The 57,671-nt window shown below is 52.2% G+C and carries 52 protein-coding genes; 24 read left to right on the top strand and 28 right to left on the bottom strand.

Translation table 11 applies throughout. From position 1 onward, the window contains the following. Positions 1-155 precede the first annotated feature (155 nt). From ACYVRB_RS07865 to ACYVRB_RS07840, 6 genes are all read left to right on the top strand, one after another. On the top strand, positions 156-869 hold the full coding sequence (locus ACYVRB_RS07865) for an amino acid ABC transporter permease (protein ID WP_461214605.1): 714 nt from the start codon (positions 156-158) through the stop codon (positions 867-869). Next, entirely contained in the window at positions 866-1,606 is a 741-nt protein-coding gene (locus tag ACYVRB_RS07860; protein ID WP_461214604.1) for an amino acid ABC transporter ATP-binding protein, read from the top strand. The genes ACYVRB_RS07865 and ACYVRB_RS07860 overlap by 4 nt, the downstream gene beginning before the upstream one ends. Positions 1,607-2,125: 519 nt before the next feature. Continuing rightward, positions 2,126-2,956 (top strand): transporter substrate-binding domain-containing protein, encoded by an 831-nt coding sequence (locus ACYVRB_RS07855; RefSeq protein WP_461214603.1) that lies wholly within the window; start codon positions 2,126-2,128, stop codon positions 2,954-2,956. Between the two features lie 181 nt (positions 2,957-3,137). Next, positions 3,138-3,656, top strand: coding sequence for a GNAT family N-acetyltransferase (locus tag ACYVRB_RS07850; RefSeq protein WP_461214602.1), 519 nt, complete (start codon positions 3,138-3,140; stop codon positions 3,654-3,656). A 62-nt stretch (positions 3,657-3,718) separates the two neighbouring features. Beyond that, the gene (locus tag ACYVRB_RS07845) at positions 3,719-4,003 is read left to right on the top strand and encodes a DUF2200 family protein (RefSeq protein ID WP_461214601.1); all 285 of its coding nucleotides are present in this window, start codon (positions 3,719-3,721) and stop codon (positions 4,001-4,003) included. 14 nt (positions 4,004-4,017) lie between these two features. Continuing rightward, the gene (locus tag ACYVRB_RS07840) at positions 4,018-4,542 is read left to right on the top strand and encodes a GNAT family N-acetyltransferase (protein ID WP_461214600.1); all 525 of its coding nucleotides are present in this window, start codon (positions 4,018-4,020) and stop codon (positions 4,540-4,542) included. A 66-nt stretch (positions 4,543-4,608) separates the two neighbouring features. Here ACYVRB_RS07840 and ACYVRB_RS07835 read toward each other — a convergent pair whose 3' ends face one another. Beyond that, positions 4,609-6,096: a hypothetical protein gene (locus tag ACYVRB_RS07835; protein ID WP_461214599.1), complete on the bottom strand. Its 1,488-nt coding sequence runs from the start codon at positions 6,094-6,096 to the stop codon at positions 4,609-4,611. A gap of 300 nt (positions 6,097-6,396) precedes the next feature. Further along, positions 6,397-7,650 carry an MFS transporter gene (locus tag ACYVRB_RS07830; RefSeq protein WP_461214598.1) on the bottom strand — a complete coding sequence of 418 codons (1,254 nt, stop codon included), beginning with the start codon at positions 7,648-7,650 and terminating at the stop codon, positions 6,397-6,399. Positions 7,651-7,855: 205 nt separating this feature from the next. On the opposite strand from ACYVRB_RS07830, the gene ACYVRB_RS07825 reads away from it, so the two are divergent. Then, complete coding sequence (locus ACYVRB_RS07825) at positions 7,856-8,725, top strand: helix-turn-helix transcriptional regulator (protein ID WP_461214597.1); 870 nt, start codon at positions 7,856-7,858, stop codon at positions 8,723-8,725. 61 nt (positions 8,726-8,786) lie between these two features. On the opposite strand, the gene ACYVRB_RS07820 is transcribed toward ACYVRB_RS07825, so the two are convergent. The 4 genes from ACYVRB_RS07820 to ACYVRB_RS07805 are packed head-to-tail and all read right to left on the bottom strand — an operon-like array spanning position 8,787 to position 11,418. After that, positions 8,787-9,491 (bottom strand): hypothetical protein, encoded by a 705-nt coding sequence (locus ACYVRB_RS07820; protein ID WP_461214596.1) that lies wholly within the window; start codon positions 9,489-9,491, stop codon positions 8,787-8,789. Then, positions 9,488-10,195: a hypothetical protein gene (locus tag ACYVRB_RS07815; RefSeq protein WP_461214595.1), complete on the bottom strand. Its 708-nt coding sequence runs from the start codon at positions 10,193-10,195 to the stop codon at positions 9,488-9,490. Before ACYVRB_RS07815 ends, ACYVRB_RS07820 begins: the two co-directional genes overlap by 4 nt. Beyond that, entirely contained in the window at positions 10,185-11,054 is an 870-nt protein-coding gene (locus tag ACYVRB_RS07810; RefSeq protein WP_461214594.1) for an ATP-binding cassette domain-containing protein, read from the bottom strand. The genes ACYVRB_RS07815 and ACYVRB_RS07810 overlap by 11 nt, the downstream gene beginning before the upstream one ends. Then, positions 11,047-11,418: a GntR family transcriptional regulator gene (locus tag ACYVRB_RS07805; protein ID WP_461214593.1), complete on the bottom strand. Its 372-nt coding sequence runs from the start codon at positions 11,416-11,418 to the stop codon at positions 11,047-11,049. Before ACYVRB_RS07805 ends, ACYVRB_RS07810 begins: the two co-directional genes overlap by 8 nt. Positions 11,419-12,243: 825 nt before the next feature. Between ACYVRB_RS07805 and deoC the strand changes: the two genes are divergently transcribed. After that, positions 12,244-12,972: a deoxyribose-phosphate aldolase gene (gene deoC / locus ACYVRB_RS07800; protein ID WP_461214592.1), complete on the top strand. Its 729-nt coding sequence runs from the start codon at positions 12,244-12,246 to the stop codon at positions 12,970-12,972. Positions 12,973-12,986: 14 nt separating this feature from the next. Further along, positions 12,987-13,742, top strand: a complete 756-nt coding sequence (locus tag ACYVRB_RS07795) for a GntR family transcriptional regulator (RefSeq protein ID WP_461214591.1) — start codon at positions 12,987-12,989, stop codon at positions 13,740-13,742. On the opposite strand, the gene ACYVRB_RS07790 is transcribed toward ACYVRB_RS07795, so the two are convergent. Next, a complete protein-coding gene (locus ACYVRB_RS07790; protein WP_461214590.1) occupies positions 13,729-14,235 on the bottom strand; it encodes a methylated-DNA--[protein]-cysteine S-methyltransferase in 507 nt (168 codons plus the stop codon). The genes ACYVRB_RS07795 and ACYVRB_RS07790 overlap by 14 nt on opposite strands. 72 nt (positions 14,236-14,307) lie before the next feature. On the opposite strand from ACYVRB_RS07790, the gene ACYVRB_RS07785 reads away from it, so the two are divergent. Next, positions 14,308-15,159 carry a fructosamine kinase family protein gene (locus tag ACYVRB_RS07785; RefSeq protein ID WP_461214589.1) on the top strand — a complete coding sequence of 284 codons (852 nt, stop codon included), beginning with the start codon at positions 14,308-14,310 and terminating at the stop codon, positions 15,157-15,159. Positions 15,160-15,231: 72 nt separating this feature from the next. Here the strand turns inward: ACYVRB_RS07785 and ACYVRB_RS07780 are convergent, their stop codons facing one another. Next, positions 15,232-16,272: an alpha-L-fucosidase gene (locus tag ACYVRB_RS07780; protein ID WP_461214588.1), complete on the bottom strand. Its 1,041-nt coding sequence runs from the start codon at positions 16,270-16,272 to the stop codon at positions 15,232-15,234. Positions 16,273-16,288: 16 nt separating this feature from the next. Then, positions 16,289-17,497, bottom strand: coding sequence for an MFS transporter (locus ACYVRB_RS07775; RefSeq protein WP_461214587.1), 1,209 nt, complete (start codon positions 17,495-17,497; stop codon positions 16,289-16,291). Between the two features lie 318 nt (positions 17,498-17,815). Here ACYVRB_RS07775 and aspD point away from each other — a divergent pair, with 318 nt between their 5' ends. The 5 genes from aspD (at position 17,816) to ACYVRB_RS07750 (ending at position 23,377) form a co-directional block, all read left to right on the top strand. Beyond that, positions 17,816-19,399 carry an aspartate 4-decarboxylase gene (aspD, locus tag ACYVRB_RS07770; RefSeq protein WP_461214586.1) on the top strand — a complete coding sequence of 528 codons (1,584 nt, stop codon included), beginning with the start codon at positions 17,816-17,818 and terminating at the stop codon, positions 19,397-19,399. A 3-nt stretch (positions 19,400-19,402) separates the two neighbouring features. Further along, positions 19,403-20,122 (top strand): GntR family transcriptional regulator, LSA1692 subfamily, encoded by a 720-nt coding sequence (locus tag ACYVRB_RS07765; protein ID WP_461214585.1) that lies wholly within the window; start codon positions 19,403-19,405, stop codon positions 20,120-20,122. 64 nt (positions 20,123-20,186) lie between these two features. Then, positions 20,187-21,515 (top strand): Sapep family Mn(2+)-dependent dipeptidase, encoded by a 1,329-nt coding sequence (locus tag ACYVRB_RS07760; RefSeq protein WP_461214584.1) that lies wholly within the window; start codon positions 20,187-20,189, stop codon positions 21,513-21,515. Beyond that, positions 21,515-22,477, top strand: a complete 963-nt coding sequence (locus tag ACYVRB_RS07755; protein ID WP_461214583.1) for a N(4)-(beta-N-acetylglucosaminyl)-L-asparaginase — start codon at positions 21,515-21,517, stop codon at positions 22,475-22,477. Before ACYVRB_RS07760 ends, ACYVRB_RS07755 begins: the two co-directional genes overlap by 1 nt. Before the next feature lie 12 nt (positions 22,478-22,489). Further along, positions 22,490-23,377: an ROK family protein gene (locus tag ACYVRB_RS07750; protein WP_461214582.1), complete on the top strand. Its 888-nt coding sequence runs from the start codon at positions 22,490-22,492 to the stop codon at positions 23,375-23,377. Between the two features lie 160 nt (positions 23,378-23,537). Here the strand turns inward: ACYVRB_RS07750 and ACYVRB_RS07745 are convergent, their stop codons facing one another. Beyond that, positions 23,538-24,899 (bottom strand): DHA2 family efflux MFS transporter permease subunit, encoded by a 1,362-nt coding sequence (locus ACYVRB_RS07745; RefSeq protein ID WP_461214581.1) that lies wholly within the window; start codon positions 24,897-24,899, stop codon positions 23,538-23,540. 785 nt (positions 24,900-25,684) lie between these two features. Between ACYVRB_RS07745 and ACYVRB_RS07740 the strand changes: the two genes are divergently transcribed. Both ACYVRB_RS07740 and ACYVRB_RS07735 read left to right on the top strand, forming a co-directional pair. Next, positions 25,685-26,332, top strand: coding sequence for a DNA alkylation repair protein (locus tag ACYVRB_RS07740; RefSeq protein WP_461214615.1), 648 nt, complete (start codon positions 25,685-25,687; stop codon positions 26,330-26,332). A 69-nt stretch (positions 26,333-26,401) separates the two neighbouring features. Next, positions 26,402-27,724 (top strand): metallophosphoesterase, encoded by a 1,323-nt coding sequence (locus tag ACYVRB_RS07735; protein ID WP_461214580.1) that lies wholly within the window; start codon positions 26,402-26,404, stop codon positions 27,722-27,724. A gap of 175 nt (positions 27,725-27,899) precedes the next feature. Here ACYVRB_RS07735 and ACYVRB_RS07730 read toward each other — a convergent pair whose 3' ends face one another. The 8 genes from ACYVRB_RS07730 to ACYVRB_RS07695 form a co-directional block, all read right to left on the bottom strand. Beyond that, positions 27,900-29,228: an allophanate hydrolase gene (locus tag ACYVRB_RS07730; RefSeq protein WP_461214579.1), complete on the bottom strand. Its 1,329-nt coding sequence runs from the start codon at positions 29,226-29,228 to the stop codon at positions 27,900-27,902. Further along, positions 29,229-32,810, bottom strand: coding sequence for an urea carboxylase (uca, locus tag ACYVRB_RS07725; RefSeq protein ID WP_461214578.1), 3,582 nt, complete (start codon positions 32,808-32,810; stop codon positions 29,229-29,231). A 30-nt stretch (positions 32,811-32,840) separates the two neighbouring features. After that, entirely contained in the window at positions 32,841-33,557 is a 717-nt protein-coding gene (locus ACYVRB_RS07720) for an urea amidolyase associated protein UAAP1 (RefSeq protein WP_461214577.1), read from the bottom strand. A gap of 32 nt (positions 33,558-33,589) precedes the next feature. After that, on the bottom strand, positions 33,590-34,240 hold the full coding sequence (locus ACYVRB_RS07715) for a DUF1989 domain-containing protein (protein ID WP_461214576.1): 651 nt from the start codon (positions 34,238-34,240) through the stop codon (positions 33,590-33,592). Positions 34,241-34,269: 29 nt separating this feature from the next. Further along, positions 34,270-35,070, bottom strand: a complete 801-nt coding sequence (locus tag ACYVRB_RS07710) for an ABC transporter ATP-binding protein (RefSeq protein ID WP_461214575.1) — start codon at positions 35,068-35,070, stop codon at positions 34,270-34,272. A gap of 14 nt (positions 35,071-35,084) precedes the next feature. Further along, complete coding sequence (locus ACYVRB_RS07705) at positions 35,085-35,855, bottom strand: ABC transporter permease (protein ID WP_461214574.1); 771 nt, start codon at positions 35,853-35,855, stop codon at positions 35,085-35,087. Positions 35,856-35,891: 36 nt separating this feature from the next. Further along, the gene (locus tag ACYVRB_RS07700) at positions 35,892-36,935 is read right to left on the bottom strand and encodes an ABC transporter substrate-binding protein (protein ID WP_461214573.1); all 1,044 of its coding nucleotides are present in this window, start codon (positions 36,933-36,935) and stop codon (positions 35,892-35,894) included. Between the two features lie 261 nt (positions 36,936-37,196). Then, on the bottom strand, positions 37,197-38,543 hold the full coding sequence (locus ACYVRB_RS07695) for an amino acid permease (protein WP_461214614.1): 1,347 nt from the start codon (positions 38,541-38,543) through the stop codon (positions 37,197-37,199). Between the two features lie 128 nt (positions 38,544-38,671). Here ACYVRB_RS07695 and mmuM point away from each other — a divergent pair, with 128 nt between their 5' ends. After that, positions 38,672-39,604 carry a homocysteine S-methyltransferase gene (gene mmuM / locus ACYVRB_RS07690; protein WP_461214572.1) on the top strand — a complete coding sequence of 311 codons (933 nt, stop codon included), beginning with the start codon at positions 38,672-38,674 and terminating at the stop codon, positions 39,602-39,604. 64 nt (positions 39,605-39,668) lie between these two features. On the opposite strand, the gene ACYVRB_RS07685 is transcribed toward mmuM, so the two are convergent. From ACYVRB_RS07685 to ACYVRB_RS07670, 4 genes are all read right to left on the bottom strand, one after another. Next, on the bottom strand, positions 39,669-40,058 hold the full coding sequence (locus ACYVRB_RS07685; protein WP_461214571.1) for a DUF1093 domain-containing protein: 390 nt from the start codon (positions 40,056-40,058) through the stop codon (positions 39,669-39,671). A gap of 87 nt (positions 40,059-40,145) precedes the next feature. Then, complete coding sequence (locus ACYVRB_RS07680) at positions 40,146-40,607, bottom strand: phage tail protein (protein WP_461214570.1); 462 nt, start codon at positions 40,605-40,607, stop codon at positions 40,146-40,148. Positions 40,608-40,640: 33 nt separating this feature from the next. Continuing rightward, positions 40,641-42,071, bottom strand: a complete 1,431-nt coding sequence (locus tag ACYVRB_RS07675) for an aminotransferase-like domain-containing protein (protein WP_461214569.1) — start codon at positions 42,069-42,071, stop codon at positions 40,641-40,643. A 34-nt stretch (positions 42,072-42,105) separates the two neighbouring features. Beyond that, on the bottom strand, positions 42,106-43,032 hold the full coding sequence (locus tag ACYVRB_RS07670; protein ID WP_461214568.1) for a 1,4-dihydroxy-2-naphthoate polyprenyltransferase: 927 nt from the start codon (positions 43,030-43,032) through the stop codon (positions 42,106-42,108). Positions 43,033-43,277: 245 nt separating this feature from the next. Here ACYVRB_RS07670 and ACYVRB_RS07665 point away from each other — a divergent pair, with 245 nt between their 5' ends. From ACYVRB_RS07665 to pdxT, 3 genes are all read left to right on the top strand, one after another. Then, entirely contained in the window at positions 43,278-45,614 is a 2,337-nt protein-coding gene (locus ACYVRB_RS07665; RefSeq protein ID WP_461214567.1) for a nitric-oxide reductase large subunit, read from the top strand. A 163-nt stretch (positions 45,615-45,777) separates the two neighbouring features. Further along, positions 45,778-46,662 (top strand): pyridoxal 5'-phosphate synthase lyase subunit PdxS, encoded by an 885-nt coding sequence (gene pdxS, locus ACYVRB_RS07660; RefSeq protein WP_461214566.1) that lies wholly within the window; start codon positions 45,778-45,780, stop codon positions 46,660-46,662. A gap of 32 nt (positions 46,663-46,694) precedes the next feature. Beyond that, positions 46,695-47,246: a pyridoxal 5'-phosphate synthase glutaminase subunit PdxT gene (gene pdxT / locus ACYVRB_RS07655; RefSeq protein ID WP_461214565.1), complete on the top strand. Its 552-nt coding sequence runs from the start codon at positions 46,695-46,697 to the stop codon at positions 47,244-47,246. Positions 47,247-47,311: 65 nt separating this feature from the next. On the opposite strand, the gene ACYVRB_RS07650 is transcribed toward pdxT, so the two are convergent. From ACYVRB_RS07650 to nrdF, 4 genes are all read right to left on the bottom strand, one after another. Beyond that, positions 47,312-48,481: a bifunctional diguanylate cyclase/phosphodiesterase gene (locus ACYVRB_RS07650; RefSeq protein WP_461214613.1), complete on the bottom strand. Its 1,170-nt coding sequence runs from the start codon at positions 48,479-48,481 to the stop codon at positions 47,312-47,314. Positions 48,482-48,490: 9 nt separating this feature from the next. Then, complete coding sequence (locus ACYVRB_RS07645) at positions 48,491-49,177, bottom strand: hypothetical protein (RefSeq protein ID WP_461214564.1); 687 nt, start codon at positions 49,175-49,177, stop codon at positions 48,491-48,493. A 307-nt stretch (positions 49,178-49,484) separates the two neighbouring features. Beyond that, the gene (locus tag ACYVRB_RS07640) at positions 49,485-49,970 is read right to left on the bottom strand and encodes a class Ib ribonucleoside-diphosphate reductase assembly flavoprotein NrdI (protein ID WP_461214563.1); all 486 of its coding nucleotides are present in this window, start codon (positions 49,968-49,970) and stop codon (positions 49,485-49,487) included. Further along, positions 49,967-50,956, bottom strand: coding sequence for a class 1b ribonucleoside-diphosphate reductase subunit beta (gene nrdF, locus ACYVRB_RS07635; protein ID WP_461214562.1), 990 nt, complete (start codon positions 50,954-50,956; stop codon positions 49,967-49,969). The genes ACYVRB_RS07640 and nrdF overlap by 4 nt, the downstream gene beginning before the upstream one ends. A gap of 172 nt (positions 50,957-51,128) precedes the next feature. Here nrdF and nrdE point away from each other — a divergent pair, with 172 nt between their 5' ends. After that, on the top strand, positions 51,129-53,300 hold the full coding sequence (nrdE, locus tag ACYVRB_RS07630) for a class 1b ribonucleoside-diphosphate reductase subunit alpha (RefSeq protein WP_461214561.1): 2,172 nt from the start codon (positions 51,129-51,131) through the stop codon (positions 53,298-53,300). Positions 53,301-53,887: 587 nt separating this feature from the next. Beyond that, the gene (locus ACYVRB_RS07625; RefSeq protein ID WP_461214560.1) at positions 53,888-54,151 is read left to right on the top strand and encodes a hypothetical protein; all 264 of its coding nucleotides are present in this window, start codon (positions 53,888-53,890) and stop codon (positions 54,149-54,151) included. An 88-nt stretch (positions 54,152-54,239) separates the two neighbouring features. Here the strand turns inward: ACYVRB_RS07625 and ACYVRB_RS07620 are convergent, their stop codons facing one another. Continuing rightward, positions 54,240-54,605 carry a pyridoxamine 5'-phosphate oxidase family protein gene (locus ACYVRB_RS07620; RefSeq protein ID WP_461214559.1) on the bottom strand — a complete coding sequence of 122 codons (366 nt, stop codon included), beginning with the start codon at positions 54,603-54,605 and terminating at the stop codon, positions 54,240-54,242. Positions 54,606-54,789: 184 nt separating this feature from the next. On the opposite strand from ACYVRB_RS07620, the gene ACYVRB_RS07615 reads away from it, so the two are divergent. Further along, positions 54,790-55,671 (top strand): helix-turn-helix transcriptional regulator, encoded by an 882-nt coding sequence (locus ACYVRB_RS07615; protein ID WP_461214558.1) that lies wholly within the window; start codon positions 54,790-54,792, stop codon positions 55,669-55,671. Positions 55,672-55,745: 74 nt separating this feature from the next. Here ACYVRB_RS07615 and ACYVRB_RS07610 read toward each other — a convergent pair whose 3' ends face one another. Continuing rightward, complete coding sequence (locus ACYVRB_RS07610) at positions 55,746-57,500, bottom strand: GGDEF domain-containing protein (protein ID WP_461214557.1); 1,755 nt, start codon at positions 57,498-57,500, stop codon at positions 55,746-55,748. Positions 57,501-57,671: the final 171 nt, after the last annotated feature.

Raw genomic sequence — 57,671 nt, 5'->3', positions numbered from 1 at the left:
CAAGGTGGTAACGCGGAGATTACGCCGTCCTTGGCTAGTGATGTCACTAGTCGAGGGCGGCGTTTTCTTTGTCTCTCATAACGGGTACAATTAACCATTGTAAGCCTCAAACCTATTTCAACGAGGACAAACATTGATGGAGGAACCTAATTACCATGTGGAAAATCATCACCCAATCGACCCCGCAGCTGCTCGTTGCCGGGCTTAAATATACGATCCCGATCGCGATCATCTCATTCGTCATCGGTCTGATCATCGCTTTGCTGGTCGCATTGACGCGCATCAGCGCCAAGCGCGGCGCCTTCAGCATCTTGCGCGGGATCGCCAGCTTTTACGTCTGGCTGTTCCGGAGCACACCGCTGTTAGTCCAACTGTTTATCGTCTACTTCGGCCTGCCGTATCTGATCATCCCCGGTCTTTTTCCAAACGGTATCAAGCTTGATCCATACACCGCCGGCATCATCACCTTCTCTTTGAACACTGGGGCCTACTGTGCGGAAACCGTGCGGGCGGCGCTGTTGTCCGTGCCGGAAGGCCAATGGGAAGCGGCGTATGCGATCGGGATGCCGCGGACGATGGTGCTTCGTCGGATCATCATTCCGCAGGCCTTGCGGATCGCACTGCCGCCGTTATCCAACTCCTTTATCGGATTGGTCAAAGACACCAGTCTGGCGGCATCGATCACCATCGTCGAAATGTTCGAAGTCAGCCAGCAGATCGCCGCGGCGAACTACCAGCCGCTCTTGATGTACACGCTGGTCGCCTTGATCTACGCCGTGTTCTGCACCGTGCTATCCTGGCTACAAAAATGGCTGGAGAAGAAGTCTTCCGCATATCTGTTGCCAACCCAAGGAGGTGCTAACGCATGATCTCTGTTGAAAATCTATCCAAAAGCTTCGGCGACAACGTCGTGTTGAACAACATCTCGACCAGCTTCCCCGAACGCGAAACATCCGTCATCTTGGGGCCTTCTGGTTCTGGGAAATCGACCTTCCTTCGCAGCCTTAACTTACTCGAACATCCCGAAAGTGGGCTCTTGCATCTCGACGACTTAACGATCGATTACGCCGAGCAGATTTCTAGCAAAACAACGCTTGCTGCGAGACAATATACAGAGATGGTATTTCAAAGCTTCAACCTTTTCCCACATTTGACGGTGCTCAAAAACATCATCGAAGGTCCCGTCCACGTGCTTAAGACGCCTAAAGATAAGGCTACCAAAGAAGCTCACGAATTGCTCGAAAGCGTCGGGCTGGCAGACAAGGCCGACGCCTTCCCATCTCAACTCTCCGGCGGCCAAGCCCAGCGTGTCGCGATCGCCCGCTCCTTGGCCATGCATCCCCGTTACATTCTGTTGGATGAACCGACCAGCGCCTTGGATCCAGAACTCGAACTTGATGTTTTGAAAGTGCTCTTGAAAATCCACAACGAAGAACAATCGATGATCATCGTCACCCACAACATGGCCTTCGCCAAGCAAGTCGCCAACAAAATCCTCTTCCTGGAGCACGGCGTCATGCGCTACGACGGCCCCACTGAAGGCTTCTTCAAATCCGACGACGAACGCATCAAGAACTTCATCGCATCAATGACCTTTACACTCTAACCAGAGCGGAACAGGACGGTCTTAGGCATGTGTATAAGACAGCTTGGGTGCGTGCTGGCAACGCCAGTGCGTGACCAAGATGACTTATACGCAATGCCGTTGTCCTGTGGAGCTCGAGGATACGAGACCAGAGCGTAGCAAAGCGGACTTAGCGATGTATAGAAGGCGGTCTGGGTGCGTACGGCAAAGCCGTGCGTGACCGGAACGACTTATATGCAATCGCATTGCTTTGCGGAGCTCGACGATAACCAGAGCGCAGCAGGACGGGTTTAGGCATGTGCATAAGGCAGCTTGGGTGCGTGCCGGCTTTGCCGGTGCGTGACCGAGATGACTTATGCGCAATGCCGTTGTCCTGCGGAGCTCGACGATACCAGAACGCAGTGACGCGCACTTAGCGGATCAGGTAGCCTAGTCATCGTGCTCGTGGTGGTACGCTGATGAGCACTCGAAAACAACTGGTTTAAAGCCATATAACTCAGTCACTTAAGTCTAATCATCGACTTTAAAAAAGGGGTAATCATGATGTCAAAGAAAACCATTTTTCGTAGCATTGTTGCCGCCACAGCTCTGATTGCGACAACGGTCGTCCTCGCCGCTTGCTCCAGTTCCAACTCTAGCAAATCCAGTAGCAACACCAAGACCACTTATAAATCAGAGCTGGTGAAAAAAGATACGCTCACCGTCGGGACCGAAGGCGAATACAAGCCTTATGCTTACCGAGACAACGGCAAGATGACCGGTTTTGAAGTCGAACTGGCGAAGGCCATCGGCAAGAAGATGGGTATCAAGGTCACCATCGTGCCAACTAAGTGGGATTCGTTAATTGCCGGGGTCGGCTCTGGTCGCTTCGATCTGGCGATGGACAACATCACTGCCACCGCAGCGCGCAAGAAGCAATACAACTTCTCTTCCACTTATGTTTATTCACACTATATTCTGATCACCAAGGCCGGATCTCCCATCAAATCTGTTGCTGATCTAAAGGGTAAAAAACTGGCTGAAGGCACCGGGACCGACAACGAAGCCGTCGCCAAAAAGCTTGGCGCCACCACGGTACCCAACTCCAACTTTACGGCTGTTATTGGCACGATCAAAGACGGTCGTGTCGACGGCGCCATCAACTCCGTCTCAGCCTGGAACGACTACAAAAAGTCTAATTCGACTGCCGGTTTAAAAGCCACCGTCCTTGACGCCAAAGATGCTGCCCCTGCAGAATCTGCCGCCGTGCTCAACAAAAAGAGTCCAAAACTGCGTACAGCCGTCAATAAAGCTATCACGCAGCTCCGCGCTGACGGCACGCTGAAGAAGCTTTCCGTGAAGTATCTTGGTTCTGACGTCACGGAAAAATAGTCTTCTCGCTCAGTCTAACTAAACGATAATCATCACTATCAACGACGTGAGGGAACCTACTTCACGCCGTTTTTGATTGCAATCGATCGCGGATAATCGCACAGTGCTGAGCACCCCTTAATCGCGATTGGCAACATGCTATAATATAGGCATCTAAATTCAAGTCAAAAGGAAGCCAATCATGCGTATCGAACCCATTACTGACCAATATCTTGATGCCAGCCTGACCGTAATCACCACCGCCTTCGCTAAAGCCGAATACACCGACGGCCACGAGGCCCAACTCGTGCAACGCCTGCGTGCCAGCGACGCCTACCATCCGGAATACGACGCCGTCGCGCTGAACGATGACGGCATCGTCATCGGCCACGCCATGCTCAGCCAAGCCACTATCGCCAGCAAATGGCCGGTATTCGTGCTGGCGCCGCTGGCCGTGCATCCCGACTGGCAGAATCAAGGCGTCGGTGGCGCCCTCATTACCTATCTGGAAGTCCAGGCCGGCGAAGACGCCCGCCGCGGCATCTCGATCCTCGGTGATCCCGCCTACTACGGCCGCTTCGGTTACCGGCCCGCTTCAGACTGGCAGATCACTCCGCCGGACGGCATTCCCGCACAATTTTTCTTGTTCAAGGAGTTGCTCCCTGGCAGCATGAAAAATATCTCCGGTCCGCTCGCTTACGACCCGGCATTTGCCATCTAGGAGGAAACCCCATGTCCGAGCGCCTATTCAACATGCCTTTTGCGAAGCTGTAGCCGCTTTATTTGCAAAAGGTTACCCGCAAGCAACGTACCCAAGCTGAGCTCGACGCTGTTTTGAGCTGGTTGACGGGCTATGACGAGCAGACACTACACATGTCTACGGCGCCTTTGCGCGATTTTTTCACGACGGCAACACTGCCGGCAGGCGCCGATAAAATTACCGGTGTCGTCTGCGGCGTGCGGGTAGAAACCATCGCCGATCCCTTGATGGCCAAGATCCGCCAGATGGATAAGGTCGTCGACGAGCTCGCCAAAGGCAAAGCCGTTGACAAGATTATCCGTGGCTGAGGAGGCGTGCCAACATGATCTACCAGACTGCCCGCTTGTACACGCGACCGCTGACGCCCGCCGATATCCCGTCGCTGCGCCTCACGCTTCAAGACGAACAAGCCATGTACGCTTACGCCCACGCCTTCAGTGCCGCGGAAGTTCAAGCGTGGCTTGATAACAATCTGCGCCGCTATCAGGAGGACGGCTTCGGGCTGTGGGGCTTGATTCGACGCGAAGATGAGCAATTCATCGGCCAGTGCGGCCTCACCTGGCAAAATTTTGGTGAGCGTGCCGTGCTCGAGATCGGGTACCTTTTGCAACGCCGGTTCTGGCATCAAGGCTATGCCACTGAAGCCGCAATCGGGGCCAAGCGATACGCTTTTGATCATTTAAACCAGCCAGAAGTCTGGTCGATCATTCGCGACACCAACTTCGCCTCAATGAACGTCGCGATCCGCAACGGCATGCTGGTTCGCGGCAGGATCGTTAAGCACTACTATGGCATCGACATACCCCACCTGGGTTTTGCTGTACGGGTTGAAGCTGAGAGAAAATAAGTCTGCCATCCAAAAAGAAGATCGGCCGTGTAGGTCAATCTTCTTTTTGGATTTTCGTCGAGTTACCTAGATTTCTACCGTTTCAATGTCGAGCATATAGCCCACTTTCTTGAAAGCACTGACGTTGTTGCCAACCGACATGGCACAGTGGTGAGTCGGGGCTTCAGCAAACCACCGCTCAAAATAAGTGTCTGGATCGGTGTCAAAACGCACAGGGGTCTGCGTGTTGCCAATCTTCATGATCGGGCCGTTGGTCGAATCGCCGTGGCTGATCACAAACTTCAACTTGCCATCAGCGGTTTGCGACAGCCCCAACGTAGTGATCGGGCCGGTTTTGACCTTGGCTTCCACCGACACGCCGCTACCTTTTTTACCGTGATATAAGCCTAAGCCCCGCAGGATTGGTTTTCCATCAGCGATTGCCAGATGGAACGGGCCGTCGTGGCCGAGCAAGATCGTGCCGTCTTTGTAATCAGTCACCACGATTTCACAGAAGCTGCCGCCAACACCGAGGATATCGCAGACTTTCATCGCAATGTCAGTCTTGAGATCGCCTTCCCCAGAACACGGCACATGCTTAGCCGTCAGCAGTGAGTTGCCAACGATGAAGCCGCTTTGGACCTGTTCAAAATGACTGTTGTTATTCCCATGATAGTAGTACGTCAACCCATTCAGCTTATGGCTTTGCACCAAGCCGTCTTGGGCCGCCGCCACCTGGGCCGACCATTCCAACTGCTCTTCTGTTGGCTTGCGAGCCAGTTTCTCACTTGGCGAATCTTCACTGATTTCAAACATCGACAACATTTCATCAAGCGTCTGCTGCTTTTTCGCTTGGTCGACTTTTTGTAACTCGACTTCCAAGTCGTCCATCTCCAGCACATCAACGTGTACACCGGTTTGGGCTTGGACCATCGTGAAGTCGCTATACAGGTCAAGCATACCGCCATAAGTGTTCCCCAAGAACCCGATCCGCGCTTCGGCAAGCGTTCGCTTAACTGCGGCAGCTTGAACCCACTCGTGGATTTCACGCCAAGCACGCTTGGCTTCCGGCCGGTCTGCTGTCACTTCGTTGCTGACGGACACTTCCGGCGTTTTACTCAAGCCTAGCAGACCGCTGATCACCTTGTAAGGGATGTGCGCCCGCATCAACGCGTTGCAGTATTCAGGGACCGGACAAGCGCCGCAATGTGCCAACCATTCCCCGATCGTCGCTTCGTCATAATTGACGTTCAATGCCGGTTGCAGGTTCAAAATAATCACCTTGGCATGGCAACGCTGGTGAATGGGCAAGATGGCAGAACTGGTGCAGTAAGTCGCCGCATGGCAGAAAATAATATCGACATGATGCTCCTCAAAGTACTCTCCTGCCGCCTTGCCGCTTTCTTCATCATCAACGATCCCGAAATTATAGACCTCACCCCAAGCACTCAGCTTGTCAGCGATAAACTTCCCATAGCCTGCCAAGCGGTCATGCATCGTCGGGAACTGTGCCCAATATGCCTTCAATCCGGTTGAATAGATCCCAACTCTTGGCTTTACTTGTTGTTCAAACATGTGCGTCTCCCTTTCATAAATTACTTTTATTTTCTTCGACCCGCTCTGGTTTATTCGTCGAGCTATGTAGGACAACGGCATTGCGTCTATGTCATCTCGGTCACGCACTGGCTTTGGCAGCACGCGCCCAAGCTGCCTTAGACACATGCCTAAACCCGGCCTGCTCCGCTCTGGTTTATTCGTCGAGCTATGCGGGACAACGGCATTGCGTCTATGTCATCTCGGTCACGCACTGCCTTTGCCAGCACGCGCCCAAGCTGTCTTAGGCACATGCCTAAACCCGGCCTGCTTCGCTCTGGTTTACTTGCCGTACCGTTCTTTTTCGATCTGTTCAATCGTCTTGCCACGCGTTTCTGGGGCGTAGACAAAGCCGATGACAAGTTGGATGACCAAGAACGCGATCAAGATCAACCCAGTAGACCGGAATCCCAGCGACGCCAGCATTGCTGGAAAAACGATGGAAATCAGGCCGACAGAACCACGAACTAAGAAATAGATGATTCCCTGAACGGCGCCACGATATTGTGTCTTGAATAATTCGACACTCCATAATGCGAAGAAACATTGGGCAGAAAAGCCGGCGGAAATGCCCCATAAGACGTCGAAACTCAACAGCGAAGCCCAGCCCATCGGTGCGTAGATCAGGATCAGCCAAGCGACGATTTCCATAATACAGCCGATGCTAAACACCAGCTTACGATTCCATTTGTCGCCTTTTCGGATCGAGACTAAGAAGGTGAACACAATCGTTAACAGCCAGATAAGTGCATTAAGTAAATTGGAACTCAGGTTGGACATGTGACCAATTTTTTCAAACAGGAATGGCAAGAAATACCCTTGCAACCCAGCCACCAGTGCCCAAGAAATATAGATACCAGCGTTTAAAATAAATGCTTGGCGATTAGCTTTGATCGTGAAGAGCTCACTCAGTGGTGCCTTCTTCACATTACCCTTGGTTTCTTCAGATTTTTGCTGCGTCCAGACTTCTGATTCTTCGATCTGTTGCTGCAAGATCCAGGTCACAAACGCCACCACGAACAGCAACCCGAACAAGATCCGACTACCTAATAATCCGAGTTGGTTCAGCCCAGCGCCCAAAACAAAGATCATCAGCGGTGCAAAGCCCCACGAGAACTGTCCCCAGCCGACGCTGGCAAACCGCTTACCTTCTGGTGCCTGCTCCCCAAGATAGCTCCATGACGCAGGAACAACTACGCCAACAGAGATCCCAGTCAACACGTAACCGACCAACAACATCGGAAAGTTGATCGAAAAGGCAACTAAGGCGACCCCTAACATATAGATGAGTAGATCGTATTTATAAATGAACTTCCGGCCATACTTATCTGCCAGTCGACCGCCGAACAGTGCCCCGATTGCAGCGCCAAACCCGTTGGCACTGACCGCGCCGAGCAACCCCAGCGCCGTATTATCCAAATGCAGATAAGTTTCCCACAACGTCAATCCGCTAGCCCCGGCGACGATCGCACCAGCATCCAAGAAATTGGACAAGGATACCGTCAGCGTCTCTCGGGCTTTGCTTACTTTTGCCATCTGAATTCCTCCTTTGCGCTATGTGATTTCAACAACAGCTAGATTGTAAGCGCATCCACCGTGCGACACATTAGAGGAAAACCGTTAAAAATTGGACAATCGTCTTCATTTCACGGAAGCGCTTTACCGATGCCGTCACAGCGCTTATGCTAAAGTTATAAGAATTGACCGCACTTTTTGTATAATCGTCCACGGAGGCTTAGTAATGGATTATTATCAGACTTACGAACTCAATATCGCCAAGAATTCGATCTGGTCATTCGAAACGCCGACTTACGACACGATTCAAAATCTCAACTATATTCAAGAATTTGGTTTCTTCGAAGCACACACCGGCTATTACACCAAACGCAACCACCTGCGCTCTTTTTTGCTTCTGATCACTACCGGTGGGCATGGCACGTTGTACTACGACAACCAACAGTATCCACTGGCCGCTGGCAGCATCTTTTTCATCGACTGCACGCATTTTCACCACTACTGGGCTGAAGGCAACTGGACGCTGTTTTTCCTGCATGCCAATGGCCACGCGCTTCCTTACTTCTTCCAGCGTTTCTATGAAGACCACAACGCCGTCGTTGACGACCAAGCCTTGAGCATGAAGTTACGTGATAGCATGAACACCCTGATTCGTGCCCATCACGACGGCAATACCAATGAATTCGTGATTTCAACCACAATTTCCGAGATGATGACAAACCTCTTGCTTACCAAAATGCGCGTCAAAAGCAAGAAGACACCAGACATCTTACTTCAGATCCGCGACTACCTCGACGAACACTACACGGAAAAGCTGACGCTGGCGATCATCACGCAACATTTCAACATCAGCAAATCCTATCTCTCCAAGTCCTTCAAGTATTACTTTGATACCACACCGATCGAATACGTCAACGATGTCCGTATCGCCCGCGCCAAATTTTTGTTGCGCAACACTGATCTTTCCAACGAAGAAATCGCCGCTCAAATTGGCCTGCATGACAGTGCCTACTTCGTCAACCTCTTCCGCAAACGCATTGGCACCACGCCTGGCCGCTTCCGTACGCAATGGTACGGGATGTCGCCAACGACATAAGGTTTCACGTGAAACCAAAAAAGCCGGCTACCTCCTCGCGAGATAACCGGCTTCTTAATGCTTATTTTGCCCTCGGTTCCAGCCGGCGCACGACTAGCCAATCACCAACCAACATGGCCCCATCGACGATCGCGAGCAATACCGGCCAGAGATACGGCGTTGCCGCCGCACCAGTGCGATGCACGGTAAAGCTCCCGTTGGCAATATTTTGGGTCAAATGGGCACTGCCGCTAGCAAAACTCGCCCACCACAACAGCCAAAACAACCCGATCCCCAGCAACGACAACCAAGCCGGGCTCAACGTGGCATTGGCAACGGCAAACGTCAGTCCCGCACAAGCGGCGGCGACTAACATCAACACCACCAGCGTCGCCGATGCCACCCGAGCTGTCTGATCCCACACCCCGACATAGCCAAGATCTTGTAACAACGGCGTTCCTGGCGCCACCAGTGCGACGATCCCTAGCCCCACCACGATCACAGCCAGTGCCAATCCCCACACCCCGAGTGTGATCGTAAAAATATGACGGCGACTCACACCGGTTTGCATCCCAAGATTGAACTCCTCGCGAAAATGCGTCGCCGCAATGACCGCACACACGATCAGCCAACCCGCCAGCAATGGCACCTGAAAGTCATCCGTCCAACCCAAAGTTGCAAACAACCACCGGAACAGCAACAAGGCCGCGATCATGCCCGGCCACCAACAGACGACCGGTAAGAAGAGATAGCGCATCTGGCGGCGAAACATCACCCGTGCTTTCATGATGGCACCCCCGCTTGCTGTGGCGCGTCTAGGTGCCGGTACAGCCGATCGAAAATGATCGCCAACACCACCGCCAACAACGCCATCGCACCAACTTGCGCCCAAGGATGACCAGCGATGTAATAACTGGCACTTTTCATCCCTGGTATCAACCAAATCGCAATGAACCAGGTCAGTAAGGCAACTGTGATCGCAACCATCGGCAGGATCGTAAACCACAGCCACGCTATTTTTACCCGGATATAAGCCATCGCCAGGCCAAAGAACAACCCCACAATTCCGGCTGCAAAGCCCAAGACGGCCAGGTACATCCAGGAGACTGGCAAGTGCCCAGCCTGCAAGAAACCTGCAAAACCGTGTACCTGTGCGGGAAGCTGATAAGGAAGCAATCGCATCAGCTGTGTGTAGCCCAACACCAGCGTACTCATCACCACAGCACTTAGGCCAAGTGCCAACAGATAAACCTGCACCATCACCTTGCGTGGCACCCCGAGCTGATAGCCGTCGCCGATAAAACCCCCGACGAGCAACACCCCGGTCACAGCGCCTAGCATCCCACATACCCAAGGCCAGTCATTGCCGAACAAATCATCGATCGTCAACAACGGTAATAGCACAGATAAGCCGATAAAAGCGATAACGCCACCGCCAACAGAACCCAGCGCTGTTTTGGCTACCGCCCAAGTCATCGCTTTAAGCTTCATCGTCAACGCCCCTTTCGCGGGTCACCTCAATGAACAGCTGTTGCAAATTCATCCCGGCCAGACTGACGCCTTCTGGGAGCGGTCGCTCAAGCGGCGCGTCCAGCGTGTAAGCCGTCAACATCCCACCCAGACGCGCCTTGCGCAACACCGGCACACCTTGGAGATAATCTTCGACTAACGCCGCCGGTCCAGAAACCACCCGGCCGCGCTGTTGCAAGACTTCGGTGTCTTCATCTAGCGACACAACGCCATTTTCGATCACAAAAATATGGTTAAGTAAACCCGCGACCTCCTCGATCAGGTGCGTCGCGATCACAAACGTCCGCGGTCGCTGCGCGTAGGTCGCCATCAGCTCTTGGTAAAAAAGTTCGCGGTTATTCGCGTCTAATCCCAGCACCGGCTCGTCAAGCAATACAAAATCACAAGGCACGCAAAGCGCGATGATCAAGTTAGCAATGGTCTGGTACCCGGTCGATAATAACCGCAGCTTCGTCGACGAATCAAGCCTGAACGCCTGGCACAGATGCGTCGCCAACTCCAGATCAAACGCGCCATACAGTTGCCCGACTAATTTGAACAAAGCGGTGAGCTTCATATCAGGCGAAAACAACTTCACGTCACTCATCAGGTAGATGTCATTTTGGGCGCGCTCATTTTCAGACACCGACTCCCCAGCTAGCGTCACCGTCCCGCGCTTGATGCGGGTGCGGTTATTGATGATGCGCAACAGCGTGCTTTTCCCCACCCCGTTGCGTCCCAATAACCCATAGATCTTGCCGGCTTCCAACGTCAGCGAGACATCTTTGAGCACCGAGTGCTTGTATGCCTTGGCAACGTTGCGAATCACGATTTCACTCATGGTCCCACTCCTTTTCGATAGCGGCGATCAGCTCCCGCTTTCCCAACCCCAATGCCTTGGCATCCTTGACCAGCTGACGCACATGGCCGCTGGCAAAAGTCGCCTGTTCCCGCGCGGCCAGCTGGGCCTGCGCCCCTGCGCAGACAAACATCCCGATCCCGCGACGTTTCTCGATCAATCCAGCATCGACCAGCAAGTTGAATCCCCGCAACACCGTCGCCGGATTCAGCTGATATTCACGCGCCATCACCGTTGTCGACGGAAGCTGCGATCCTTCCGGGAAAGCCCCACTAAGAATACCTGCTTCGAATTGATCCGCAATCTGTTGATACAACGGCACAACGCTGTCGGCTTCAAAGCGCATTGCTTCACCTCCGTTATTTGGTTAGTTGCATGACCAACTAACCTATGGCATAAAGGTACCGTGTTTTGTATACGCTGTCAACAATTATTTTCGATATAGGTCAGGGTCATAATCTAATCAGATTAACCTTGTCCGGTAGCGTAAGCGTGATTAGATTGATGTTGGGGATAGTGGTATAGGTCGGGTTTGGTGTGTTCCGGCCCTTGAGATGGCTGGAACGGTGCGAGGCGCTCGGAAGCTAACTCAGGCAAAGCCTGAGTGGATCTTCCTCGACGCCTTTGTTGTAAGCGGAAAGCCGCTAACAACAATGCCGCGCCTGAGCCATCTCGGGCCTCCACACACCAAACCCTGACGTTAGCGTCCTGCGTCACCGAAAGTGGCAATTTCCAAGACAGTAGAAATGGACTAGCGGCTGACAGTACATCTAACTAAGAACGGATTAGTTGTAGTCGACGAGTCGACCCGTTTGTCCACGACATCAAATTATCCTGATACGCAGAATCTAGGGTGTGGGTGAAAGCGACGGAAGCAGGTCAATCTGACGTGGTGAGATGGCTGTTGGCGACTCGTCGCCAACAGCCAAGCGCAGGTGGAGATCCACTTCGTCGCAGACGAAGTTGGCGAAGCCGAACCCTCTCCACGACAGATTGAAGCCTGCTGGAGTCGCTTTCGCCCACACCCGACAGCTTACTGGTTTACCCAACACCAAAGACTTACGTTGCCAGACAGCGATAAACATTAACTCTTGTGATACGATTGACATTGTATGGATGGCAAGATATGGTTTATTAGGTAATGACCTATTTAAATTTTGGAGGCGTTCCGATGACAGCATATTCACTTGATGATTTTGCACGTATGATCGATCACACGAACTTGCACGCTGATGCCACAGAAGCAGACATGCACAAATTGTGTGATGAAGCCAAGCAGTACCATTTTAAAATGGTCGCCATCAACCAAGTGCAATCCCGCTACTGCGCTGACCAGCTGGCTGGTACCGACATCGACACAGGCGCCGCGATTGCCTTTCCGCTCGGGCAAACGACAATCGCAGCTAAGCTTTTTGAAACTAAAGACGCCATCGCAAACGGCGCCAACGAAATCGATTATGTCATCAACATCGCGGCCCTCAAGAATGGCGACGGCGCCTACATTGAATCTGAAATGATGCAAATGGTCGCCCTTTGCCACGCCCATCACGTGCCCTGCAAGGTGATTTTTGAAAACTGCTACCTCACCCAAGCCGAGATCCGTCGTGTCGCTATGATTGCCAAGCGGGTTCGGCCAGACTTCATCAAGACTTCGACCGGATTCGGTACCGGCGGCGCCACCGCTGAAGACGTGCGGTTGATGAAACAGATCGTTGGCGACGACGTCCGTGTCAAAGCCGCCGGGGGTATCCGCAACAGCGATGCCTTTTTGGGCATGATTACCGCCGGTGCCGACCGCATTGGCACCAGTTCCGGCATCAAGATCATCGAAGCACTCAAGCAGCGGATGGCGAGCGATCACGTCGACCACATTGAAGTCACTCGCACCAACAAAGCATAAAAGGAGTCGCATGATTGGCCACCGCAAAATATCAACTCATCAAACAAACATTGCTCGACAGGATTCAAGACGGAACCTACCCAGAAGGTAGCCTCATCCCCAAAGAAAAGGCGCTGATCGCCGAGTTTGGTGTCAGCCGTCCGACCGTGCGTCAAGCGATCCAGCAGCTGGTCGATCAAGGCTATCTGGAAAAAAGGCGCAGGCGCGGCACCATCGTCCGCCAAACCAAGATCGCCCAAGAATTCACCCATGTTTTGCAAAGCTATGACCAAGAAATGGCCACCAAAGGCTTAACGACAAAAACGCAGGTGTTGCTGCATCGCCCTGAAGTCGCTTCTGCGGAAGTTCAGGCCGCCCTTCGCCTGCAACCCGGCGAGCGCGTCTTTGCACTGATGCGCCTGCGTTTTGCCAACGACGTCCCGATCGTGTTGGTGAGGTCGTATTTGCCGCTGGCATTGCTTCCCGATATCGATACCGTCGATTTCACCACCCAGTCACTTTACGCTGAACTTGAGGCTCGAGGTTTGCAGATCGTCCATGTTCGCCGTAAACTCGAGGTGCAAGCGGCAGACGAAACGACCAGCTCGTTACTGAATATCGCCACAGACGACCCGCTTTTTTATTTTCACACGTACGGGCGCACCACCGATGGCACCCTAATGGAATATTCCGTCGCCCAGTATCGCGGCGACACCAACTATTTCGTCTTCGACTTAGATCAAAACACTCGGCACATGACCCAAGATGGACGACAGGTCAGCTTCCCTTAAGCGCGACTTTTTCCAGGCGCAGTAACGCCACCTTGCGTGCCAAACCGCCGGCATAGCCGGTCAGGCTACCATCTGTCCCCACCACGCGGTGACACGGCACCACGATACTCAAGGGATTGTGGCCGACCGCCCCACCGATCGCCCGCGGCGAAGTGTTATGACCCAGACGCTTGGCAACGATCTCTGCCAGTTGCGCATAAGTCACCGTCGTTCCTTTGGGCACCGCACACAGCGCCTGTTGCACGGCCTGGCGATATGGTGTCCCGGAAAAATGTAACGGCGGTCTGGTCGTCGTCACGCCAGCAAAATAAGCATCCAACCACTGCTTGGTCGCCTGCAGGCTGGCGTTATCGCCAGTCGGAATCGTTGTCAGATCGAATTCTCCGCCATAGTAGGCCTGATTTTCAAACCACACGCCCCAAAGCGCCTGGTCTGAACCCATAAGCGTCAGCGTGCCCAGCGGGGAATTATATGTCGTCTGTTGTCGCATCATAACCACCTCCATGGTTTGATTATACGCGAACAGACGTTCCAATACCGGATTTTTTCAAGAGGAGGCGTCATTGTGGACGCACACTGGTTAGCCAAGCTACCACTACCGCCGATCACCACCATCGAACCTGTCGGTGGCGGCGACGTGAACGCCGCGTATCATCTTATTGCAGGCGAAAAGGATTATTTCTTGCTCGTTCAGCCACAACAGCCGGCGAGTTTTTACGCCGGTGAAGTCGCCGGTTTGCAGGCCTTCGCCCAAGCGGCGGTGACGGCACCGCGTGTGATCGCTCATGGTCAGATCTACGGCGATGCTTATTTGCTATTGGATTATCTGCGTGCCGGTCGCGGCGCGCAACTTGATCTCGGCTACCTCGTCGCCAAGTTGCATCGCTTTGCAAGTCCCACCGGTCAGTTTGGCTTCAGCCAGCCTTATGCTGGCACCAGCGTGAGCTTCGCCAACCCCTGGTCAGACTCTTGGGCAGAATTATTCATCCACCAGCGCCTAGACGTCCTCGACGCCGCCTTGGCCGCCAAGCATCTGTGGCGACCACGCCAACGCGCGGCCTTTTTGGAAGCTCGTGAGCATATTGCGACCAGCCTTGACGCTCACGCCAGCCAGCCGGTGCTGTTGCACGGCGATTTGTGGTCAGGCAACTATCTGTTTCTGGCGGATGGCCGCCCGGCGTTGATCGATCCGGCAGCGTGGTATGGGGATCGTGAATTTGATATTGGCATCACTACCGTTTTTGGTGGCTTCGACGAGGATTTTTACCGCGGCTATCAAAGCCAGCTGCCGCTTGACGAGGGCTACGCTTACCGTCTGCACTTCTACCGCCTGTATTACCTGATGGTTCACCTCGATAAGTTCGGGCCAACGTATGCCGCAAGCGTTCAACAAGAGTTGATAGCGATAAATAAATAAGGCTAGGGGCAACGATATCCGAAATCGAATATCACTGCTCCCAGCCTTATTGATGATTGCCCAATCTACTGATCAGGCGTTATTGGTCGCTTGGTCTTCCAAAGCCTTAGCGGCAAGTAGATTTTCTTGGGCCATCATCGGAACGCGCCCAAGACCATCAAGCCCGACATTCAACAAGTAATTGATCCCAAAATCATTGAGATGTTGTTTATACCGGTAAATTGTTCTTGGCGTCTTCCAATTCTGATCATGATAAGAAAATCCCCATGAATCGTTGATTGTCCCCGCCGTTTCGTACAAACCAAGTGGCGACGGTTTGAACCCCATGATGTCGTTATAGTCGACATCAGTTTTTTGCATGTCCTCTTTGTGCTTGGGAATCTCGTTGTCGCCGAGAGAAACAAAATCATACTTCCCATTACCCAACCGCGAATTGATCAAACAATTGGGTTGCAACTCCCGCACGGTATCGTAAATCTTCTGACTTTGCGCTTCTGACAACGTCATCGGAACATCGAACCAAGCCGTCGCGATTTCCCCATAATTTGACATGATTTCGCGGATCTGGGGCAAAATCTTGTTTTCAAAGCATAGATCATAATTCTTGGCCGCTTCGTCCGGAAAATCCCAACTATTGTCCCAAGTCGTGCCGGCGGTTTCAATGTCGTTAGACTTGTAGCCGCCACCGTTAACATCGTGCCAATCAAGATCTTGCGAATAGTAAACGCCAAACTTCAAGCCTTCTTGGTGGCAGGCCGCCGCCAACTCGCCAATCACATCGCGATGAAACGGCGTGGCATCATAAACGTTATATGAATCGACCTGGGAGTGATACATCGCAAAGCCTTCATGGTGCTTGGTGGTTACGACTAAATACGTCATGCCACACTTTTTGGCTAGGGCAACGATCGCGTTAGCGTCAAAGTATATTGGGTTGAACGCCTTGGCCAGTTCACCATACTCCGCATTGGGAATCTGAAACTTGGACTGAATCCATTCAGCGTACGCACTGGAAGACTCACCACGATATTCCCCTGCAAGCAATGAGTATAAGCCCCAATGAATCATCATGCCATATTTAGCCTGCTTAAACCATTCTACATTAGTCGTCATTGTTCTCCTCCTTAAGCTAAATCGTTAATTTATCTTTTTTCACTGCGAAGACGTCGTACAGCGCTAAGGCAACATAGAAAACCCCTGACCATAAGATCATGTTCCCAGGCTTGGCATTCCCGACGAGCTGCCCGAAGTACTGGAAGAAATAGGGTGCGATCAAAAAGCCGATGTTGATCCCAATGATGATGATCGACGTCGTTAAATTCATGGAGCCTTCCGGTGAATAATGGACCATCCGCGCAGTTAAGCCAGGATTGATGATGCCGTTGCAAAAACCTGCAATCAAGACCAAGACCAGCAAACCCGGAATCGAGTGCATGAAAGCCATGGCAACCATCGCGCCAGCGGTGATAATATCAAAAATTGCAACGGTATACTTACCACACCATTTTGCAATTTTCTCGAAGGCGATCCCAGAGATGATCGAGCATAAAACCAAGAAGCCAAAGATCTGCGTTGCCGCTGCGGCGCTGCCAATATGTTCATTGACCATATAACTCGCAAGCTTCAAAGAGATCGCAGAGTAAAACAGGCAGACGAATAAGAAGACAATCGCGAGTTGAATCACCCCACCGTTAGTCGTTGGCCGAACCTTTGCGTCTGCAGTTTCTTCGACCTCCTTACCATCTTTGGCAATCACGTTATCGTAACGTTTTGGCACTAAGAAGATAACCAAAATGATTGGAACAATTAGAAACAGAAAAACCAAGTAGGTCGTGTGCCAGCTGATATTGATCAAAAAACCGGCAATAAACAGCATGATCGAATCCCCGATCGCACCGACCGAATTACGCCAACCTAATAGGCGATTGCGCGCCTCTTCCGGGAAAAGATCAGTGATATAAGACACGCTGAGAGGCGTGAAAATCCCCATCCCGACCCCAAACATCGCCCGCGAAATCAAGATGGCAGGATAGCTGAAGAAGAAGGCAGGGATGACCCCGAATACCATCGACATCGCTAATCCGGTGATAACTGTATATTTTTTCCCTAACGCATTAGAAACTAACCCACTGATCACAGTACCGAGAAGCACGCCGCCAGTCGGAATAACAACCAACAGTTCGACATTGGCCTGAGAGACATTGGAGAAGTATTTCTCCATTAACGGGATCGTTCCCGACACCGCGTTGCTGACAGACATTAGAAACGAAATCGACAAGATCCCTAACGCTAACAATGGCGACCGCTTATCTTCGGTAACCTCTGAAGATGAGTTCATGTTGACACTTCCTTTACGAATTTGAATGTAATGACAACAGCCCAGACGGTATTGCCGTCAAGCGATGGTATATACTATAAAGTCAATACCGCCTGGCACAATCCCATCATAAACACTCAGAATTCAAAACACAACCGAAAGTTGTAAGGGCATTCATCTAAATAATTATATTTAATCGGTTAACCACGCATTACTTCAGCATTTGATGTTAACCAAAAAAATTTTTAAAAATAAAGCGCTTGCCAAAGTCATAGATACCGAATAGTATATACCACGTAAGCTACTGTACGGCTTTAATTAGGGATAAGGAGTTAGCCGATGACGAACAAGCAGATTGAAGCCCTCAGCCCATTTGAACTGAGTCTATACCTAGAACAACAAACCACCCCTGATTCAACTAAACCACTGTTGAACGCTGGACGAGGAAATCCGAACTGGACCGCACCCGTGCCACGTGCCGCATTTTTTTTGCTCGGTGAGTTTGCCGTCCAAGAAACCCAACAGCGTGAATCAGCACTAGTTGGGACGCAGATCCACGAAACTTCTGATCGTCTCGAACGCTTCTTACAATTTTTGGCCGCCCATCGTGGTGCCGGTGCCGACTTCATGCAGTGGGTCGTCTCTGCCGGTCCCGCGATGCTGGGGATGCCAGCTGCACAATGGCTTGATCATGCTTGCGACGCCATCATTGGTGACAACTACCCTGCGCCTGTGCGTTGCTTAGATGTTTGTGAGCAACCACTGTATACCTACTTCACACGAGAACTGTTCGATGATCGTCAGGTGCCGCTAGATTTGTTCCCCGTAGAAGGCGGTACCGCGGGTATCTGTTACCTGTTCGACACGCTCATGCATACCGATTTGCTCCCTCGCGGTGCTAAAATCGCGTTGTTTCTGCCAACGTTTGCCCCTTATGTCGAGATTCCCAAACTTCCGCATTACCAGTTTGACGTTGTCACGATCAAAGCCCGGCGCGTCACCGCAGGAAACCGTACCAGCTACGTTTATCCACCGCAAGAAATCGAGCAACTACGTGACCCTGCGATTCGTGCCGCGTTCATTGTTAACCCCAGCAATCCAACCGCCAACGCCATGGGCCAAGAAAATATCTCTCAAATAGAAAACATCGTGGCAACTGATCGTCCCGATTTGATGATCTTGACAGACGACGTTTACGGCACCTTCGTTCCTCATTTCGTTTCCTTATTTGCCGCCCTTCCCAAAAACACGGCATGTCTGTATTCTTTTTCAAAATATTTTGGGGCCACCGGCTGGCGCGTTGGGACGATCGCCATCGCCAAGGACAATATCTTCGATGAGCTGATCAGCAAGCTCCCCCCAGCTGCTAAGCAACGTGTGGACGCCCGTTACAGTTCATTGTCCACGGATCCTGAAACCATCAGCTTTATCGATCGCCTTGTCGCCGACTCTCGTGACATCGCCCTCAACCATGCTGCTGGGCTTTCTACCGTCCAACAAGTTATGATCGCCTTGTTCAGTCTCTATGGCCTCATGGATGAAGGTCAAGCCTATAAAGAAGAGATCGTCGCCACCTGCCGCCACCGCGAAAAAGCGCTTTTTGCAGTAATGGGCTTAACGCGCCCTGCACCGGCACGCGACACTGCCTATTATTGTGATATCGACCTATACCAGTGGGCGCAGTCACATTACGATCTTGACTTTGCACAATACCTGAGCCGTCACTGGACGATCACGCGCCTTTTGGTAGCATTGTTTAAGCAAGAACACTTGATGGTGTTAAAAACCAGCCCGTTTGGTAGTGATACTTGGTCAATTCGTATTTCTCTCGCCAACTTACCAACGCCAGCGTATGCTGAAGTCGGTCAACGTATTATCGACTTTTTTGATCGTCTCTATGCTAAACGGAAGAAGGACAATTGATTTATGGCAAAATTTGAAGACGTTGCCGCAACACTTTTTAAACGCGTACAAGATGGTACCTATATTCCAAGTCAGCGGCTCCCGTCGGAGTATGACTTGGCAAAAGAATTCGATGTCAGCCGCTTAACCGTTCGTAAGGCAATTGAGCGCCTTATTCGCGAACAAGTCCTGGTGAAGTCACCAGGCAAAGGGACCTATGTGATCGCCCAATCATCAAAAATCGAAAGTGGCCGCTTAGGGTTGCAAGGCTTTACAGAAGCTGCCAAAGCGTACGGCCAGGTCAGTCATACCGAAGTACTGAGCTTTCGACCACTGCACACAGTATCAGACGACATTGCGCAAGCACTCGCACTATCAAGTCGGGTCAATCAAGAAGTTGATGAGTTGGTCCGCCGCCGGTTCTGGGATGACGAGCCAATGACCGTCGAACATGTCATGATCTGTCACGAGTACGTTGACGGCTTAACCAAAGATGACTTTGCCGGATCGCTGTTTGAAGAGATCGAAAAACGCATCCCGATCGCATACTCTCATCAGGAGATCGAAGCCGTCTTGATGGACAATGAGTTGGCGCAATTACTGGAAGGCCATGCCGGCGATCCGCTATTGCGTGTGCACGCAACCACCTATACCGCTGACGCTAAGCCAATTTTTTACGATACCTCGTACTACCGCGCAGATAAATATTCGTTCAAATCCACACTCACCCGTTATAAGCCCTAACATTGCCGGTGTGACACCACAAAATGTAATAACAGGGATCGCTAATTAAGCAAAGGAGTATGCCATGTTTTCAACGGCTAGCCTATCAACCATGTACGACCAACATCGCGATGAATTCTTGCAGGCGCTGCGCCAGATGATTCAAATCCCCAGTGTCCGCGGGTTGCCGGCGCCTCATGCCCCGTTTGGACAGGCGCCTAAAGATGCCCTAACGCTTGCCGCTAAGCTAGGCGACGCATACGGCTTCCAGACTAAGATCGTCAACGACGCGATGACCGTCGTGCAGTGGGGAAACGATGATCAGGATTTCATCGGCATCGTCGGCCACCTCGACGTCGTCGCAGCCGGTGACAGCCACTGGAACGATCCCCCTTTTGACTTGAGCGAACACGACGGGCGTCTGTTCGGACGCGGCATCCTCGATAATAAAGGGCCAAGTATGGCGTGTTTGTTCGGTATGAAACTCCTCAAAGATGCTGGCTTCAAACCACAAAAAACTATCCGCTTGATTTTCGGTTCCGATGAGGAAAGCGGCTCTGCAGATGTGCTTGCGTATCTGCGATCCGAACCTGCACCGCAGTTTGGCTTTACACCGGATTGCAAATTCCCGGTAGTTTACGGCGAACGCGGCATCGTTAATTATACGGTGCACACCCCGATCGCCCCGGCTGCCATGGCAACGATCGGTGAGATCCACGGCGATCAAGCTCGCGACCACGTGCCAGATCACCTCACGACCACCATTAACGGGCGACCGATTGAAGCTACCGGCGTCAGAGTCCCCACCAATGCCCCGGAAAAAGGGGTTAATGCCTTGACCGAACTGGCAAAACAGCTGGTTGTTTTGCCAGAACTCGCCTCCCCTTTACGCGATTATTTTGCCTGGCTCGTCCAAGCGTTGGCTGACAAACACTACGGTGATGGTCTTGGTATGGCCTTTGCTGACGAAGACAGTGGCAAACTGATCGTCACCCCTTATCGCCTCGCAACAGCAAACGATGGCACCACCCTTGAACTGGCAATGCGGTATCCCGTCAGTATCAGTGAAAAGGCGATCACACAAGCATTGACGCTTGCCGTCCCAATTGATAGCACGATCACAATCACCCGCAGGATTCCTAGTGTTATTCACGACAAAAACGACCCCGCCATCACGCAACTCTCGACGATCTATGCACAACTTACGGGCTTAGACGGCACCCCTGTCACGACCACCGGTGCCACCTATTCGCGCGTGATGCCCAACATCGTCGCTTTTGGGCCATCTTTTCCGGGGCAAAAGGGCATCGCACACAAGGAAAATGAATGGATGGCGGCGCGTGACTTGAAGTTGAACATGCTGATCGACATGAGCGCTATGATGGCACTTAGCACACAAAGGAGAGACGACTGATGACAGAATCAATTTGGGGAACGATTGCGACTTGGCGGATGGCTCATGATGGCGTCAAAAAAGCGAGCGCCCAACTCGCAGCTGGCGGTACAGCCGGTGATGCTGTCGAGGCTTTGATCAACACCGTAGAAGCTTATCCTTACTACAAATCTGTTGGTTTTGGGGGATTACCCAATGAAGAAGGTATCGTCGAAATGGACGCCGCTTACATGGATGGTGATACCTTCGCGCAAGGTGCGGTCGCTGGCATCCATAATACCTATCATGCCGTATCAGTGGCACGCGCCCTCAGCCATAATCACTACAATAGTTTCTTGGTTGGCGAAGGCGCAACCAAATTTGCCCAAAAAAACGGTTTTGAAATGCGCAACATGCTGACGGATCGCGCTAAAAAGCGCTGGGAAAAGCGTCGCGCCGAAATCGCGGCAGACGGCGTTAAGCCTTACGACGGCCACGATACCGTTGGCGCCATTACCTTAGCGACCAGCGGCTCCATGGCAGCGGCAACTTCGACCTCCGGCTTATTCATGAAGCAGGCTGGTCGCGTTGGTGACTCACCGCTTTCGGGTTCGGGATACTATGTCGACAGCACTATCGGTGGTGCCGCGGCCACTGGCCTCGGTGAAGACATCATGAAAGGCTGCTTATCTTACGAAATCGTGCGTTTGATGGGGACTGGGATGACACCGCAAGCCGCATGTGACCAAGCGGTCTATCCCTTCATCGCTAAACTGAAACAACGCTATGGTAAGGCTGGCGAGTTTTCATTGATTGCCATGGACAATCACGGCAACTTTGGCGTGGCAACGAACGTCGAGTTTACTTTTAGCGTCGCCACCAACACATACGCCCCGCGGATTCTCATGGCTAATCCCGGCCCTGATGCCACCACCATCGTCACCCCGATCACCCAAGCATGGCTGGATGCCTACGAAAAGCGTATCAAGGCCCCTATCGAATAAGGAGGAACCCCTGTGGCGTATCTTGCAATTGATATTGGTGGTACCACTACCAAATATGGTCTCGTTGATCAGCTTGGACATCTCAGCCACCAAAGTAGCCAGCCAACTGTAAAAACCGACGAAGACAGTTTCTTCTCTGCCATCTTGGCACTGGTCGCCAGCTTCCCACAAGTCACCGGCGTTGGCATCGCCTTGCCCGGTATCATCGACGCAAAAAACGGCAAGGTCACTGCGTGTGCAACCCTGCCATTTCTTGAACATCGCTCTGTTGTCGCCTCACTTCAACAACATTGTGCCCTACCCATTGCCGTCACAAACGACGGGGATGCCGCCGCACTCGCTGAACACTGGCAAGGTGAACTAAGCGGGATCACTAACGGCGCAATGGTCGTCTTAGGTACTGGTATTGGCGCCGCGTTATTCCTTGATGGCCACCTGTATCTCGGCACAAGCGAACCGAGCTTCATGGTGTTAGACGGCATCGCCCCAGCAACCCGTGCTAACACCGCCGCACCACTATCTGCCGTCGTCACAATATCTGCAATGGCAGAAGTCATGCACATCACAGGCGATGACCAAGGCCAGCAGGTCTTCGCACAATTGCCAGACGCGCCAGCGGCTGTCACCGATATTTTGACAGCATTCATTCAAGGCGTCGCCGCAATGATTTATAACATGCACACGCTACTTGGACTGGAAAAGGTTGTCATTGGCGGGGGCATCTCTGCTCAACCGCTAGTCATCCGCCGCCTACACACCGCAGTGGAGACATACCGGCGCGTGACCCCGTTAGCGGAAAGAACACTCGCACCACTTCCAATCACCGCCGCTCATTTTCACAACGAGGCGAATTTAATCGGGGCAATTGTTCCCTTGATTGCCCGCAAATCGTCAGATTAACGTCATACTTCCGCCATATCTTTCCGATAGTATAGGAATATAGAAATGAGCTACCCCTTGTTTCTACCATTACCAGAGACTGCCCCCTCAGCCTCTTGGTCTCACCTCTCCAAAGTGAAGCCCACCCCTTTATGCCGCCAAGCCCATGGCGGCTTTTTGATTACGCTTGATGTCTAGGCAACCGTAGCCCCAGCAATACACCGCAAAAACCGACCAGCGCAAACGCCAAAAACGTCACGCGGAAGCCAAACAAGTTGTTGCCAGACGCCGCTTGTACTTGCGAAAGGATCAGCGTCGCGACCGCTACCCCAGCTGAGCCCAACAACTGCCGTACTGCCGTCGTCACCGCGGTCCCGTCAGCGATCAAGGCCTTCGGTAACGCGTTGGCGCCGGTCGTGACGGCAGGCATCATGACAAAAGAATTCCCGGCTTCGGTGATGATTGCGCCACAGATTGCCAATGGTAGGTTCAGATACGCGGTGAAGATTCCCATCAATAAGAAGCCGCCCGTGATGAGTCCCATCCCGATCAACACAACGATACGTGGTCCAAACTGATCGAGTAGCTTCCCCGTGCGTGGGTTCAACAGGCTCAAGCCCACAGCCGCAGGCACCAGCGACAGCCCCGAAACTAGTGGCGACACATGCAGGATTGTCTGAAAGTATAGCGGCATGATGATCGTTGTGACGATCAGTCCGATATACGACAGCCCTGTCAACAGCACGGACTGCGTGAAGCGACTAGTCGCAAAAACATGCAATTCAAGCAACGGCTGTGCACTAGTCAACTGCCGCCGGACAAACCAAACTCCCATGAGCAACGCCACAATCAGTAGTATCCCCAGGCTTGTCGTCAACCCAGAATGGGTCATCTCAGACAGTGTGTATAATATCACCGGAAAACTGGCCGCCAAAATCACGCTTAACCAGTCTAGACGACTCGGTGCGTGTGGCATCACATCCTTGATCGTGGCAAATGAAATCACGAAAACGACTGCCGCCACAATGAAGAAGAGAACAAAAAGTGCCTGCCAAGAAAACCATGTTAATAACACCCCAGAGATGATCGGTCCAACAGCAAGCGCAGAGCCCATGACCAAACCGGCGATCCCCATCACTTGTCCACGTTCATCCTGCGGCGTGATGGTCAACAGCACCGTCTGAAAACTGGGAAAAATGATCCCAACCGCCAGCGCCTCTAACAATCTGCCTCCGAGTAACACCGCAAAGCTTGGCGCCCAGACGCACAAAGCGGTCCCGACCGCGAAAGTCAGCACAACGCTTTGAAACAAGCGCTTGAACCCGACATTAGCTAACAGCCACGGACTGACCGGGATCATCAGACTCATCACCAACATAAACCCCGTCGTCAGCCAAGCCACGGTGCTGGCACTGACGCCAAAACTATGCATGAAGGCCGGATACGCTGTGCTCAGCGCCGATTGCGAAATCGACATTGAAAAGGTGCCCGTGAGTAGCGTCGCAATAAACGCGGACCGATTGAATGATTGCGTAGTTTCCACAATATCTCGCTTCTTTCTTGAACAATTTCCTCCTTTATTATAAGGCAAGCCAAAACTTTTGCATCGTTATCTGATCATGTCAGTCGATTTGCTGGCTTTGCACCCGACGTTGTCCGGCAGCGGCAGCGTTTAGTGTTGGGTAGACCAGTAAGCTGTCGGGTGCGGGCGAAAGTGACTCCAGCAGGTTTCAATCCGTCGTAGTGGCGATGCTCGATGGAGCTAACTCTCCGCTACGCTTCGAGTGGATCTCCATCTGCGCTCATTCTATGGCGACAAGTCGTCAAGAATGATGCCACCACGTCAGATTGACCTGCTTCCGTCACTTTCGCCCACACCCTAGGTTCTGCGTATCAGGATAGTATAGTGTAACGGACAAGCGGGTTATCCCACGCCATGAGTATGGTGCAACAAATGAATTGTCAGTCGCTATCTAATGTTTCTAGCCTTGGAAACCGCCGCTTTGAATGTTCAGGACGCAAATGTAAGGACGGGGTGTGCGGAGACAGGAGATGGCTCAGGCGCGGCATTGTTGTTAGCGGCTTGCCGCTTACAACAAAGGCGTCGAGGAAGATCCACTCGTAGCGCAGCGGAGAGTTAGCTTCCGAGCGCCTCGCACCGTTCCAGCCATCTCAAGGGCCGGAACATACCAAACCCGACCTATACCACTATTCCCAGCACATCCCAAAGAAGACTTACGCTGCCAGACAGCGATAAATTAACTTTGATTGTGATTTAGGTTGTCTCTTGCAAATAAATTGGCGACAATAAAAACAATAAGGAGGCAACTGCCAATGCTTGATTTCACTTTCCACGGCGACGAGGACAACGCCGCTGCGATGGCGGCTTATATGCGCAATCAATTCCCATTTATCGGGCTCAAAACACCGGCACGTAAAGCCCAGACAAAACCGCTGCTACAAGCCAGCAATACTTGGTCGCCGGCGCAGGTGCTTGCAACAGTCGCAACACTTTACGCGCGTCCGGAACGCGAATACCAATACGCCGCCATCGACCTTGCGCGGCACCATGTCCGTCACTTTGCCTTCGCTGACATCCAAGTGCTGGCCGGCTATGTGACCCAAAAGCCTTGGTGGGACACCGTCGACAGCTGGCGGCCGTTGTTTTGGGATTACGTCACCTACCATCCCGAACAGCTTGCACAAGTCTGGCCGCTATTTTTTGGCCAGGCGGATTTTTGGTTGCGGCGGGTGGCAATCACCCTCCAACTAGCGGCCAAAGCAGACACCGATCTCACGCTACTGACGGCTGCCATCGACGCGGACATCACCACGCCGGAGTTCTTCATCCAAAAAGCCATCGGGTGGGCCTTGCGTCAACACAGCAAGACCGATGCCGACTGGGTCCGCGCATTCATCGCGGCGCGTCCAGACTTGTCAAAACTGGCCGTGCGTGAAGGCAGCAAATATCTGTAAAACTTCTCCAATCCGATTAGCTAGTGCGCTACAATATAATGTGAAATCGATTTCTGGGGGGAGTTTCACGTGAAACGGACACTGACGATCATCTTCAGCTTACTTGCGATGGCTTTTTTCGCCGGTACGTTGACCCACTATTATCCGCAAGCCACTGACCATGAACCGCAGCTGACCAGCGCCCGCCAGCCGACGCTGTGGGTCACCAGCGACACCCACTTCATCGCTCCTAGCCTGCACGATCAAAAACAGGCCTGGCAAAACATCGAAGGCACCGCTGCGGGCAAAGATCTCAGTGACCAAGCCACCGCCCTCACCGCTTTCGTTCACGCCGCGTTGAAAGCCCGACCGGCGGCGGTCATCATCACCGGCGACGTCACCTTCAACGGCGAGCTGGCCTCTGCCAAAAGCATCGCCAAGCGTCTCGCGCCACTGCCACGCGCTGGCATCCGCCTTCTCGTGATCCCTGGCAACCACGATATCTACGACGGCTGGGCACGACGCTTCAAAGGAACACAACAACTCAAGACCGACCAGATCAGCCCCGAGGCTTGGCGGCAGATTTTTAATGATGGGTATGCCAGCGAGGCTTCAGAAGATGCTGACTCGTTGAGCTATGCGGTGAATTTGAATCAGGATTATCAGCTCCTGATGTTAGACGACAACATCTACACCGTGCAACCCGCGACAATCCAACCGGCAACAGCCGGGCGCCTGCGCACATCGACCTTGCGCTGGATCCGCCAACGGCTCAACCAGGCGCAACACAGCAACCGGCAAACCTTGGTGTTCATGCACCACAATCTATACGACCATAATCAACACGCTGACGGCTGGACGCTTGAAAATGCGCCTGCCTTGCGCAAAATTCTGGCAGACTACCACGTTCCTGTGGTTTTCTCGGGACACATCCACGCCCAAGACATCTCAGCAGACCCCGATGGCCGCTACCCGACCAAAGAGATTGTTTCTGCCAGTTTTGCGGAAACGCCAGGCATCTATGGTGTCGTCAAGCTGACCAAAGGCCGTTTTGATTATCATACGGTCGACCAAGACCTCACGCCGGTGCTGACGGCGGCCCAACGCCGGACTCACCTCGGGCACTATCAACAATATCTCGAACGGCTTTTTAAAGATGACCAGGCCTTGCCGATCGTCTGGCAAGAAGCCCGCGACGCCGGCCTCAAAGGTGCCGACCTGCGCAACGCCGCCAACTTCCTGGCAGAGCTGAACTGGCGCTTTTTCTCCGGTAATGATGCCGGTGATCCCGCGGCTTTGCGTAAAATGGCCGGCTACAAAGCCGTCATGGGCAACACTAAATTGCGCCCGCGCGCCCAAGCGATGCTGCAAGATAAGAACCTGCCCGACCACCGGCTCAGCCTGACTTACTAAGATTTTTCAAAGGCCAAAACATATTGTTCGCACTGCAAGCGGCATCATGATATAGTTAAACCATCGATAGCCACAAAGCGCTATCGTCTTACGCCACCCAGCGCAGGGTGGCGTCTTTTTGTGCAAGCAAAAAGTCGGTGCCACCGCTTACGACACGGTAACACCGACTAACGCATCATTCAGCAAAGACTTTTGCTGTTTCAAACAATAACTTGGTTTGATCCGGACGAGAGAACACAGTTCCTCCGAACGGAAAACCTTTTTGTGCCACAGGCACCGCTAACGCAGCCAGATCTAGTAGATTACAGAAATTCGTGTATCGACCCATATCTGCGTTTTTACCGATCGGATCAGCTTGAACATCATTGATCGACCATACGCCTGCTGCGGTCGGTGTGACAAGGACCCCGTCAGTCAGCGTCGAGAAAAGCTGCTGACGCACCGAACGGAGATAATGTAATCCTTGAAAAACCGCGATTGCGGTTTGCTCAGGGGCCCGTGCGCTCATCAATATCGACGCGATCTCTGGCAACAAAGCATTTTGATGGTCTTGAATGAAGCCGGCCAAACTCGCGTAACGTTCAGCAACCCACGGTCCTTCATAGAGGAGTGCCGCGCTGCGTGCCAATGGTCCATATGGTAATGTTTTTAATGGGTACTTACTGCCCTGAAGCGTTTGTTTAGCATGCTGCCAACCAGCCGCAAAATCGCTGACGTAGCGTCCAAAAAATGTGGGCTCTTCTTTCGGAATGAAGACATTGGTCAACTTTCCCGGCTTTTGCGGGCGAACACGTGACCATGGATCCTGTAAATCAAACCCCGCAACCGTTTCGTAGACCTGCTGGATCAGCTTCAATTCTTTTGCAAAAATCGCAACACAATCGAGTGATGCACAAGCCGGGACGATGCCAGCATTGGATATCGCGCCGCGCGGTGGCTTGAAGCCGAACAGTCCGTTCAAAGCAGCTGGTACTCGGCCAGATCCCGCGGTATCGGTTCCTAATGCAAACGCCACGCTACCTGATGCCACCGCCACTGCTGAGCCTGAACTAGAGCCGCCACTGATCATTTCTTTATCATAGCTATTGTGTACCGCACCATATGGACTTCGCGTGCCGACTAGTCCGGTGGCAAACTGATCAAGATTAGTCTTACCGAGTGGGATCGCCCCAGCATCTGTCAGCAACTGCACGACCGTCGCGCTATGCCTCGGCAGATAACTGTAATCCGGACACCCTGCAGTTGTTGGGATCCCAGCCAGATCGATATTGTCCTTGATGGCAAACGGAATCCCCCATAGCGGATAATCTTCGACGTTGAGTTTTTGCAAATTGTCTAAATAGACTCCTAGTTCTTGCGTTGTTAGCCGCCGGATCCAGACATTATCACGATCTTCTTCCGCTGCTTTTTCTTGTAGGGCAGTGATGATCGGTTTCACGCAAGTAGGGTCTGCGAGATACTGTTTTCGCAACCATGCATAAGTTAACTTTTCGGGTAATTGCATCTAATCACCACTTCCTTCGAATTGCACTAAAGTGTCCCCGGGTTGAACCAGATCGCCAGGCTGAACCAAAACATGTTCAACCACGCCATCATTTGGCGCTGTGCAGGTAATCTCCATTTTCATACTCTCCTGAACGACGACGGGGTCTCCCTTTTTAACGCGCTGGTGGACTTTGACGAGCACTTTCCAGACGCTCCCAGGGATCTCACAATCACTAGTCGGGCCATCCCAGTATTCTGCGTCGGCAACATGTTGGGATTCTGGTGCCGTATACTCAAGCAACCCTTTTTGTTCCCAATCAGTGCGCTCCGCCTCAAAGGCAGCCTGTTGATGCTGCTTGAACGCTTGATTGGCATCTGCGTGGCGGGCGCATTTTGCTAAATAGGCCGCAACATCAAACGTTGTCTTTTCAATGCGTAACTTGAACTTACCGCGCAAGAAATCATGACGTGCCTGCATCAACTCATCATGGCTGACCGGATAGAAGCGGATCTGGTCAAACAGATTCAAAAGCCACGGTTTGTCTAAACTGGTATAGTCCGTGTCGGCAAATAAATTCCACATCTGCGTCGTCCGGCCAAACATCTGGTAGCCGCCAGGGCCTTCCATCCCATAAACACACATATATGCCCCGCCGATACCGACCGCATTCTCCGGTGTCCAAGGTCGCGCAGGATTATACTTGGTCGTCACAAGTTTATGTTGCGGGTTCAACGGGATCGCCACTGGTGCACCGAGATACACATCCCCCAACCCTAATACCAAGTATGTTGCGTCAAAAATAATTTTCTGAACGTCACGGATCTGCTTGAGCCCGTTGATCCGTCGAATAAACTCGATATTATCTGGGCACCATGGCGCATCCGGCCGGACATTGACCTGATATTTACGCATTGCCTTGATCGTATCTTCGTCATGCCAAGAAAGGGGCAAATATATCGTCCGTGAAGCGAACTTTGCATGCTCAACATCGTGAATATCCGCATCGATCGCCAGCACTCGTTGTCGTACAGCATGGCGTTGAATACGCAACGGGTCAAAATGGACCTGTAGTGACCTAATCCCGGGCGTCAGATCCAAGATTCCTGGCACTGCTGCTTTTTTCAACGCCTCAAAAATAAGTTGCACTCTTGCTCTGGCCAAAACATCGATCTTCATTTCACCAAATTCGAACAACAAGTTACTGTCGCCATCGAGCCGCACCGTCAACGCATGATCGGCTTGATGGTAACTCAGCGCATAATCGTCAGGAAGCTTTGCCGTTTGATAATCTTGATGATATAACGTCGCAATATCCATTGCCGCCAACAGCTTCTCTTGGCGTTCAAGCTGAGCGGTCGCTTCTTCAACGGTGACGATCTTAAAGTTGATCGTATCATCTGGCTTGAGTTGGCCGATCTTCCACAGATCAAAGCTTGCGATTGTTGCTGGACAAACGAATCCACCAAGGCTGGGGCCGTCCGGGCCGAGAATGATCGGCATATCGCCGGTCATGTCTAGCGTCCCGATCGCATAGGCGTTGTCGTGAATGTTAGAGGGATGTAAACCCGCCTCACCACCATCTTCACGTTGCCAATCCGGCGTCGGGCCAACTAGACGAACGCCCGTTCTGTCGCTATCAAAATGCACTCGCCAAGCTGTCTGGGTGAATTTTTCCAAATAGCGCGGCGCAAAAAATTCATTCGTGTTATGCGGCCCTGGAATCACTGCAATGTCCCAGGTGTGGGTACTTACCAGCGGTTCTCGTGTCTGTGGTGCCATCCCTATCGCTGATTGTGGCTTGACGTTTAACACATCCCCGACGCGCAAGGCACGACCATTGTGACCGCCAAATTTACCTAATGTGAAGGTACTACGACTATTAAGCACGGCTGGCACATCAATGCCGCCAGCCACGGCTAGGTAAGTGCGCATCCCCGCTTGAGCGGTACCGAATGCCAACTCTGACCCAGCATCAACGGCCAGTGGCCGATTCATCAAAACGGGCTTACCATCGATCGTCGGCTGCATATCAGCCCCGGTGATCGCAATGGTCATCGCACTACGGAACTGATACCGTCCACCTTTTAGTGTTAATTCCAACCCCGCCGTCGCGTCTGAGTTGCCGACTAGGCGGTTCGCAATTCGAAATGATAAGGCATCCATTGGTCCACTTGGCGGGACGCCAACACCCCACAAGCGCGTGCGACCAGGGTAATCTTGAACAGTCGTTTGAAACCCACCATCGAGCACAGCAATCGTTGTCTCGAAGGTCTTGAACGTATTCAAAAAGCTGGTATGATAGGTCACCTGTAGCAAATGTTCATCGGTAAAGATTGCGGCCAGATAATGCAGGTTAGTCTGCAACCCATAAAGCTTTGTCTGTGCTAACAAGTCTTGCATTCGCGCGATCGCCTGCTTCCGATCCTTACCATGAACGATCAGTTTGGCTAACATCGGATCGAAGTAAGGTGTCACTGTCAGCCCACGTGTCAACCACGTGTCAAAGCGTACATCTTTGGGGTAGTCGAACGCATCAACTTTACCAGTCGTCGGCATAAAATGATGCTGTGGATCTTCTGCAAACAGTCTCGCCTCAAACGCATGCCCATTAGCCGTAAAATGATGGCGTGGCAATGTAAAATCAGGATCCGCTGCCGCTTGGACCATCCACTCAACGAGATCGACCCCATAGACTTCTTCGGTGATCCCATGTTCGACTTGAATTCGGGTGTTAACTTCCAAAAAGTAAAAGGCCGCACCATGAACATCGTAAATAAATTCGACTGTCCCGATATTGTTATAATTGACCTGCTTAGCCAGCGCGACCGCCGCATGATGCATCGCGACCCGCAAGTTTTCAGGCAAGTCTGGTGCTGGCGCTTCTTCGACAACTTTCTGATTGCGTCGCTGCAATGAACAATCACGCTCACCGATCGCAACCACGTCGCCGTGACCGTCACCAAAGATCTGAACTTCAATGTGGCGCGCCAGTTGAATGTACTTTTCTAAGAAGACTTCTGAGTTGGCAAAATTGGCTTCTGCTTCTTGCCGCACCCGGGTAAAGCTAGTCTCAAGATCAGCCTGCGTCTGACATATTTGCATGCCAACGCCACCGCCGCCCGCACTGGATTTCAAGATAACCGGATAACCGATCTTGTCCGCAGCCGCCAACGCTTCTTCCAGAGAGGATAACAAACCTGAATGTGGCAACAAGGGTACCTCAGCCCTTTGCGCATAATCACGCGAAATATGCTTGAGGCCAAAGTCATGAATGATGCCTGAACGCGGCCCGATGAAGGCGATATGGTGGTCTTCACACGCCTTTGCAAATGCTGAATTTTCGCTCAGAAACCCATAACCCGGAATGATAGCATCGATCTGATGGTCCTCTGCGAGCTTGATAATCTTCTCACCATCCAAGTAGGTGGTTTGCGGACCGCCTTTACCAAGACATAACGCTTCATCAGCATTTTGCACATGGAGACTATCTGCATCCGCATCAGCATACACGGCAATGCTTTGAATGTGCATCCGGCGCAACGTGCGTTCGATGCGAACTGCGATCGCACCACGGTTAGCAATCAATATTCGCTTAAACATAGACTTTTCCCTCCTCAAGATTCAACGATATTATTCGGTGAATGCCTGATACTGCCACGTGTTTTCATAAGCCCGATAGTTTTCTGGACTGTGTTGTACTACCGGGTCACTGAGATCAGCCGCCGTCCCGGAAAATACTTCCATCAAGATAGGCGTCGCCGGATACTCTGGATTGGGATTGAGGCTGTTAGGGGTATTGGACAAGATCACGATCACATCCATATCCAGTCGTAGGGTTACCGCGGTGCCGGTCGAGTCTTTGGCGTCGTTATAGACCATCTTGCCATCAGCCTGAAAATCGACTCGCGAAAACAGATTGATGTTTGCCGTCATATCTCTACGCGTCATCCCTGAACGCATCAGCTCTTTCAAGAAGTTGTCATAACCGTTGGTATAATAATCGTTCTTATACTCTTGATAGGTCGACTCCCCATATTTGGCCCTGGTCAAAGCGGCGGTCGTCAGCCCCGTCACCGTATCATGCCAGCCATAAGAATCTGCGACGAAGCTCGCCAAAACGCGGCCATCATCGCTCATCACAGTGTTCCCAGTGGTCAGATATGCGGTATGCTGGGCCTTTAAGCTATCCGGCATATTGTAGCGCTCGCTAGTATCATGACTGTTGTAGAAGTTGATCGCCAAGTTAGCTTGCGGCCCTTGTGCAGTGAACCTCAGATACTTATTGCGACCAAAACTTGTCGAAAATTTCTCACCTGGACGGATAATTTCAGAATAAATTGGGGTCATAGCGACCGCTCCTTTCATATAGTGCTTCGTACTCAGTCCCAAATCGTCACTGCAACCGGCGTTGGATTCCAGCCATTGCATGGGTTATTGAGTTGAGGACAATTACTCATCAAAAACAGCACATCATGTTCCGCACGCATTTCAATGTAAGCCCCCGGATGGGAGATCCCATCAGAGAAGTCGAGATCCCCACTTGGGGTGATCGGCACGTTCATGAAGAAATTGATATTTGGCGCGAGATCACGCTTAGAAAAAATGTAATCGCCTGGATACTCGCCAATTTTTTTCATGAATGTGTCGCGACAATTATGCATATAGCGCTTTGCCAACGCGTAGCGTACCGTGTTACTTTGGGCCGAGCAGGAACCGCCGAGTGTATCGTGACTACCAACCGTATCAGCCGTGATCGTCACCATATTCCGCCCTGCTTCACTCTTGAGGATCGTTCCCGTCGTCAGGTAGAATTTAGCCTGGGCCGTCAGTGTTTGCACCGCACTGAAGTGATCTGCAGGATCATCTGCCATGAAGAACGTGGTGTCAGCACTTTGGTTTCCACCGATATCAGTGATTCGTAGTGTCTCCCCCGCTTTCACAAGGCCGAAATACCCGTCACCCGACAAGATCGTCTGATTCAGCCGTGCGTCATCTACTTTTAAGTCACTAGTTGTTGTGATTAATTCCATTGTCTCCAAGTCCTTTCATCTATGAACATCTAAATTGCTTCACCGATAGCACTGTGATTAGCAGCCAAGGTCGTCTTGACCTCTGTCACCAGCCGTTTAAATTTTGAGCTGTTTTTGAGAGTCAGCTCGCGCCCTAAAGGCAGATCGACTGGCATGTTCGCCACGATTTCACCGGGATGCGTTTTCATCACGATGACCCGCTGGGAAATAAAGACAGCCTCTTCAATATCATGTGTGATAAAAATCACCGTTGGCTTCTCGACTTGCCACAACTCCCGAACCAAAAGTTGCATATTCCCTTTGGTCGCCGGATCAAGCGCCCCAAATGGCTCGTCCATCAATAGCACTTCTGGCGTGTTGGCTAACGCGCGGGCGATGGCGACACGTTGCTGCATCCCCCCTGATAATTCGTTGGGATAACTATTCTTGAACTGCTGCAAATCCATCTTCTCCAAATAGTGATCGACCACGACATTACGGCGAATACGTGGCATCTTCTTCATCTTCAACCCGTACTCAATATTCTTCGCCACCGTCATCCACGGAAACAAGGAGTACGCCTGAAATACCAACCCGCGATCAGGTCCTGGTGCGGTGATCGCAGACGAATCGATCGTTACCGAACCGCTGGAAGCATGATCGAGTCCTGCGATCATGCGTAGCATGGTGGATTTGCCGCAACCAGAAGGGCCAACGATCGAAACGAATTCATTCTCTTTGATCGCTAGGTCGACATTACGCAACGCTAAGGTTTGATGCCGGCGACTGGTATACTGTTTCGTGACGTTTTCCAATGATATTTTGGCGTGCTGTTTAAATGTATGTTGCATAATCATCGATCCTTTCAATTTGTCCAAGGAAACAAGCGGCCGTTGATGAAGGCAAAGAGCCGATCTGTAATCAATCCCAAGACCCCGATCACCAAGATCCCCATGAAGACTTCATCGGTCTTCAAGAACCGTTGCGCCTTCAAAACGGCATATCCGAGCCCGGAGTTAGCAGCCACCAGTTCAGCTACCACCAGATAAGTCCACGCCCAGCCAAGGATCATCCGCAGCGTGTCCATTAAGCGCGGCAATGAATCGGGTAATACGATGCCAAAGATCACATGGCGCTGATTGGCACCTAAGGTATAAGCAGCATCGATATAGTTCTGCGGCGTCGCCCGAACATCGTCGACGACCATAGGAATGATCTGGAACAAGACCCCTAACAAGATAACGATCACCTTAGCGGCTTCGCCGATCCCCGCCCAGATCATGATCAGCGGCACAAACGCTGGCACTGGCATGTAGCGGAAGAATTCCGATAATGGCAAGATCAAGGCTTCAAGCGGCGTATACAGGCCGGCGAGAAAACCTAGCGGGATCCCAATGACAGCAGCTAGTAAGAAACCTTGCAGGATACGTTCTACACTGATGACCGTGTTGGCAACGATCGTGCCATCTTTAAGCCCACCGATGAAGGCCTGCCAAACAGATAGCGGCGTCGGCATGAAGATCGCCTGAATGTGTCCGAAGGTACAGATACTTTGCCAACCGATAAAAAGTAACAGGAACGCGCCGATGGCGATGCTCCAATACAATCGCTTTGAAATGGTTTGATGAATTCTCACGTGATCACTCCTTTAACCTCTCAATAACCGGATGCCTTATTCATGCGTTTGCCCTGTTTTAGTGTTGAGCACTCGCCAATGATGATCTTCTTGCTGCAGTTTATCGACAAACTCCGTATCAAAACTCGGCGCCGCAGTCGTCAACTGATGCTTGATCATCCCGTACCGATTGAGGAACTGAGCCGTCTGTAGCAGGGTGTAATTAATGTTGGTATAGTCTTGTTTCGTCGAGTGAAGCGCCGCATAGTTATCATTGACAGAAAACAGATGTGATCCCTTCATCGCAGTCGCCATATCAGCCGTGCTGAGATCAGCCCCTTTGGCCATATAGGCGATACCTTGCTTAGGATGTTGGGCATAATCGTTCATCCCTTTAAAGTACGCGGTCACGATCTTGCTGACTGCTTTATGCTGATGTTTGACAACATTCGCATGCATCATCAACACATCGGGGATCAGTCCTTTAATGTTAGCCGAACTATAAAGAAGATGATTCTTCTTGTTGCTCAGCGCATACCCCAACGACGGCTGCCACAACCCGGCGGCATCAGCTCGATTGGCGATCATTGCCGTGCCAGCGTTGTCCATCGTCATGTTAGTAAACTTAACATCCTTTTGACTCAGGCCCGCTCGCTGCAACGCCGTTAGCAAGAAGAAATGCTCGATCGTCCCAGTTTCGGTAACCACTTTGGCGCCTCTTAGATCTTTGAGACTGTGGTACTTCTTATTGGCGACGATCCCGTCAGCCCCTGCCGAGTTGTCATTGATCAAGACGATTTTGGAAGCGATCCCTTTTTCACGGCTGGGGATCGTATCACACAAGGCGGCGGCAACACCGTCGAGCTTGCCGCTATCATAGGCGGTCAGGGAGTCGCTGTAGGTGTTGAACCATACCAGCTTGACGTTGACCCCCGCTTTCTCAAATTCTTTAAACCCTTGAACGGCGTACCAGGTATACCACCCAGGATAGGCACTGATGCCGATCGTGATAGTCTTTTTATTGCTCTTGCTTTGACCACAACCGGCTAGTATCAGTAACATCATGCCTACCGTGAGCATGAAACAGGCTATTTTCTTCATGGTGGCGCCCCTTTCTCAGAAAAAATGGTAAAAAAATACACCGGAAGCCATTTGCACCCTATGACCTTACAGTGCTAAACAGATTATTCCCGGCGGAATTTATTTAAAAATATATTTTTCTAATTGATGTGTCTATCATAGCAACGTTAGCTAAGACCTACAATCGATTTTGTCACCTTTTGTCACAGCAAATACAAAATTTTCTGAAATCGTACTTTGACGCAAAAAAAGAAGGTGAGCCCTCGCTCAACCTCACCTTTCTTACAAACGTTTCCGCCGCCAATATTCCCGTGCGTAGTAAAACCCATAACACAGCAGTACAAACGGCACCATATAATAAAGCGATGGCCGCTGGGTGGGATCAAACACCACCAAGACACACGACAGCAGACTCATGCCAAACGCCAACCACGGTACGACCGGATACCAAGGCATCTTGAACTTCAGCTCAGACACTTGATGGCCTTCTGCCAGCCAACGCTTGCGGAAGTTCAACGCAGATAACGCGATGACCATCCAGACGATCACAACTGCCAAGCCGGAGATCGATACCAACACCAGATACACGGTGTCTGCCGCAACGACGCTAGATAACAGCGCCAAGATCCCACCGACCATGCTGATGCAAAGCGCCCGCAACGGGACCCCACGATGATTGGTCCGGGCAAACTTGGGACTGATCATCCCTTCGTTGGCCAGCGACCAGAGCATCCGCGTTGAGGCATACAACCCCGAGTTGGCCGCTGACATGATTGCCGTTAAGACCACAAAGTTCATGATGTCGCCGGCATAAGGTAAGCCAATGCTTTCAAACACCAAGACGAACGGACTCTTCGTCACGCCGGCCTGTTGCCAAGGGATCAAGGCCGCCATCACAAAGATGCTGCCGATGAAGAAAATAATCAACCGCAACAACGTCGTGTGGATCGCTTTAGGAATATTATGTTCCGGATCCTTGGTCTCCCCGGCGGTGACCCCGATCAGCTCAGTGCCAGAAAACGCAAAATTCACCGTCAACATTGTCGTGAATACGCCTTTGAATCCCGTCGGAAACAGCCCGTCTTTGACTAAATTATGCAAACCAGGCGCGCTTTTGCCGCCTGCCATCGGCAAGATCCCGACGATCGCTAGCGCCCCTAACACGATAAACGCAATGATTGCGATCACCTTGATGCTCGAAAACCAGAATTCCGCCTCGGCAAAAAAGCGCACCGATAACGCATTGACGGTGAAGATCACGACCATGAACAAAGCACTCCACAGCCAAGAAGGACTGTGCGGGAACCAGGTGCGCATGATCAACCCGGCGGCGGTGAACTCTGAGCCCAGTGCCACCGTCCATGTCAGCCAGTACAAGATGGCGGTCGTGAAGCCGGTTCCAGGCCCGATAAACTTGTCTGCATAGACGTGAAACGATCCCGTTTCCGGCATTGCCACCGACAGCTCGCCCAGACACAACATCACCAGATACACAACCACCGCTCCGATCGCATAAGCGAGGATGGTACCGATCGGGCCCGCCTGATGGATCGTATAGCCGGAGCTCAGAAACAGCCCCGTTCCGATCACGCCGCCTAAAGAAATCATCAATAGGTGTCGCGATTCCATTTTTCGTTCCAGTTGTGTATGTTCGGCCAAAATATCTTCTCCTAATTTATTGCCACAGTTTGCGCGCAGTCGATAATTAGATTAACATTAATGACCAGTGAAAGTAAAAGAAGAAATCAGGTTAGCTTATGCCCACATTCAATGACTTGCTTCAAAATCACCGCGTTTTGATCAACGACGGCGCCATGGCGACCGAGCTGGAAAAAGCCGGCGTCGACACCAATAACGCCTTATGGTCAGCGATGGCCTTGCTCTCCGATCCGCAAGCTGTCGTCGCCGTTCACCGCAGTTATTTCGAAGCCGGTGCCAACATCGCGACGACTAATTCCTATCAAGCCAATCCGCAAGCCTTCGCCAAACTCGGGCTGGCTGACACGGAATCTGATCATCTTATCCAACAAACCGTGGTGCTCGCCCAACAGGCTCGCAGCGAATACCTCTCCACCCATCCCGAGCGCGCCGGTGAATTATTGATCGCCGGTTCGATCGGGCCTTATGGGGCTTATCTTGCCGACGGGAGTGAGTACACCGGCGACTATGCGCTCACCGGCGTTCAGTATTGCGATTTCCACCGCCGCCGTCTGCAACTGTTGGCCGCGGCCGGTGTCGACTTCTTCGCGCTAGAAACCATGCCCAACATCCAAGAACTGCAGGCGCTAGTCGGGCTGTTGCACCACGAATTCCCGGCCATGACCGCCTGGGCGTCGTTGTCCGGCGGAGAATACCACGACCGTCTCTGCGACGGCACACCGCTTGCCACCGTCTGCAAGCTGTTGAACGCCAGTGACCAAATCGGCGCCATCGGCATCAACTGCACCGCAATGACCAACATTTCTGCGACACTGGCCACCCTGCGGCCGCTCACCGCCAAGCCGCTGGTGGTTTATCCTAATAACGGCGATCGCTATGATCCCACCGATAAGTCTTGGCAGCCTAATCCTGACGCGCCGAGTTTTGCCGCCCTCGCCCCACAGTGGCAACAAGCCGGCGCCAGCATCATCGGTGGCTGTTGCCGCACGACACCAGAAGACATCCGTGCCATCGCTGAGAGTTGTCGCTAACCATAGCCACAAAAACAGCGAGCAAGTCGCAAAAATCGACTTGCTCGCTGTTTTTATCTTCCGATTATTCTAACGCTTTTAACGCGGCCGCAGGGACATCGGCTTTGGCGACGGTGTGCAGGCCTTTGGTGACGCGCTTGGCCGAGACTTTGGCGGTCACGTAACTGCCTGGTGTCAGCGGTGTCGGATTGGTGCTTTCAGCAGAGTCCCAGGCCACATGCTTGACGTTGCCGTCTGCATCAGCCCAGGTGAAATCATAGCTATAGTAATACACTTGCTGACCGTTTTTCTTGTAGTCGCCACCGCCATCGGTCTTGGACTTATGTTTGACCGGCTCCGGCACAACGGCATAGTTGGTGGTGCCGTTATATGTCGAGTTCCAATACGAATAAGCCTTATACCCACCGAATGCGACGATGACTAACACAACGATCCCGATGATCGCCTTACGCATAAGATCACGCTCCTTCATGATTGCTTAACTTCATTATCGCATGATGATCTGCGTAAACGCCACGAACAGTTTTGTCACCTCAGTCACCTAGTATTCTCCTTTGATCACGAAGAAACTACCACGAATGGTGCCGGCCAGCTTAGACTTTTGGCGGGCAAACTTGAACTTGCCCTCTAATTCAGCCGGCACCGCCATGCCGTCGCTTAACTTGATCCCGACGGCGCGCTTGCCACTAGCCGCCAACGTGTACAACACGTTGATCTCAAGACCGTCTTCATAGAACACATGCGTCCAGCGCACACCTTGGACTTCCAGCTGGCTGACTTCAAGGGGCTTGGCGGCAAAATGCAGCTCGCGTTCTGCCAAGATCTTCTCGACATATGCAACAAGGTCCGCCCTGTCAGCAGCGGGTTCAGTCACAAAAGGAAGCTTGTACTTGTTCCAGAAATAGCGGGCTTCGTTGGCCCGCAACCCGGCCAACGCCACCGCATTGGGAGAAGATTCTAGTCCGATCGTTGAAACGTTCTTAAAATCGACTTGATCAACCATAAGTCACCTCATTCAATTTTTCTTCAGGATAAGCTAGTCACACAGTTGCGTCAACACAGCCGCCAACCGCGTCTGCAAGGCGGCACTTTGTTGCGGCAAAAAATGGGCGAAGCTCATCCGCAACTGGTTGTGGTGGGTCCCAAACAAGAAATCCGGCCGCACCAGCACCTTGGCCTGCAAAAACGCCTGATAGTCTGCCGCCTTGAGCTGCCGGTCGCAATGGATCGTGACCCAAAAATGGTTGTTTGCCTGCGGTTCTTGATAGCTGATCTGACCTGCCGTAACCGCAGGCGCCAAGGCAGCCGCGAGCGCCGCTTGCCGCTCTTGAAGCTGGCGTTGCTGGGCAACCAGTGCCTGTTGCAAGTTAGGTTGTTGCAACAACAACACCGCTAACTGCTGCGGGAAAACGCTCAGCTCGGCCTCCATCTGTTGGCGGATCTGAGCCAAGCGTTGCGTGACCCCCGGCGGTGCGATCAGCCACCCGATACGCGTATGTGACCCTAAAAGCGGTGATAAGGTCCCGATATACAACACATTTTGCGGATCCAACGCATATAAAGCCGGCGGTGCCGCTTGGCCCAAGGCGGCGTTGATGCCCAGCTGATCGTCTTCGACCAGCGGCAGATGCAACGCGCGACACGTCACCAACAGTCGCTTCCTGGCCGCCAGGCTCATCGTCGTCCCGGTCGGATTTTGCCCGGTGGGATCGACGAATAAGAAGCGCACATGGTGGCGGTGATAAACATCACGCAGCGCCTGCAGATCCAGCTCGCCATCAACCAACGGCACGCCGTAGATCCGGATCCCCGCCGCTTGAAACAAGGTCAGCTGATAAAAATACGACGGCGAGGCCACCGCGATCGCGTCCCCATCAGACAACAGCCCTTGCGACAACAAATAAAACGCCTGCTGGGCCCCGGATGTGATCAACACCTGGCTTGCCGTCAGCTGTTGCCCCAGCCGTGGCCTTAACCGTGCCACCACCGTATCTTTGAGCATCGGGTCGCCTGTGATATCGACGCGCCGCTCTTGGGCATACAACGCCGCCACCGATAGTCCCTGTGGTGCCAGTGGCAAGGCCAACTGGCTCGTGATCGTCGAGTCTGCCAGGTTGATCGCGTCAGCAACTTGGCGCACCCTGGCCAGCCGCACCGTGAACGGATCAGGACCCAGCAACCGGTTCGTCGAGAGATAATCGTGCCAGCGTGTTGGCGTCGCCACACCCCATTTGTCGCTGTTCACCCACGTTCCGCTACCGACACGGCGCGCCAACATCCCCGCGCTGACCAACTCGGCCAGCGCGTGCTGGATGGTCGAGCGGTTGAGCCCCAGTTGCTTTGCCAGCGCCCGCTCGGCCGGCAATTTTTCACCGGGCAATAATTCCCCAGCGTCGATGCTATTGGTAATCAGGTTGATCACCCGCAGATAAGCGGGCTGCGACCCTTGTGGTAATTGCCAGCGCATGATAGCCTCCATTAATTTCCCAGGAAATAATCACTCAGATCCGCAACCATATCCCCAACCCCATCGTCACCAGCTGGATCCCAGCGAGAATCACGTTAATCTTGACCGAGGCGATAAAGGTCTCTGTTTTGCTCGGTTTCGCGATGAAAGATCGCGCCTGTTGGACCACCAACGGCACACTTAGCAGCGTCAACAACGTCAAGCGTGGCAGCCAACCCAGAAAAGCCGCCACGCTCATACTTCCGATTCCCAACCAGTATAAGCCAATAAACAGGCGGATCGCACCGGATCGATGCCAATAATATAAGATCGTTTTGCGTCCCAGCGTGTAGTCTTCCCGCTCGTCGGCAATATTGTTGGCCAACATGATATTGGCCGTGGTCGCCTGTAAGATCCCACTGGCAATCAATACCTGGCCAACCGAACGCCAGTCAAGTGTCATCACATCGAACGCGTTGACATACACTGCCAACAGATAGATCACAAACCCCATGGTGAACCCAGAGAAGAATTCACCTGTCGGGGTTTTTGACAATGGATAGGGGCCATCAGCATAACAATAGCCAACCACAAAAGAAAATAGCCCCATCACCAACAACGGCCAGCCTGTTTTTACGGTCAACCACACCCCCAGCACGGCCGATATGAGAAACATTACCGCGATGAAACGCTGCACCGCTTTGAGACTCAAACCCGCCTTGCCGATAATGTTAACATGCCGCCGGTAGTCAGCGACGGTGGCCTCTGGCGCACGCTTATAGTCTTCATAGTTCATATTGGTGTCTTCTGTGATGTTGAATAGCAACATCGCAATGAAATACACCACCAATAAGTCAAGATGGACTTGGTGATAGCGCCAGTACGCATAAAGCGTACCGGTGAGGCACGGAAAAATAGAAATCAATTTAGAGCGAATTTCAATTAACTTCAAATAGGCGCTCAGTGGCGTTTTTTTCACCATCAGCTTCCCCCTCAATCCGTCGTTGATAGTCAGTGCCATCATAATATCACAAGTGGCAAGATATAAAAATACAATCGTTTTCTTGAAAATAGAAACATCTTAAGTGAAATCACAATTAGTAAGAATATACCACGATAATTAAAAGAATAATGATACCAGCATTGATGAATGATAGCCGGATTTAGGATAAAATCCAAGGTGTTACATCTCTAGAAAGCGATTGCAATACTTTGGAGGGGAAAGCTATGCCATCATCAATAACCGATCCATACCGGCGGCTCCGGCGAACACTGTTGATCATTCTCGTAACCGTGTTTTCTGTTTTGATCGCCGGCGGGCTCTTGATTTTCAAGAGCGAAGCGCCGCGACCAGCGCGCATCGTTGATAACAACGGAACAGAGCTGGTCTCACACAAGCAACTCATCTCTGGCCAGGCCGTCTTTGAGCGCTACGGGCTAGCCGATTACGGGACCTATCTGGGGAACGGGTCCTATCTGGGTCCCGACTACACGGCACAAGGGCTACATGTCTATCTGAAAGGGATGGATAATTACTACGCTCAGAAACTTTTCCATCGCAACTGGCAGCAACTTAACGAAGTCCAACAAGACGGGATCAAAGGCAAGGTCAAATCAGAGATCCGCGTCAATCGCTACACGAAATCTACAGATACTTTAACGCTGACCGCGGCTCAGGCTGCCGGCTTGCGTTATCTCAGCACCTACTACGAGAAACAATTCGTCAATAATCCCCGGCAAGCGGGGCTACCTGAGAATCTGATCAAGCGTCAGGAAACCACGAACTTCATGACCAAAGGCGACAAGGTGAAACATCTGTCCTATTTCATTTTTTGGGGCGCATGGTTATCATCGACGAACCGGCCAGAGCGCAATTTTTCGTACACAAACAACTGGCCCTACGATCTCGATGCCGGCAACGTGATGCCATCAGCGGCAATGTTATGGACGGCACTGTCTGTGGCATTACTAGTCGGCGCCACCGGCGTTATCATTTGGTTTGAACGCCGCTTCAACTTGGACATGGATTTTGCTTACGCCCCTGGCCAAGAACCGGTGATCGATCCCGACCAGGCGATTTCAAAATCACAACGCAAGGTCGCTAAATTCTTCTTGATCGTTATGGCGATGTTTGTCGTTCAGATCATGCTCGGGGAGCTGATGGCGCATTACTATGTCGAAAACGAGTTCTTCGGCATCCCTATCCAAAACGTCTTCCCATTCAACCTCGCGAAGACCTGGCATCTACAACTGGCAATCTTTTGGATCGCGACCTCTTGGCTTGGCGGCGGGATGTATATCGTCCCTCGCGTCTTAGGCCACGAACCGAAAAAGCAAGGCCTCTTGGTCGACATCTTGTTTTGGGCACTGCTGGTGGTTGTCGGCGGCTCGATGCTCGGTGAATGGGGTGACATCCTCGGCTTGATCAAGAAAGGCTGGTGGCTATTCGGCCACTCCGGTTGGGAATATGTCGAAATGGGCAAATTCTGGCAACTGCTGTTCATTGCCGGCATGGCCTTATGGATCGTGATCTTATTGCGCGGTTTCATCCCGGCTATCCGGCGTAAAGGCAATGCCGGAACCAGCACCGACCGCACCCGCTTGACGACCCTGCTATTGATTGGGGCGCTGGCGATCCCCGCCTTTTACCTCGCCTCCCTGTTTATCATGCCTAACTCTCACGTGACCTTCGCGGATTACTGGCGCTGGTGGATCGTCCACCTGTGGGTCGAAGGGATCTTTGAAGCCTTCGCGGTGATCCTGATCGGCTGGTTGATGGTCGACATGAAACTCACCACCAGCCAGTCCACCATCCGGGCGCTGTACTTCCAGTTGATCCTACTGTTAGGCTCTGGTGTCATTGGTACCGGCCATCACTTTTTCTGGCAAGGTGACAACAGTATCTGGCTGGCGTTGGGTGCTTGCTTTTCCGCGCTGGAAGTCATTCCCTTATCACTTTTGGTTTGGGAAGCCTATACGCACTACCGCGTGTTTAAAAAGTCGAACATCGAATTTCCTTACAAAGGCACGTTCATCTTCCTCGCCTCGACCGGTGCTTGGAACGCATTGGGCGCTGGGGCCTTGGGCTTTTTGATCAATGCGCCAGCCATCAATTACTTCGAACACGGTACCCAATGGACGGCCGCCCATGCCCATGGCGCGATGGTCGGCGTCTACGCCTTCTTGAGCTTGGCCGTGATGCTTTACGTCATGCGCAACGTCACCAAGCAGGAATTCTGGACCCCTAAGGTTGAAAAATGGATCCGGTGGGCAGCAGGCTTGTTGAATGTCGGTCTGCTTGGGATGGTCTTCATCTCTTTGATGCCGGTCGGTTTCTTGCAACTCAAAGATGCCTTAGAGCATGGCTACTGGCACGCACGCCTGCTCAGCTTCTATCACGACCCGCTCGTTGCCAAACTATTGTGGGCACGGATGGCGCCGGATCTGGTCTTCACCACCGGCGTGGTGATTTTATTGGTCCTGGTCTTTCGAATGATGTTCCATCTCAAGCCAGCAGAAGACGACAAGATGGCCAAAACCGTCAAGGATTGGGATAAACAATAATACTGATTAGGCGGGCACTTGCTCGCCTAATTTTAATGTCGCGATGCCGACAATATTTCTCCGTCTGCACAATTGGGTGGTTTTTTTACCAGCCAATTGGCCCTGTTCAGTCTGCCATTCCTCCCTTATGCTAGAAACACTTTATCAATTGAGGTGGAAAAATATGGCAGAAACTGGAACAACTCTTGTTAAGCGCGGCATGGCGCAGATGCAAAAAGGCGGCGTCATCATGGATGTCGCCAACGTGGAACAGGCAAAGATTGCAGAAGCCGCTGGTGCAGTGGCGGTCATGGCACTCGAACGCGTCCCGTCAGACATCCGCGCCGCCGGTGGCGTCGCCCGCATGTCTGACCCGGCGATGATCGAAGACATCATGGCCGCCGTATCGATCCCGGTGATGGCAAAAGCCCGCATCGGCCACATCGCAGAAGCTCGCATTCTCGAGGCGATCGGTGTCGATTACATCGATGAATCCGAGGTGCTGACACCTGCCGACGATCACTATCACATCGATAAGCGCGATTACAAGGTACCTTTTGTCTGCGGCTGTCGTGATCTCGGTGAAGCCCTCCGGCGGATCGCTGAAGGGGCCTCGATGCTACGGACCAAAGGCGAACCTGGCACCGGCAACATCGTCGAGGCCGTCCGCCACATGGAGCGGGTCAACGAAGACATCGCCAAGGTGCACGCGGCTTCTGAAAATCAGCTGGTCACCCTCGCCCGCGATTACCGCGTCCCGCTCGATCTGCTCAGGGAGGTTTATACCACGGGCAAGCTGCCCGTCGTCAACTTCGCGGCAGGTGGTGTCTCCACGCCTGCCGACGCGGCCTTAATGATGAATCTCGGCGCCGACGGCATCTTCGTTGGGTCTGGGATCTTCAAGTCAGAAAATCCGGCCAAGTTCGCCAAAGCCATCGTCACCGCCACCGCGCATCCGACCGATTATGCGTTGATTGCTGAAGCTTCCAAGCACCTAGGCAAGCCGATGCGCGGGATCGAACTCAGTACCTTATCCGAAGCTGATAAGATGTCCGAGCGTGGGATCTGAGCAGGCCATTATTATATAGAAGGTGACATTCAATGACAATTGGTGTATTGGCGCTTCAAGGCGCTGTTTCAGAACACATTGCCGCCTTGCATCAGCTTGGCGCAACAACACGAGAGATCCGCGAACCTCAGGACTTGCACGACATTTCTGGGCTAGTGCTACCAGGCGGCGAAAGCACAACGATCCGAATGCTCTTAGAACGCGAAAACATGATGGCCCCGATCAAGCAATTGATCACAGATGGGCTCCCAGTTTTTGGCACCTGTGCCGGGATGGTCTTGCTCGCACAACCAGAAGCCTTCAATGCGCTACCCGCTCAGGTCCAGCGCAACGGTTTCGGTCGCCAGCGCGAAAGCTTTGAAGCCGATCTGGTCGTCGAAGGCCTGGCGACGCCGTTTCCCGGCGTCTTCATCCGCGCACCGTATTACCAGAGTGTCGACCCAACGGTTTCGGTGTTGGCCACAGTCGGTGAAGGCCGCATCGTCGCGGCAAGCTACAAGCACCTCTTAGTGACCGCCTTCCATCCGGAGCTGACCTCAGATTTACGGTTGCACCAACGTTTCTTGGCGCTGGTGGGGGCTTAACCATACAAAAATGGCTGACGAATATTTTCGCCAGCCATTTTTGTGTCTTCTAAGGAACTTGATTTTCATGCCAAGCGCGGCAACTCCGGCCTGTCGAAGTAATAACCTTGCAGATATTGAGCGTGCATGACCCGGATCGCAAAATCAGCATCAACGCTATTTTCAATGCCAGTCACAATCAACCCATACTGCTTACTGCGCTTGCGCCATTGGGTGATCTCTTCGTCTCCGGGGCCGTTAGGGTAACGCCGACGCAGATTGGCACAGGAGACCTTGAGCAGGTCGACCACCTCAAGATATTTTCTTAAGATTTCCAAAGGCAAATTAGCATCAAGGTTGATCAAGGCAATACTCATGCCTCGCTTATGATAGCGCGGCGCTTCTTCATGCAATAGTTGCGGATCGATCGAGTGGTCGACTTCCACGATCAAGGTAGCCGACACCGCTTGTTTCTCGATGAATGCGGCTAACCGCGCCGGGGTCTCAGCGTTTGTCAGCTGTAGCGGGGTCAAATGCAACATCACCAATCGGCTTTCACCCGCATCCAACAGCTGCTGGATGTAGTCCAGCTGGGCATCGATCGGTAGCGTAAACTTGGTGGGAAAATTCCAGCGATCATGGTCATATTCATATCGTGCCAACAACACCTCTTGGGCGACAACGGCTTGGTCTTTTCTGGCATCGATCACTTTCTGGCTGATCAATGTCCGCGTAGCCAGCACGTGATGGCGGACGTTAGAATTAAGTGTATGCTCGCCGATCGTGATCGCATTGCGACCATTATGTTTGCTCTGATACAAGCTGGCATCGGCCCGGGCAAAAACGTCATCGAACCGTTTGTCATCTGGCTTTAACTCCGCGACTCCGATTGACAGGGTCGCTTTAATCGCATACGCCCCCGCCGTAAATTGTTGCGACTGGACAGCCTTCCAAACTGCCAACACGATTTCTTGGACAGCATCGAGGTTAGTGTTGATGAACACGATATTGAATTCCTCGCCACCGGTACGGTATAGCGAATGCTGGCCAACGTGGCGCTGCAATTCGTCTGCGATTGTCCTTGCTACCCCGATCAAGACTTCATCGCCGGCCAGGTGTCCGTAATGATCGTTGATCTGCTTGAAGTGATCGATATCGATCGCCGCAACCGTCAGATGATAGCCTTTGTCACGCGCTTCTCGGAAAAAGCGCGTCACGTCACGCCGATAGATCGAGGCGCTTTTGGCGTTAGTCAGGCTATCATATTAGGCCAGTTGCGCGTTAGCCGCATTCTGCAGGTCCACCTGATGGTCGTGGGCCAGCGTAAAGGCCGTCACGATCACCATCACCAAGTACATCGAAAGCCCCTGCCAGACGATCATTGGCGTGATCACAAGTCCCGCAGAATGTGGTGGTAAAAGCGTCCAGAAACAAACGCCTAGATACAGATAAGCCAAAGTATGCCGCACAACATGGTAGCGGATCTGACTGCGCCAAACCCGAAAAACGACGAGCCCGATTGCCATGCCGATCAATGCGATCGTGAACTGTGGGCGGTCATAATACCCCATGTGGTGCATCAACAAAACATCTGCGATTCCCAACACCCGGATCCCATACTCGCCCAAGTTAATGTTTTGATCTAACAAGATGAACGTGAGCACAAACAGTCCCATGTTATGAAACATCAATCCACTGGCATTGGTGAACACAAGCCAGCCTACCATATGTAACCCAGTACCGATGCCGATGGCCCCAACCATCATCGCGATCCGCATCACCCATTGCATCACCGGCTTATCCTTAAGCCTAACGAGCGCATATTGCCAAAAGCGGCGATAATAATTGATAAAGCCTGATGCAAACATGAATGTGATCAACAATTGTGCAAACCACACCGACGTGCTAAGTGGTGCCGTCCCCCGTGTCACGACATGTGTGCTCATATCCATATTCACACAAGTCCCCCCAATACAAATGCCAAAATATCGACCGATAGATAATCTGTTATAGTATACCGCATCTAAAGAGAAGATTAAAGTTTGCTGTGTTACTCATCTCGCGTGATATTTCCTGGGAAATACACCCCGGAAACCCGATCATCTGGGCATTTCAGCGGTGGCCTAGTCCGCTGGGGACTGTATTGACAAGATACCTTGCTGCTGACAACCGTACTCTCCATCTCACGTACAAAAAAGCGTCTCCGGCACGCACCCTTTCTAAGAGTCGTGTGTCAGAGACGCTATTTGTTTGAGCCGCTTAGTGAACTAACATCCGTTTCACGCCGCGCTTGTCATAATCGCGCTGATAGTTGCACAAAGCGGTGTAGATCTTCGCGGCTTCTTCGTCATTGCCGCGTAACTCGTACATCCCAATCACCGGGGAGTTGTAACGCCGCGCGTAGTGTTTGGCGGTCAAGCCAAACTGGGCGTTGAAGTTACGGTTGCCGCTACCGATGATGCCCAACAGATTATCGGTATTGCCGGCATCCAGCTCGTCACGAAAATCTAAGGTCATGACTTCTTTGTAGCCGTTGTTGATGCCGTCGCCACCATCGAGATAGGTGGGCACCATGGCGAAAAACGGTTTGTCCATGATCTCGACGTCGACGGATTCGCTGTATTCGACCGCGTTGATCTCGGGATTGGCAGCGTCTATTTCATGTTGCTTGGTAGCATAGGCTACCAGCCGCTTGGCAAAGGCGCGGGTGTTGCCGGAAATCGACACATAAAAAAGGTTGATCATTTGTTATCGCCTGCTTCCGGGTCAGAGATGACATCGATGTTGTAATCGTCATCGCTCATCGCTTCGACTTGGCCGAGCAGATAGCCGTTGCCGACTTGCGAGAAGAAGTCATGGTTGGAGGTGGTCGTGTTGATCCCGTTCATGATGATCGGGTTCACATCAGAAGCCGTTGTCGGGAACATGCCGTCTTTGCCGAGGTTCATCAAGGCCTTGTTGGCGTTATATTCGACGAACGTCATGACCTCTTTGGTCCAGCCGACCTGGTCGTAGCAAAGCGCCGCGTATTTTTCCTCGTTGTCGTACAACTTATATAAGAGATCATAAGCCCAGTCGTCTTGCTTTTGCTTTTCCGCATCAGACAACTGGTTGTAGCCGATCTGGTACTTGTAACCGATATAAGTGCCATGGACACTTTCGTCGCGAAGGATCAACTTGATGATCTCGGCAACGTTATTCAGCTTGTTATTACCCAGGTAATACAGCGGGGTGTAGAAACCGGAATAAAAGAGGCACGTTTCGAGGAAGACGTTGGCGACCTTCTTGTGCAAGGGATCTGGATCGTTGCGGTACAAGTCGACGATCCACTGCGCCTTGTTTTGTAGGTATTCTTCGGAGTCAGACCACTGGAAGATCTCATCGATTTCAGGCTGGGTGTTCAGCGTGGAGAAAATGGTCGAGTAAGACTTCGCATGGACACTTTCCATAAACTGGATGTTGTTCAGCACCGCTTTTTCGTGAGGGGTGACGGCGCCGGTCGTCAAAGCCCGCATCCCGTCTTGGCTTTGCACGGTGTCTAACAGCGTCAAGCCCCCGAAAACATGCCCGACCACCCATTGATGGGTGCTGTCGAGTTCACGCCAGTCGTCCATATCGTTAGACACCGGAATCCGGGTATCCAACCAGAACTGCTCGGTTAATTTCTCCCATGTCGCCTTGTCGACAGCGTCGGAGACGCGGTCCCAGTTAATCGCCTGATAATTTTCCATAATGTGATGTGCTCCCTCTCTGATTAGGTGTTAAAATGTCACTTGCGCGCTAATTTTACCACAGCTATGCACAAGCCGCTAAACGCAATATGTTGCCTAGCGTTTGACCCTAAACACAATATACAGTATTATAGCATTATTCTCAATTACTTACTTTAAAGGAGCAACAGTCATGGGCCTCAAAGCGATCGATCCAGAGCAAGTCACCTATTTCAAACTCAATAACGAGATTAATATTCCCGTGAACGGCCAGATTCCGTTGAACAAAGACAAAGAAGCGCTGGCCGCATTCTTCAATGAAAACGTCGAACCCAACACCATGAAATTCGACTCGCTTCAAGCGCGCCTCGATTACTTGGTGGCCAACGACTACTATGAAGCGGACTTTCTTAACAAATATTCCCTCGCCTTCAAACAAGAGCTGACCGATTACTTGGCCAACCAAGGCTTCCACTTCCAGTCCTTTATGGCTGCCTACAAATTCTATGCGCAGTATGCCTTGAAGACCGACGATAACGAAGCTTACCTCGAATCTTTTGAAGACCGCGTATTTGCCAACGCCTTGTTCTTCGCCGATGGTAACGAAGACCTCGCCCGCTCACTCGCTGATGAAATGATCCACCAGCGCTACCAGCCGGCAACCCCAAGCTTCCTGAACGCCGGCCGCGCCCGTCGTGGCGAGCTGGTGTCTTGTTTCCTGCTACAAGTTTCCGACGACATGAACTCGATCGGCCGCGCGGTCAACTCCGCCTTGGAGCTTTCCCGAATCGGTGGCGGCGTCGGCATCACGCTGTCCAACCTGCGTGAAGGTGGCGCTCCGATCAAAGGTATCGAAGGCGCTGCTTCCGGTGTGTTACCTGTCATGAAGTTGCTGGAAGATTCCTTCTCGTATTCCAACCAGCTCGGCCAGCGCCAAGGCGCCGGCGTCGTTTACCTGAACGTTTTCCATCCTGATATCATCGCCTTTTTAGGGGCCAAGAAAGAAAACGCGGATGAAAAATACCGTCTAAAGACCCTGAGCCTCGGTGTAATCGTGCCTGACAAGTTCTATGATCTGGTGAAGGCTGACGCAGACATGTATCTGTTCTCCCCATACTCTGTCGAACGCGAATACGGCCAGCCATTTTCTTACATCGACATCACCAAGGAATACGACAACCTGGTTGCCAACCCTAACATCACCAAGAAAAAGATCCGCGCCCGCGATCTGGAAACCGAGATCTCCAAGCTTCAACAAGAATCCGGCTATCCTTATATTTTGAACGTGGACACCGCCAACAGTGCCAGCCCGATCGCCGGCAAGATCATCATGTCCAACCTTTGCTCAGAGATCATGCAGGTGCAGACGCCTTCTGTCTTGAACAACCGCCAAGAATACGACGTGATGGGTACCGATGTTTCTTGCAACCTCGGCAGCACCAACATCCCGAACCTGATGAAGACCAAAGACTTCGAGAAGTCTGTCGACGCGATGGTGCGCGCCTTGACCTTCGTCACCGACCACAGCGAGATCGACGTTGTGCCATCTGTTCAAAACGGCAACGACCTCGCCCACTCCATCGGCTTAGGCGCCATGGGCCTCCACACGTATTTCGCGACCCACCACATGCACTACGGTTCACCCGAATCACTGGACTTCACCAACCAGTACTTCTTGTTGCTGAACTACTACACGCTCAAGGCATCCAACAAGATCGCCCGCGAACGCAAGCAAGTGTTCCATAACTTCGAAGCTTCCAAGTACGCCGATGGTTCCTACTTCGACAAGTACATCGACGGCGACTGGGGCTTCAAGTTCGATTCTGTACGGGACCAATTCGCCGGCATCGCTATTCCGACCAAGGCTGACTGGGAACAACTCAAAGCCGACGTCATGGCTGACGGCTTGTACCATCAAAACCGGATGGCCGTTGCGCCAAACGGTTCGATTTCTTACATCAACGACACCAGCTCTTCCTTACACCCGATCGTTAACCGGATCGAAGACCGTCAGGAAAAGACCATCGGGACGATCTACTACCCCGCATCTGGTTTGGCCAACGACACCCTCCCTTACTATAAGAGTGCTTACGATACCAACATGTGCAAAGTGATCGACGTCTACGCCGCGGCCCAACAACACGTCGACCAAGGAATGTCCATGACCTTGTTCATGCGCTCCACGATCCCAGAAGGCCTCTACCCATGGAAGGAAGGCCGCACCGACAAAATGACCACCCGCGACCTCAACATCCTGCGTAACTATGCGCACGCCAAGGGCATCAAGTCGATCTACTACATCCGCACCTTCACCGACGATGCAGAAGAAGTCGGCGCCAACATGTGCGAAAGCTGCTCGATCTAAACCAGAGCGAAGTGGCGCGCACTTAGCGGGTCAGGTAGCCTAGCCATTTACAATTGGGGCAGGTTTTGCCCCGAGTGCAAATGGCGTAGCTAGCTGTACCCGCGTTGCGCCACGTAGCTCGACGACCAGAGCGAAGCAAAGCGATTTTAGGAGGAGTCTGAGTTGGCCTAGGTACGTGCGGCGTCAGCCGTGCGTGACTGGGACAGCTCAGACAGCCCTCCGTTGCTTTGCATAGCTCGACGATACCAGAGCGAAGTGGCGCGCACTTAGCGGGTCAGGTAGCCTAGCTATCGTGCTTGGGGCGGTTCTTAGCCCCGAGTGCAAATGGCGTAGCTAGCTGTACCCGCGTTGCTTTGCATAGCTCGACGACCAGAGCAAGTAATGTCTTAATCTCCTCCCCAAATACTGATCCACCTTCTCTATTCCCACCATCGCTCGCAGATGGTGGGATTTTTTTCGGGCATACATTTACATTGTAACTTTTTCGTTAAGATAGTCACTGATCACTTAAAATCGCTTAACCTTCTTCGCATCTGCTGCCTGAACTTGTTACAATATAGTTATCAATTCTTTGGGAGGTAATTAGTATGGGAATTACTACGTTATTTAACCATGAAGCTCGTGAACGTCGCGCTGTTGAGAAGCAGCTGTTTTCCAAACTTGCTCGCAATGGCTATCCGCAAACCGCTTTACTCATGGAAGACGGCCTCCAAAAAGAAGACGACGGTTATCGCTTGTTCTTCGACACTTGGGAAAGTGATGAACACTACGTCGCCACTGCTACCAGAGCCGGCAAAACCTGGCGGATCACCTTGCAGATTGGTGATCGAACCCCTCAACGTCTCAATTAAAGCAAAATAGGACTGGCCGCAGCCAATCCTATTTTTTTCGTCCTTATTTAACTTATCCGATCGTTCTGTGACATGGTAGAACAGGCAATCAGATCTTTTGTTGAACCTCATCGATCGTGACCACGAGGACCCGGGTCACCCACGGGAACTGCGCTTTCTTCTGCTCGAAGGCAGGGCCGTGATCAATGAATTCGCCGGTACCATGGACGTGAAAGCCTGCGCCTGGACCGACTGTGCCAATCACTTCTTTGGATCCGAACGTCAACACAAGATGGTTGTCTTTGGCCATGTCTTGTTCGACGCTGTGCATCCCCGCAGCCGGGATCAACAACTGGTTATCTGACAATGTCACATATGACATCCAGGTGTTGACCACATGTGCCGGGTTCCCGTTGACCGAGACGATGGTGACCGGACCTTCGTGTGCCAAAACAGCTAAGAATTTCTCGTCCATGATATCCCTCCTACTGGGTTCAATAGCTTCATTGTAGATTAGTTTCGAGGTAAACCCCATACTGCAAATTGTCGTTATTGTTATGAATTGCTGTCTTCAACTTGAAAATGCCACCGCACAGTTACCCGATTTGTGCTAGAATGTCAGATATAGACAATTATGATTAAACATTGGAGGTCCCGTTATGTATCAAGCCATCTGGAGTGCCAACACCGTCGAGTTGGACCTCGACCCTCTAAACGCCCCGCCAGATCCAGAAGCAGGCGGGACGCAACTCGCCATCATTCAGTGCCGGCGCGACTGCTTGTTGCGGCTGAAAGGGCGACCACTTTCTTTGAAAACCGGCGACATCGTCTTGATCCATAACGCGATGCCGGCCCAGCTCGAAGCCTACGGGGCGTCACGGCCATTGCAGGCACGCTTTTTCATCCTGCCGGTCGCCAACACCGTTGGCATCGGGCCAAACGCGATGATTACTAGCTTCCTGCAAAGCACCGACACCGCCCATATCGTCTTCCGGCGCATCGCCCATGAGCTGACCAACGGCTATTGCGAACAGCTGGCAAGGCTAATGCTGATGAAACCGCAAGACGGATATTTGCGTTACGAGGCTTCGATGGTCGCCAACTTACTGCTGACCGAATTGTCCCGTGCCCGGCTGAACGCGATGATGATCATCGAATCTGATTTTCCAGAAGACAACCTACGCGGCGCGGACAAGGCCCATCAAGTCGGCCTAATTTTGAACTACATCATGGCTCATATCGACACCGTCACGCTGAAGTCTGCAGCAGAATACTTCGGCTATGAACCCAACTACTTCTCGCGATTATGCCATGATCTGTTTAAAAAACCATTTTCCGCGGAACTGCGTTTCATCCGCATGAACCAAGCCAAGAAGATGCTGGCGATGACGGCCCAAAGCGTCGCCGAGATCGGCTTTTCCTTGGGCTACAAGAACCCTGCTAACTTCGATCACACGTTCAAAAAACAATTCGACATCACGCCTTCCGCCTATCGCCGCCAAGCACAACTCGCACAGGCCACTGATACTGAAGTCCATTAAGTCGATACACAAATGGCGCCACAACACATCCTTGACGGATGCGCTGTGGCGCCATTCATTTTTGCTGGCATTACCTATATCACCTGATCGCGGTTCGTACGTGCCGCTACTTGCGGTAACACAGGCGCCCCGAAGAACTCCCCACTGGCTGAAGTTGCCCCAATCGCTTGTGCACGGGCAAGTTCTGTCTCATTGTCGACCTGCTGCGCATAAATGGCCAAGCCAGCGATTTTTGCCGCGTTCGCCTTGGCCTCGACGTGCTCACGGTCATCACCGAGCGCAATCACTAAAGCATCGACAAACGGCAAATACGCCTGCCAAGAATCCTGCGAGGTTTGCGGATAGTACAACAACTCACACCCTGCCTGGCGGTAATGAGGGGCAAGCTCGGCCAATACTGCTAACGGCGGCGTGCCCGCCACCACCACCCGGATCGTTTGGACCTGTGCATGATCCGCCTGCCAGCTTTTCAACCGCGGTAAGGTCGCCGGCGCAACGAAGGCCTCTGGCGTCAACACCAGCTGGACGGCGGTGGCTTTTAACAGCGGCACGACGTCTGCTAAGAAACGTAACGTCTCGTGCAAAGACATACTGTTGCGATCCGCTTGGACCCAGTCTTTGGCCTTTTCCTTCCAGTACCGAGCATCGATCCCGAATGCCAACGGTTTGCGGTCAGCAAGGGCGATAATCGGTTGCGTATATTCTGCAAAAAAGTGGCTGATCGTCAGGCGATCATGCCGCCACAACGTTTTTTGATTAACGGTGATCGTGTCTCGGCCACGCGCCTTGGAGCGATACAAGTCAGCATCGACTCGCGCATACAACTCATCGATCCCCGTGTCTGTCGCGTTCAAAGCGTCGACCCCGATCGAAATCGTGACATCGATCTGCAGGTCATCGACGACCAGCGGGGCTTCACGTATCGCTTGGCGGCACCGGATCGCCAAAGATTCTGCGCCGGCAAGTGTTGCGTCAGCAAGGATCACGGTAAACTCCTCGCCGCCGGTGCGGTAGATCCGCGCACCAAAAGACTTCAACACCTGCTCCAGGCGCTGCAAGCCCGCCACCAACACCGCATCCCCGACCGGATGCCCATAATGATCATTGACACGCTTGAAATAGTCGATATCGAGCATCATGATGACTAGCGACGCGTGCTGTTTTCGGGCATGCACAAACGCCTTTTGCGCGTCACGACGAAACAAAGCGTAGCTGGCGGCGTCGGTTAACGGATCAAAATCGACCCGGTGGGCCAGTTGTGAATATCGGCGATCCGCGTGTCGTAAGGCCAGCCAATACCAGAAATTGGCTCCTGAAATCACGAGATAAGTCACAATCAAGCCGATCCGCGAGATCAAGTTGATGTCTGCTCGCGGCAACCAATAGCCCGCCACCAAGATCAGCATGATCGCCGAATTGGCAATGAAATGCTCGCGCAGCAGATCGTGCCAGCGCACCATGATGGCAACAACAACAGCTTGCCCGACAAACGCGGCAACATACTGCGGCCAACCTAACCCCGGATGGTTGAGTGCGGTAAACACCGCCAAGCCAATAAAGCGAACGACCAAGTGGTGACGATTCACATCGGTGCCAAGCAACGGAAAAGCCAACACCAGCAACTGTAGATTCGCGTATAACTTGAAGCGTACCGGATCGATCCATTGGGCCAGCTGCAACCCACACGCTACGGCGATGATCATCACATCGATCCGCAGCGGATGCTGAGCCGTGTCGCTAAGGAGCTGATTATAATAGGTCACATACCCCGCTAACGCAAGAATGGAAATCAGGCAATCAACGCCCCACTGCAACAAGATGGTAGCCATACATCGACCTTTCACTGGCAAAATGACAGTTCACAATAATTATCTACCTGGATTATTCATAGAATTTCAAAAAAGCAGCGCAATCCCATGATTCACACGGGACTGCGCTGCTTTGGTGTTTCACCCATTGGGTGCGCCTATATGCTAAGGTTGAGTCGACGAAAACCATCA

The organism is Lacticaseibacillus boliensis (assembly GCF_054784775.1).
This window is presented reverse-complemented; position numbering and strand designations above follow the sequence as displayed.

Coding starts and splice junctions, on each gene's coding strand:
- ACYVRB_RS07620 (WP_461214559.1), bottom strand. CDS start 54,605: ATGGACGAGAAATTCTTAGCTGTTTTGGCACACGAAGGTCCGGTCACC.
- ACYVRB_RS07640 (WP_461214563.1), bottom strand. CDS start 49,970: ATGATCAACCTTTTTTATGTGTCGATTTCCGGCAACACCCGCGCCTTT.
- ACYVRB_RS07685 (WP_461214571.1), bottom strand. CDS start 40,058: ATGCGTAAGGCGATCATCGGGATCGTTGTGTTAGTCATCGTCGCATTC.
- ACYVRB_RS07760 (WP_461214584.1), top strand. CDS start 20,187: ATGTTTTCAACGGCTAGCCTATCAACCATGTACGACCAACATCGCGAT.
- ACYVRB_RS07720 (WP_461214577.1), bottom strand. CDS start 33,557: ATGACCCCAATTTATTCTGAAATTATCCGTCCAGGTGAGAAATTTTCG.
- ACYVRB_RS07675 (WP_461214569.1), bottom strand. CDS start 42,071: ATGCGCTGGCAATTACCACAAGGGTCGCAGCCCGCTTATCTGCGGGTG.
- ACYVRB_RS07730 (WP_461214579.1), bottom strand. CDS start 29,228: ATGCAATTACCCGAAAAGTTAACTTATGCATGGTTGCGAAAACAGTAT.
- ACYVRB_RS07615 (WP_461214558.1), top strand. CDS start 54,790: ATGTATCAAGCCATCTGGAGTGCCAACACCGTCGAGTTGGACCTCGAC.
- ACYVRB_RS07670 (WP_461214568.1), bottom strand. CDS start 43,032: ATGGTGAAAAAAACGCCACTGAGCGCCTATTTGAAGTTAATTGAAATT.
- ACYVRB_RS07790 (WP_461214590.1), bottom strand. CDS start 14,235: ATGATGCGACAACAGACGACATATAATTCCCCGCTGGGCACGCTGACG.
- ACYVRB_RS07665 (WP_461214567.1), top strand. CDS start 43,278: ATGCCATCATCAATAACCGATCCATACCGGCGGCTCCGGCGAACACTG.
- nrdE (WP_461214561.1), top strand. CDS start 51,129: ATGGGCCTCAAAGCGATCGATCCAGAGCAAGTCACCTATTTCAAACTC.
- pdxT (WP_461214565.1), top strand. CDS start 46,695: ATGACAATTGGTGTATTGGCGCTTCAAGGCGCTGTTTCAGAACACATT.
- nrdF (WP_461214562.1), bottom strand. CDS start 50,956: ATGGAAAATTATCAGGCGATTAACTGGGACCGCGTCTCCGACGCTGTC.
- ACYVRB_RS07610 (WP_461214557.1), bottom strand. CDS start 57,500: ATGGCTACCATCTTGTTGCAGTGGGGCGTTGATTGCCTGATTTCCATT.
- ACYVRB_RS07840 (WP_461214600.1), top strand. CDS start 4,018: ATGATCTACCAGACTGCCCGCTTGTACACGCGACCGCTGACGCCCGCC.
- ACYVRB_RS07695 (WP_461214614.1), bottom strand. CDS start 38,543: ATGGAATCGCGACACCTATTGATGATTTCTTTAGGCGGCGTGATCGGA.
- ACYVRB_RS07850 (WP_461214602.1), top strand. CDS start 3,138: ATGCGTATCGAACCCATTACTGACCAATATCTTGATGCCAGCCTGACC.
- ACYVRB_RS07820 (WP_461214596.1), bottom strand. CDS start 9,491: ATGAAAGCACGGGTGATGTTTCGCCGCCAGATGCGCTATCTCTTCTTA.
- ACYVRB_RS07805 (WP_461214593.1), bottom strand. CDS start 11,418: ATGCGCTTTGAAGCCGACAGCGTTGTGCCGTTGTATCAACAGATTGCG.
- deoC (WP_461214592.1), top strand. CDS start 12,244: ATGACAGCATATTCACTTGATGATTTTGCACGTATGATCGATCACACG.
- ACYVRB_RS07765 (WP_461214585.1), top strand. CDS start 19,403: ATGGCAAAATTTGAAGACGTTGCCGCAACACTTTTTAAACGCGTACAA.
- ACYVRB_RS07855 (WP_461214603.1), top strand. CDS start 2,126: ATGATGTCAAAGAAAACCATTTTTCGTAGCATTGTTGCCGCCACAGCT.
- uca (WP_461214578.1), bottom strand. CDS start 32,810: ATGTTTAAGCGAATATTGATTGCTAACCGTGGTGCGATCGCAGTTCGC.
- pdxS (WP_461214566.1), top strand. CDS start 45,778: ATGGCAGAAACTGGAACAACTCTTGTTAAGCGCGGCATGGCGCAGATG.
- ACYVRB_RS07700 (WP_461214573.1), bottom strand. CDS start 36,935: ATGAAGAAAATAGCCTGTTTCATGCTCACGGTAGGCATGATGTTACTG.
- ACYVRB_RS07775 (WP_461214587.1), bottom strand. CDS start 17,497: ATGAACTCATCTTCAGAGGTTACCGAAGATAAGCGGTCGCCATTGTTA.
- ACYVRB_RS07680 (WP_461214570.1), bottom strand. CDS start 40,607: ATGGTTGATCAAGTCGATTTTAAGAACGTTTCAACGATCGGACTAGAA.
- ACYVRB_RS07810 (WP_461214594.1), bottom strand. CDS start 11,054: ATGAGTGAAATCGTGATTCGCAACGTTGCCAAGGCATACAAGCACTCG.
- ACYVRB_RS07780 (WP_461214588.1), bottom strand. CDS start 16,272: ATGACGACTAATGTAGAATGGTTTAAGCAGGCTAAATATGGCATGATG.
- ACYVRB_RS07815 (WP_461214595.1), bottom strand. CDS start 10,195: ATGAAGCTTAAAGCGATGACTTGGGCGGTAGCCAAAACAGCGCTGGGT.
- ACYVRB_RS07645 (WP_461214564.1), bottom strand. CDS start 49,177: ATGGATATGAGCACACATGTCGTGACACGGGGGACGGCACCACTTAGC.
- ACYVRB_RS07625 (WP_461214560.1), top strand. CDS start 53,888: ATGGGAATTACTACGTTATTTAACCATGAAGCTCGTGAACGTCGCGCT.
- ACYVRB_RS07710 (WP_461214575.1), bottom strand. CDS start 35,070: ATGCAACATACATTTAAACAGCACGCCAAAATATCATTGGAAAACGTC.
- ACYVRB_RS07715 (WP_461214576.1), bottom strand. CDS start 34,240: ATGGAATTAATCACAACAACTAGTGACTTAAAAGTAGATGACGCACGG.
- ACYVRB_RS07830 (WP_461214598.1), bottom strand. CDS start 7,650: ATGGCAAAAGTAAGCAAAGCCCGAGAGACGCTGACGGTATCCTTGTCC.
- ACYVRB_RS07835 (WP_461214599.1), bottom strand. CDS start 6,096: ATGTTTGAACAACAAGTAAAGCCAAGAGTTGGGATCTATTCAACCGGA.
- ACYVRB_RS07755 (WP_461214583.1), top strand. CDS start 21,515: ATGACAGAATCAATTTGGGGAACGATTGCGACTTGGCGGATGGCTCAT.
- aspD (WP_461214586.1), top strand. CDS start 17,816: ATGACGAACAAGCAGATTGAAGCCCTCAGCCCATTTGAACTGAGTCTA.
- ACYVRB_RS07865 (WP_461214605.1), top strand. CDS start 156: ATGTGGAAAATCATCACCCAATCGACCCCGCAGCTGCTCGTTGCCGGG.
- ACYVRB_RS07825 (WP_461214597.1), top strand. CDS start 7,856: ATGGATTATTATCAGACTTACGAACTCAATATCGCCAAGAATTCGATC.
- ACYVRB_RS07860 (WP_461214604.1), top strand. CDS start 866: ATGATCTCTGTTGAAAATCTATCCAAAAGCTTCGGCGACAACGTCGTG.
- mmuM (WP_461214572.1), top strand. CDS start 38,672: ATGCCCACATTCAATGACTTGCTTCAAAATCACCGCGTTTTGATCAAC.